At 69.2% G+C, this 55401-nt stretch carries 55 protein-coding genes, 1 tRNA gene and 1 other RNA gene (1 of these 57 only partly in view); 36 read left to right on the forward strand and 21 right to left on the reverse strand.

All coding sequences use genetic code 11. The features are described from left to right. From G3A44_RS13650 to G3A44_RS23280, 4 genes are all read right to left on the reverse strand, one after another. A partial coding sequence (locus G3A44_RS13650) for a ProQ/FINO family protein (protein WP_163458086.1) occupies window positions 1-925 on the reverse strand: 925 nt, incomplete at its 3' end. A 145-nt stretch (window positions 926-1070) separates the two neighbouring features. Further along, entirely contained in the window at window positions 1071-1772 is a 702-nt protein-coding gene (locus G3A44_RS13655) for a DUF4197 domain-containing protein (RefSeq protein ID WP_163458087.1), read from the reverse strand. A gap of 186 nt (window positions 1773-1958) precedes the next feature. Next, on the reverse strand, window positions 1959-3533 hold the full coding sequence (locus G3A44_RS13660; protein WP_163458088.1) for a galactose oxidase early set domain-containing protein: 1575 nt from the start codon (window positions 3531-3533) through the stop codon (window positions 1959-1961). A gap of 98 nt (window positions 3534-3631) precedes the next feature. Then, entirely contained in the window at window positions 3632-3973 is a 342-nt protein-coding gene (locus G3A44_RS23280) for a PEP-CTERM sorting domain-containing protein (protein ID WP_203561412.1), read from the reverse strand. 138 nt (window positions 3974-4111) lie between these two features. On the opposite strand from G3A44_RS23280, the gene G3A44_RS13670 reads away from it, so the two are divergent. Beyond that, entirely contained in the window at window positions 4112-4456 is a 345-nt protein-coding gene (locus tag G3A44_RS13670; RefSeq protein ID WP_163458089.1) for a YkgJ family cysteine cluster protein, read from the forward strand. A 141-nt stretch (window positions 4457-4597) separates the two neighbouring features. Next, entirely contained in the window at window positions 4598-5323 is a 726-nt protein-coding gene (locus tag G3A44_RS13675; protein WP_239061878.1) for an OmpA family protein, read from the forward strand. Between the two features lie 52 nt (window positions 5324-5375). Here the strand turns inward: G3A44_RS13675 and apbC are convergent, their stop codons facing one another. Next, window positions 5376-6467: an iron-sulfur cluster carrier protein ApbC gene (gene apbC, locus G3A44_RS13680; protein ID WP_163458090.1), complete on the reverse strand. Its 1092-nt coding sequence runs from the start codon at window positions 6465-6467 to the stop codon at window positions 5376-5378. 183 nt (window positions 6468-6650) lie between these two features. Then, window positions 6651-8213, reverse strand: a complete 1563-nt coding sequence (locus G3A44_RS13685) for a choice-of-anchor I family protein (RefSeq protein WP_163458091.1) — start codon at window positions 8211-8213, stop codon at window positions 6651-6653. A 239-nt stretch (window positions 8214-8452) separates the two neighbouring features. Between G3A44_RS13685 and G3A44_RS13690 the strand changes: the two genes are divergently transcribed. The 17 genes from G3A44_RS13690 to G3A44_RS13770 all read left to right on the forward strand — a co-directional run bounded on the left by G3A44_RS13690 (window position 8453) and on the right by G3A44_RS13770 (window position 21571). Continuing rightward, entirely contained in the window at window positions 8453-9403 is a 951-nt protein-coding gene (locus tag G3A44_RS13690; protein WP_163458092.1) for an ABC transporter ATP-binding protein, read from the forward strand. Next, complete coding sequence (locus G3A44_RS13695; RefSeq protein ID WP_163458093.1) at window positions 9400-10200, forward strand: ABC transporter permease; 801 nt, start codon at window positions 9400-9402, stop codon at window positions 10198-10200. Before G3A44_RS13690 ends, G3A44_RS13695 begins: the two co-directional genes overlap by 4 nt. Before the next feature lie 46 nt (window positions 10201-10246). Continuing rightward, window positions 10247-10531, forward strand: coding sequence for a BolA family protein (locus tag G3A44_RS13700; protein WP_163458094.1), 285 nt, complete (start codon window positions 10247-10249; stop codon window positions 10529-10531). A gap of 153 nt (window positions 10532-10684) precedes the next feature. Continuing rightward, window positions 10685-11977: a UDP-N-acetylglucosamine 1-carboxyvinyltransferase gene (gene murA / locus G3A44_RS13705; protein WP_163458095.1), complete on the forward strand. Its 1293-nt coding sequence runs from the start codon at window positions 10685-10687 to the stop codon at window positions 11975-11977. A gap of 33 nt (window positions 11978-12010) precedes the next feature. After that, window positions 12011-12661 carry an ATP phosphoribosyltransferase gene (hisG, locus tag G3A44_RS13710; RefSeq protein ID WP_163458096.1) on the forward strand — a complete coding sequence of 217 codons (651 nt, stop codon included), beginning with the start codon at window positions 12011-12013 and terminating at the stop codon, window positions 12659-12661. Between the two features lie 45 nt (window positions 12662-12706). After that, window positions 12707-14026, forward strand: a complete 1320-nt coding sequence (gene hisD, locus G3A44_RS13715) for a histidinol dehydrogenase (protein WP_163458097.1) — start codon at window positions 12707-12709, stop codon at window positions 14024-14026. Between the two features lie 14 nt (window positions 14027-14040). Continuing rightward, the gene (locus G3A44_RS13720; RefSeq protein ID WP_163458098.1) at window positions 14041-15084 is read left to right on the forward strand and encodes a tetratricopeptide repeat protein; all 1044 of its coding nucleotides are present in this window, start codon (window positions 14041-14043) and stop codon (window positions 15082-15084) included. Between the two features lie 49 nt (window positions 15085-15133). Then, window positions 15134-15379 (forward strand): CopG family transcriptional regulator, encoded by a 246-nt coding sequence (locus G3A44_RS13725; protein ID WP_163458099.1) that lies wholly within the window; start codon window positions 15134-15136, stop codon window positions 15377-15379. Then, complete coding sequence (locus G3A44_RS13730) at window positions 15351-15824, forward strand: PIN domain-containing protein (RefSeq protein WP_163458100.1); 474 nt, start codon at window positions 15351-15353, stop codon at window positions 15822-15824. The genes G3A44_RS13725 and G3A44_RS13730 overlap by 29 nt, the downstream gene beginning before the upstream one ends. Then, window positions 15821-16912 (forward strand): histidinol-phosphate transaminase, encoded by a 1092-nt coding sequence (gene hisC, locus G3A44_RS13735; protein WP_163458101.1) that lies wholly within the window; start codon window positions 15821-15823, stop codon window positions 16910-16912. Before G3A44_RS13730 ends, hisC begins: the two co-directional genes overlap by 4 nt. Before the next feature lie 36 nt (window positions 16913-16948). Beyond that, window positions 16949-17536 carry an imidazoleglycerol-phosphate dehydratase HisB gene (gene hisB / locus G3A44_RS13740; RefSeq protein ID WP_163458102.1) on the forward strand — a complete coding sequence of 196 codons (588 nt, stop codon included), beginning with the start codon at window positions 16949-16951 and terminating at the stop codon, window positions 17534-17536. Between the two features lie 16 nt (window positions 17537-17552). Beyond that, window positions 17553-18218, forward strand: coding sequence for an imidazole glycerol phosphate synthase subunit HisH (gene hisH, locus G3A44_RS13745; RefSeq protein ID WP_203561413.1), 666 nt, complete (start codon window positions 17553-17555; stop codon window positions 18216-18218). A gap of 112 nt (window positions 18219-18330) precedes the next feature. Further along, the gene (gene hisA / locus G3A44_RS13750) at window positions 18331-19074 is read left to right on the forward strand and encodes a 1-(5-phosphoribosyl)-5-[(5-phosphoribosylamino)methylideneamino]imidazole-4-carboxamide isomerase (RefSeq protein ID WP_163458103.1); all 744 of its coding nucleotides are present in this window, start codon (window positions 18331-18333) and stop codon (window positions 19072-19074) included. Window positions 19075-19194: 120 nt separating this feature from the next. Further along, complete coding sequence (hisF, locus tag G3A44_RS13755; protein WP_163458104.1) at window positions 19195-19974, forward strand: imidazole glycerol phosphate synthase subunit HisF; 780 nt, start codon at window positions 19195-19197, stop codon at window positions 19972-19974. 71 nt (window positions 19975-20045) lie between these two features. Continuing rightward, complete coding sequence (rsmD, locus tag G3A44_RS13760; RefSeq protein WP_163458105.1) at window positions 20046-20603, forward strand: 16S rRNA (guanine(966)-N(2))-methyltransferase RsmD; 558 nt, start codon at window positions 20046-20048, stop codon at window positions 20601-20603. A gap of 117 nt (window positions 20604-20720) precedes the next feature. Next, window positions 20721-21227, forward strand: a complete 507-nt coding sequence (gene coaD / locus G3A44_RS13765; protein ID WP_163458106.1) for a pantetheine-phosphate adenylyltransferase — start codon at window positions 20721-20723, stop codon at window positions 21225-21227. Between the two features lie 65 nt (window positions 21228-21292). After that, window positions 21293-21571, forward strand: coding sequence for a YfhL family 4Fe-4S dicluster ferredoxin (locus G3A44_RS13770; protein ID WP_163458107.1), 279 nt, complete (start codon window positions 21293-21295; stop codon window positions 21569-21571). Window positions 21572-21614: 43 nt separating this feature from the next. On the opposite strand, the gene G3A44_RS13775 is transcribed toward G3A44_RS13770, so the two are convergent. From G3A44_RS13775 to G3A44_RS13815, 9 genes are all read right to left on the reverse strand, one after another. Continuing rightward, window positions 21615-22130: a caldesmon family protein gene (locus tag G3A44_RS13775; protein WP_163458085.1), complete on the reverse strand. Its 516-nt coding sequence runs from the start codon at window positions 22128-22130 to the stop codon at window positions 21615-21617. Window position 22131: 1 nt separating this feature from the next. Continuing rightward, the gene (gene pth / locus G3A44_RS13780; RefSeq protein ID WP_163458108.1) at window positions 22132-22785 is read right to left on the reverse strand and encodes an aminoacyl-tRNA hydrolase; all 654 of its coding nucleotides are present in this window, start codon (window positions 22783-22785) and stop codon (window positions 22132-22134) included. A gap of 8 nt (window positions 22786-22793) precedes the next feature. Then, window positions 22794-23765, reverse strand: coding sequence for a LysR family transcriptional regulator ArgP (locus tag G3A44_RS13785; protein ID WP_163458109.1), 972 nt, complete (start codon window positions 23763-23765; stop codon window positions 22794-22796). A 185-nt stretch (window positions 23766-23950) separates the two neighbouring features. After that, on the reverse strand, window positions 23951-24580 hold the full coding sequence (locus G3A44_RS13790; protein ID WP_163458110.1) for a 50S ribosomal protein L25/general stress protein Ctc: 630 nt from the start codon (window positions 24578-24580) through the stop codon (window positions 23951-23953). A 129-nt stretch (window positions 24581-24709) separates the two neighbouring features. Next, window positions 24710-25672, reverse strand: coding sequence for a ribose-phosphate pyrophosphokinase (locus G3A44_RS13795; RefSeq protein WP_163458111.1), 963 nt, complete (start codon window positions 25670-25672; stop codon window positions 24710-24712). 123 nt (window positions 25673-25795) lie between these two features. After that, window positions 25796-25872, reverse strand: a tRNA-Gln gene (locus tag G3A44_RS13800). A 38-nt stretch (window positions 25873-25910) separates the two neighbouring features. After that, window positions 25911-26828: a 4-(cytidine 5'-diphospho)-2-C-methyl-D-erythritol kinase gene (ispE, locus tag G3A44_RS13805; RefSeq protein WP_163458112.1), complete on the reverse strand. Its 918-nt coding sequence runs from the start codon at window positions 26826-26828 to the stop codon at window positions 25911-25913. A gap of 48 nt (window positions 26829-26876) precedes the next feature. Continuing rightward, window positions 26877-27419 (reverse strand): outer membrane lipoprotein LolB, encoded by a 543-nt coding sequence (locus tag G3A44_RS13810; RefSeq protein WP_163458113.1) that lies wholly within the window; start codon window positions 27417-27419, stop codon window positions 26877-26879. Further along, window positions 27416-29263 carry a tetratricopeptide repeat protein gene (locus tag G3A44_RS13815; RefSeq protein ID WP_163458114.1) on the reverse strand — a complete coding sequence of 616 codons (1848 nt, stop codon included), beginning with the start codon at window positions 29261-29263 and terminating at the stop codon, window positions 27416-27418. The genes G3A44_RS13810 and G3A44_RS13815 overlap by 4 nt, the downstream gene beginning before the upstream one ends. Window positions 29264-29394: 131 nt before the next feature. Between G3A44_RS13815 and mutM the strand changes: the two genes are divergently transcribed. The 3 genes from mutM (at window position 29395) to mutY (ending at window position 33486) form a co-directional block, all read left to right on the forward strand. Further along, window positions 29395-30222: a bifunctional DNA-formamidopyrimidine glycosylase/DNA-(apurinic or apyrimidinic site) lyase gene (gene mutM, locus G3A44_RS13820; protein WP_163458115.1), complete on the forward strand. Its 828-nt coding sequence runs from the start codon at window positions 29395-29397 to the stop codon at window positions 30220-30222. A 100-nt stretch (window positions 30223-30322) separates the two neighbouring features. Further along, on the forward strand, window positions 30323-32329 hold the full coding sequence (locus tag G3A44_RS13825; protein ID WP_163458116.1) for a dynamin family protein: 2007 nt from the start codon (window positions 30323-30325) through the stop codon (window positions 32327-32329). A gap of 101 nt (window positions 32330-32430) precedes the next feature. After that, on the forward strand, window positions 32431-33486 hold the full coding sequence (gene mutY / locus G3A44_RS13830; RefSeq protein WP_163458117.1) for an A/G-specific adenine glycosylase: 1056 nt from the start codon (window positions 32431-32433) through the stop codon (window positions 33484-33486). Window positions 33487-33516: 30 nt separating this feature from the next. Here the strand turns inward: mutY and G3A44_RS13835 are convergent, their stop codons facing one another. From G3A44_RS13835 to G3A44_RS13850, 4 genes are read right to left on the reverse strand one after another with little or no spacing between them, the layout of a single operon-like run. After that, window positions 33517-34200 carry an LON peptidase substrate-binding domain-containing protein gene (locus G3A44_RS13835; protein ID WP_310734375.1) on the reverse strand — a complete coding sequence of 228 codons (684 nt, stop codon included), beginning with the start codon at window positions 34198-34200 and terminating at the stop codon, window positions 33517-33519. Next, entirely contained in the window at window positions 34197-35183 is a 987-nt protein-coding gene (rapZ, locus tag G3A44_RS13840) for an RNase adapter RapZ (RefSeq protein ID WP_163458118.1), read from the reverse strand. The genes G3A44_RS13835 and rapZ overlap by 4 nt, the downstream gene beginning before the upstream one ends. 9 nt (window positions 35184-35192) lie before the next feature. Beyond that, window positions 35193-36959: a DNA repair protein RecN gene (gene recN, locus G3A44_RS13845; RefSeq protein WP_163458119.1), complete on the reverse strand. Its 1767-nt coding sequence runs from the start codon at window positions 36957-36959 to the stop codon at window positions 35193-35195. 37 nt (window positions 36960-36996) lie between these two features. Beyond that, window positions 36997-37872, reverse strand: coding sequence for an NAD kinase (locus G3A44_RS13850; RefSeq protein WP_163458120.1), 876 nt, complete (start codon window positions 37870-37872; stop codon window positions 36997-36999). 115 nt (window positions 37873-37987) lie between these two features. On the opposite strand from G3A44_RS13850, the gene hrcA reads away from it, so the two are divergent. After that, complete coding sequence (hrcA, locus tag G3A44_RS13855; RefSeq protein WP_163458121.1) at window positions 37988-39010, forward strand: heat-inducible transcriptional repressor HrcA; 1023 nt, start codon at window positions 37988-37990, stop codon at window positions 39008-39010. A gap of 37 nt (window positions 39011-39047) precedes the next feature. Here the strand turns inward: hrcA and G3A44_RS13860 are convergent, their stop codons facing one another. Continuing rightward, on the reverse strand, window positions 39048-39536 hold the full coding sequence (locus tag G3A44_RS13860) for a hypothetical protein (protein ID WP_163458122.1): 489 nt from the start codon (window positions 39534-39536) through the stop codon (window positions 39048-39050). 163 nt (window positions 39537-39699) lie between these two features. Further along, on the reverse strand, window positions 39700-40626 hold the full coding sequence (cysK, locus tag G3A44_RS13865; protein WP_163458123.1) for a cysteine synthase A: 927 nt from the start codon (window positions 40624-40626) through the stop codon (window positions 39700-39702). A 175-nt stretch (window positions 40627-40801) separates the two neighbouring features. Between cysK and rnpB the strand changes: the two genes are divergently transcribed. The 13 genes from rnpB to murC all read left to right on the forward strand — a co-directional run. Then, window positions 40802-41171, forward strand: an RNA gene (rnpB, locus tag G3A44_RS13870) — RNase P RNA component class A. A gap of 224 nt (window positions 41172-41395) precedes the next feature. Next, on the forward strand, window positions 41396-42385 hold the full coding sequence (locus G3A44_RS13875; RefSeq protein ID WP_310734376.1) for a carbonic anhydrase: 990 nt from the start codon (window positions 41396-41398) through the stop codon (window positions 42383-42385). A gap of 341 nt (window positions 42386-42726) precedes the next feature. Next, window positions 42727-43173, forward strand: coding sequence for a division/cell wall cluster transcriptional repressor MraZ (locus tag G3A44_RS24105; protein ID WP_310734377.1), 447 nt, complete (start codon window positions 42727-42729; stop codon window positions 43171-43173). A 10-nt stretch (window positions 43174-43183) separates the two neighbouring features. Then, window positions 43184-44128 carry a 16S rRNA (cytosine(1402)-N(4))-methyltransferase RsmH gene (gene rsmH / locus G3A44_RS13885; RefSeq protein ID WP_163458126.1) on the forward strand — a complete coding sequence of 315 codons (945 nt, stop codon included), beginning with the start codon at window positions 43184-43186 and terminating at the stop codon, window positions 44126-44128. Window positions 44129-44131: 3 nt separating this feature from the next. Beyond that, window positions 44132-44410 (forward strand): cell division protein FtsL, encoded by a 279-nt coding sequence (locus G3A44_RS13890; RefSeq protein WP_163458127.1) that lies wholly within the window; start codon window positions 44132-44134, stop codon window positions 44408-44410. A gap of 1 nt (window position 44411) precedes the next feature. Continuing rightward, the gene (locus tag G3A44_RS13895) at window positions 44412-46304 is read left to right on the forward strand and encodes a peptidoglycan D,D-transpeptidase FtsI family protein (protein WP_163458128.1); all 1893 of its coding nucleotides are present in this window, start codon (window positions 44412-44414) and stop codon (window positions 46302-46304) included. A gap of 1 nt (window position 46305) precedes the next feature. Continuing rightward, the gene (locus G3A44_RS13900) at window positions 46306-47823 is read left to right on the forward strand and encodes a UDP-N-acetylmuramoyl-L-alanyl-D-glutamate--2,6-diaminopimelate ligase (protein ID WP_163458129.1); all 1518 of its coding nucleotides are present in this window, start codon (window positions 46306-46308) and stop codon (window positions 47821-47823) included. Next, window positions 47820-49271: a UDP-N-acetylmuramoyl-tripeptide--D-alanyl-D-alanine ligase gene (locus tag G3A44_RS13905; protein ID WP_163458130.1), complete on the forward strand. Its 1452-nt coding sequence runs from the start codon at window positions 47820-47822 to the stop codon at window positions 49269-49271. The genes G3A44_RS13900 and G3A44_RS13905 overlap by 4 nt, the downstream gene beginning before the upstream one ends. Then, window positions 49261-50442, forward strand: coding sequence for a phospho-N-acetylmuramoyl-pentapeptide-transferase (gene mraY / locus G3A44_RS13910; RefSeq protein ID WP_163458131.1), 1182 nt, complete (start codon window positions 49261-49263; stop codon window positions 50440-50442). Before G3A44_RS13905 ends, mraY begins: the two co-directional genes overlap by 11 nt. A gap of 14 nt (window positions 50443-50456) precedes the next feature. After that, on the forward strand, window positions 50457-52163 hold the full coding sequence (murD, locus tag G3A44_RS13915) for a UDP-N-acetylmuramoyl-L-alanine--D-glutamate ligase (protein WP_163458132.1): 1707 nt from the start codon (window positions 50457-50459) through the stop codon (window positions 52161-52163). Continuing rightward, a complete protein-coding gene (ftsW, locus tag G3A44_RS13920) occupies window positions 52160-53419 on the forward strand; it encodes a putative lipid II flippase FtsW (RefSeq protein ID WP_163458133.1) in 1260 nt (419 codons plus the stop codon). The genes murD and ftsW overlap by 4 nt, the downstream gene beginning before the upstream one ends. After that, a complete protein-coding gene (murG, locus tag G3A44_RS13925) occupies window positions 53416-54501 on the forward strand; it encodes an undecaprenyldiphospho-muramoylpentapeptide beta-N-acetylglucosaminyltransferase (protein ID WP_163458134.1) in 1086 nt (361 codons plus the stop codon). Before ftsW ends, murG begins: the two co-directional genes overlap by 4 nt. Then, window positions 54498-55401: the 5' portion of a UDP-N-acetylmuramate--L-alanine ligase gene (murC, locus tag G3A44_RS13930; RefSeq protein ID WP_163458135.1), read on the forward strand. The gene runs 524 nt beyond the window's last position; the window shows 904 of its 1428 coding nt (coding positions 1-904); it begins with the start codon at window positions 54498-54500; its stop codon lies beyond the right edge, outside the window. The genes murG and murC overlap by 4 nt, the downstream gene beginning before the upstream one ends.

The raw sequence follows: 55401 nt of genomic DNA on the forward strand, positions 1-55401 counted from the left end.
GACGGTCGTCATGCACGCGCGGGCCGCGGGTGCGGCGCTCGCCGCCCGCCTCGCCTTCAGGGCGGGGGCCGGCGCCGCGTGGGGCGCCGGGGCGACCCTCGGGACGGCCGTCATGGCGGCCGTCATGGCGGCCTGCACCGGGGCCGCGTCCGGCACCTTCGCCTGGGGCGCCACGGCGTGCCTTGGCGGCGGCGCGCAGCTCGGCCAGCTCCTGGCGGCCCTGGCTCACGCGCTGGTTCAGTTCTTCCACGGCCATGGACTTGGCGGCGGCGAACGCCTCGGGGCTCTGGCCGGCCTGGTCGAACTCGCGCATCAGGTCAATGCGGGCCTGGCGCTCTTCGCGTGCCTTCTGCCGGAACTGGGCCTTGCGCTCGTCGATCACAGCCTTGCGCCGGGCCAGCTCCTCGCGCGCCACTTGGCGGTGCTCTTCGGTCAGCTCATCCACCGGCTGGCCGTCCAGGTCGTGGCGGTGGGTGGCCTGCACCAAGGCGTTGAGGTAGCCGGTGGCGTTGGTGTGGCGGTGCAGCACGGCCGACAGCAGGCCCTTGCTGAATCGTCCCGGCGCTCGGGCCTGGATGTCGGCCTGGATGCGCAGTTTGAGCGGCTTGGCCTGTCCCGGGGTGAACAGGGCCGGGAAGAGTTCGGCCAGCTCGCGTGCGGCATCGGCCGGGGTGCGGTTGTCCTTGGCGGTGGCGGCCGGGGGCGCGGCGGCCTCGCCCTCACCGGCCGGGGACGCCTCGGGGGCCTCGGCCACGGCGGGTTGCGGTTCGGCCGGGGCCTCGGTGGTCGCGTCAGCCGGGGCGGCCGCGGTGTCCGCAGCGGGCGCGGCGTCGGCTTCCGGAGCGGCCGGCGGGCAGGCTGGCGGGGCGCAGTCTGCCTCGGCAGCGGGAACCACGGGCTCGGTCGGCGGGGTCAGCGAAGACATGGAAGGTGTCAGAAGGACAACGTAGGAGGGGCCTGGATTGTGCCCGGCCTTGAGGGGCCGCAGGGCGCGGGCATGCCCGCAGGCTGTGGCGCAGGCCTCAAGGGACCGCGGAATCGTCACCACCAGGGGGGGCGACGGGCCCGTCTCAGAGGCCGAAGACCTTCTTGAGCAGGGCGCTGCCGGTGGCCACCGGGTCCTGGCGGATCTTCTTTTCCTCCTCGCCGATGACCAGGTACAGGCCGTCCAGGGCCTTGCCGGTCACGTAGCTCTCGATGCTGAAGTCCTTGTCCTGGAACATCGAGAAGCTGCTCACCTTGCCCACCACGGCGTTGTATTTGCGGGCCAGCGACACGTCCTGCGTGGCCTGGGTGACGATGGGCTTGAAGGCGGTGGTCAGCGGCTCACGCGTCTTGCCGGCGAAGTAGCGGGTGACGGCCGTGTCGTCGCCCTTGACGATCTGGACCGCGTCCTCGACGCTCATCTGGCGCGCGGCCTGCAGCAGCAGGTCCAGGGCCTTGGGGGCGGCGGCTTCGGCGGCGCGGTTCATGGCGGTGACCAGGTCATCGACCTTCTGCCCCTGGCCGACGGCGCGCAAGGCGGTGGCGGCCTTTTCGGCATTGCGGGGCAGGGCGATGGCCACCTTGGGGTTCTGCAGGTAGCCGTCGGTCTTGCCCAGGAGGCCCACGGCGGCCTGGGCGCCACGCTCCAGCGCGGTTTTGAGGGCGGCCGAGGCGTCGGCCTCGCTGAACAGGCTGGCGTGCGCGGTGGGGGCGGCCAACCACCACGTGGCGGTCAACAGGGTGGGCAAGGGGGCGAGGGTCAGGCGCAGGGCGTGTCGGCGTTGCATGGGTTGTTTCGGGCAATGACTTGTCAAGGCGCATCTTCCCATGGGCCCCGGGGCGCTCGGCTTCCTGTGTGAGATCCGTCACGCCCCCTGGTCGTCGCCCGCCTACCGCCGCTGCAGTGCGGCGCCTGGACGCACCGCCCCGATCTGACTCCGGTGGCGGCGCCCGGGTGGTGGCAGGTGCCCGGCTCAGAGCACCCGCACCGTGGGCGCCAGGGAGGGTACGTCGTGCTTGTCCAGCACAAACAGCGAGTAGTGTCCCGGCGGCAGCACGCCGGCAGCGCTGGGCAGGTCCACCTGCAGCGTGACGCCCTGCTGGCGAAAGCCCAGCGGCACCCGGTGCTGCGAGGCGTTGAAGTTGTGGGTGCTGCCGCCCAGCCGCATCAGCACCACCTGCGCGATGACCGTGTCGTCGCCCAGGACCAGGCCCACCCCGGTTTGACCGCGCTGCAGCACGGCAGGCACGCTGCGCAGCACCGGGCGTCGGGCCGGACGGCCGCTGCCGTCGCGCCGGAACAGGTAGGGGGGATACCAGATCTCGGCGTTGAGCAGGGTCTGCGGCCCCGGGGCGCCACCTCCGCCGGTGAGCACCGAGCCATCGGGCAGCAGCAGACTGCTGGCGTGGTAGAGCCGGGCGTGACGGGCGGCGGCGGTGGCCTGCCACTGGCCGGTGGCCGGGGTCCACAGGGCACCTTCCAGGTGCGCCCCCTCCAGGGTGTTGCCCCGGGTGGACCCGCCGTTGAGCCAGAGCTGGCCGTTGGGCAGCGTGGTCAGGTGGCCATAGGTGCGCAGGCCACCGGGGGAGGTAGTGGCAGCGATCGTCGGGGTGGACCGGCGCGCGTCCACGGTCCAGGCACTGCCGTCGGCCCGCAGGCTGAGCACCCGGCCGGGCGCCCAGGCCGCGCTGGGCAGCAGCGAGCTGCCCGGCGGCAGGCTGCCGGACAGGGTGGCCAGGTGGCCCAGTCCTTCGGTGTCCAGCCGGAACAGCGCGCCGGCGGGCGTGACGATGAGCAGGTCGCCACCAGCCAGCAGGAAGGCCCGGGGGTAGTACCAGCCACCGGACTTGACGAAGGCGGCGGTGCGGCCGGCGCCGGTGAGCAGGCGCCAGCGGCCGTCTTCCTCCCGGACCTCGGGCGTTTCGGCGTAGGTGGCGGCGGTGGCCGGAAACTCCGGATCACCGGCGTACTCCCGGTCGTCGCGGCCACCCAGGACGACGATGTGCCCCTGGGCGCCGGACAGCGCGGTGGCGTACCAGCGCTGGCGGTGCATGGATGGGCTCAAGGTGCTGAAGCTGCGGGTCTGCGGGTCGAACTGCGTGACCTCGCGGTTGGCGTAATTGCGCAGCCCGGCGTAGATGCGGTCGCCGCCGAACATCAGCAGCTGGCCCTGGGGCGTGAGCGCCTGGCCGGCGCAGAAGATGTCGGTCCCGGTGGTGTGCAGCAGCAGGCTCATGGCCTCGGCGCCTGTGCCCAGCGCGGGATCCCACACCATGTACTGGAGGGCGGCCCCCTGGCGGCCCCGGTCGTCGGTGCCAAAGGCCATCACGCGGCCATCGGGCAGCAGCTGGCTGTGGATGGGCATGACCGGGGTGGCAAACACCGGGCCGACATGGCCCCGCAGATGGGCGTCGGACGGACCGACGGGCACTGCCGCCGGCGCTGGCCGTGTCCAGCCCAGGCCCGCCCAGAGGGTGGTGAGGCCGGCGATGCGCTGCAGCCAGCGTCGGCGGGGCGGTGGCGGCATGCGGGGGGTGGAAGAGTTCATGCCGGCACTGTAGGCGGCGCCTGCGGCCGCGCCCACCGGTGGCGGCCGCTGAACGAGGGGGTGGATGGGGCCGGAGGGTACGCCGGCGCGCCAGGGCCTCAGCGCAGACGCGAGCGCCGGGCGGTGACGCCCAGGGCGCCAAGGCCCGCCAGCAGCAGGGCCCAGCCTCGAGGCTCGGGAACCGGCGAGGCGTTGCCCGGCGCCATCACCGGTACCGGTGCGGAGGCCGCGTCGGCCCCCAGGGCCAGCGCGGGACCGTGCTGCCCGGCTTGGAAGCTCGGGACTTCCGCGTCAGGCGCGCTGGCGGCCGCGCGGGCCGCCGGTGGCGCCAACGTGGCGGGGCTGGCGGCGGCCTGGCTGGGGCCCAGCCCGGCCAAACCCAGTGCCGCCGTCGCCAGGACGCAGCGCAGGGACCAGGGCAATCGGGCAGGGCGGGACATGGGAGGTAAGCTGTGGCGGTGGAAATGCGTCAGCTTGTATCTGACTGTGACACCAGTATGCCTGTGCCTGAGGGGGCGCAAGGGGCATGAACGTGGGGACTTGTCCCTCATCAAAGGGGTTTCCCCCACACTGAGGGGATGAGTGCATCCGACACCTCCAACCCCTGTATCCGCTGTGGCGCCTGCTGTGCCAGTTTCCGGGTCGATTTCGCCCGCGAGGAGCTGTCCAGCCAATGGGGTCATGTCCCCGATGGCTTGGCGGTCGACGTGACCGACAGCACCTGTCGCATGCGCGGCACGGACCACGCCCAACCCCGGTGTGCCGCGCTGGTGGGCACGGTGGGGGTGCAGGCGGCCTGCGGCATCTACGAGTGGCGCCCGTCGCCCTGCCGGGAGTTTGGCCAGCTGGCCCCGCTGGGCCGGGGGGATGACGCCTGCGCGCGGGCCCGGCGCCGCCACGGACTGGCGCCCCTGGAGGGCTGACCATCCCCAGGTTCAGGGGGCCAGGCGCCCGGGCCCGCCGCTGACAATGCGCGCCCGCGCCGTCGGTCGCCCCAGGGGACCACGGCCTGAACCGGCCTGCCTGCCTCTGCCGGCGGGCCATTGCCACTGAAAAGAATGCTCATGACCTCCATGTCCTGCCTGAAGGCGCCGCCGTCGGCGCCCCTCATCTCCGTGTCCGCCCGCTGGGCGGCCCGCGGCCTGTGTGCCGCCACTGCGCTGGCGCTGGCAGCTTGTGGCACCACCGGCGGTGGTGCGGGTCAGGCCGCTGCCTGCAAGCCGCTGAGCGGCAGCGTCAGCCGCACCCAGGGGGCGGTGGTGGGGGCGGCGGTGGGCGCCGTGGCCGGTGGCCTGGTGGGCTCCCAGGTGTCGGATCGCTCGTCGGTGGGTGCACGCAACGGGGCGCTGCTGGGGGCCATCGGCGGTGCCCTGGCCGGCTCGGCCTACGCCAAGCACATCAGCATGACCGAGCAGGCCGACGGCACCGTCAAGCTCAACATCCCGGGCAAGGTGATGTTCGCCAGCAATTCCTCCGACCTGAGCCCGGAGTTCCGCGGCACGCTGGACAAGGTGGGTGGCGTGATTGCCGAGTATTGCGGTGTGAACGCCCGCATCGTGGGCCACACCGACAGCCAGGGCGAAGCGGCCTACAACCAGGCGCTGTCGCAGCGTCGCGCGGCCTCGGTGCAGCAGTACCTCTCGGCGGTGCTGTCGGGCAAGGGGGCTCAGGGCCGCCAGCTGGCGGTGGAAGGGGCGGGCGAGAGCCAGCCCGTGGCCAGCAACCTCAACGAAGACGGCCGCGCCCAGAACCGGCGGGTGGAGGTCTTCATCATCCCGCCCAAGTCCTGAGCGGTGTCTTGAGCCGGGGCGCGCCGGCCGTGGTGGCCGGCGCCTGGCGTGCTCAGGTGTTCTTGGAGACGGTGATGGTCGGGAACTTCGAGGAGAAGTCCTTGGCGCGTTGCGCCACCTTCACCGCCACCTGGCGGGCCACGGCCTTGTAGAGGGCCGCAATCTCGCTGTCGGGCTCGGCCACCACAGTCGGCCGCCCGGCGTCGGCCTGCTGGCGGATGGACAGGTTCAAGGGCAGGGCGCCCAGGAAGTCCATGCCGTATTGCTCGGCCATGCGCTTGCCGCCATCGGCACCGAAGATGTGCTCGGTGTGGCCGCATTGGGGGCAGCAGTACACCGCCATGTTCTCGACCAGGCCCAGGATGGGCACGCCCACCTTCTCGAACATCTTGAGGCCCTTCTTGGCGTCCAGCAGGGCGATGTCCTGCGGGGTGGTCACGATGACCGCGCCGGTGATGGGCACGCGCTGGCTGAGCGTGAGCTGGATGTCGCCGGTGCCCGGGGGCATGTCGACGATCAGGTAGTCCAGGTCATGCCAGTTGGTCTGGCGCAGCAGCTGTTCCAGGGCCTGCGTGGCCATGGGGCCGCGCCAGATCATGGCCTCGTCCTGATCCACCAGGAAGCCGATGGAGTTCACCTCCACACCGTAGTTGGACAGCGGCTCCATCGACTTGCCGTCCAGGCTTTCGGGCCGGCCGTCGATGCCCATCATCATGGGTTGGCTCGGGCCGTAGATGTCGGCGTCCAGAATGCCGACCTTGGCGCCTTCGGCGGCCAGGGCCAGCGCCAGGTTGACGGTGGTGGTGCTCTTGCCCACACCGCCCTTGCCCGAGGCCACGGCGATGATGTTCTTCACGCCGGCCAGCAATTGCACGCCGCGCTGCACCTGGTGGGCGGTGATCTTGACCGACAGGTTGGCGCTGACGTTGCCGACGCCGGGCACGGTGCGGGCAGCGGCGATCAGGGCCTTGCGCAGCGGATCGAGCTGGCTCTTGGCCGGGTAGCCCAGCTCCACGTCGAAGGCCACGTCGTCGCCGTCGATCTTGAGGTTGCGCAGTTGCCGGGTGCTGACAAAGTCCTTGCCGGTATTCGGGTCGATGACGGTCTGCAGGGCGGCAAGCAGGGCGGATTCGGTGAGGGCCATGGCGTAGGTTCTGCGGTGCTGTGGGACGCCAGCCGGGCCGGCGCATGGCGGCGGAGTCTAGCGGCCCCGGCGCCAACTGCCGCGTCGTGGGGCTTTGCCTCTGGGACTGTCGGTGCCCAAAGGGACAACGCCGCCGCCCGCACCGGTGCGGGCGGCGGCGCGGGTCGGGCGCCTGCAGGGTGTTTAGCGCGGGCTGATCTGGAAGATGGCGGTGGTGCCGCTCACCTCGTTGGCCACCACCAGCAAAGGGCGGCCGGTGGGGCTGTCCTGGCCTGGGATGACGATCAGGCCTTCAGGGCCCAGGTCACCTGCTGCGGCGGTGCCCGGGGTTGCACTGAAGTCCCGGGTGTTCATGTACTGCACGAATTGCGGCGCGCTGGGCACGCTCATGTCCCACACCATCACGCCCCCGATCCGTTCCAGGCCCAGGAACAGATAGGGCTTGCCCCAGAGGTGTGCCAAGACCAGGCCCTCGGGTTCCGGGCCCTTGTTGTCGCTGCGGTCGTCCCGGGTGTTGGTCGTGTGGCCCGCGTTGAAGTTGGCCGGGTATTGGGCGGCCACCAGGCGCTCGATCTGGTCCCCGGAGTCGAACACCCGCCGTCCGTCGGTGGTCCACACGCTGAAGGAACGGGCACCGAAGGCGTAGAGGCGGTCAAAGTCGCCGTCTCCGTCCGTGTCACCCTGGGCCGTGGTCACGGTGAGGCGGCCCAGCTGCGCGTCGGTCTTGAGCGCCGAGGCATTGGGAAAGGCCACCGGGTCCAGGTTCAGGGACTTGACGCGGCTTGTCTCGTTGTGGGCGCCGTACTCGCGGCTGTCACCTTCGTTGGCCGTCACCAGGTAGCGCTGCCCGCCCACGCTGTAGTTGGCGATAGCGTCAGGCTGGTAGAGGCCAAACACTGGCCAGTTCGCGATGGCGACGGTGTTGTCCTTGTCGCTGGGGTCCAGGCCCTCGCCCATGGCCATGTGGTCCTTGGCGCCCAGGGCGACGATTTGGGTGACGGCCGCGGTGTCCAGATTGACGCGCGCGACGGCGTTGTTCTCCTGCAGCGTCACCCAGGCCACCCGGCTGTCAGACCGGACGGTGATGTACTCGGGCTCCAGGTCCTGGGCGGTCGTGGCGCCGGGGCCATTCAGGCGCACGCCGGCCGCCAGCAGCTTGCTTCGCGCCTTGGCGCTGTTCCAGGCGCCAAACCCGGCGGTGCGCACGATGGGGTGGCGGGGATCGCGGGCGTCGATGATGCTGATCGAGCCTTCGGGGTCCACCGTGTAGTCGTCACTGGGCTCGCCTTCGTTGGCCACCACCACCTTCTGGCCGTCCGGCGTCCAGGTGAGCATGTCCGGCAGGGCGCCCACGGGCACCGTGGACAGCAGCGCCAGCGTGGCGGCGTCGTAGAAGGCCACCAGGCCAGGCTGGGTCTTGACCGTGGCTTCCACTGCCACCGCCACCACGCCATTCTTGGCGCTGACGCTGTTGGCGGCCTGGCCCAGCAGGCTGATGTCCAGTGCGCCCACCTTGACGGGGGCGGTCGGTTGGCTGATGTCGAGCACGTCGATGGCGCGGTCGGCGAGGTTGACCACAAAGAGCCGGCGCGTGGCCGGGTCGTAGGTCGGGATCTCGGCGCCGCCCAGGTCGTAATGTCCCGTGCTGTGGCGACCCAGGAAGGACAGTTCAATGGACGTGGTGGGCGCGGCGGAGGCGGCGCCGGCCAGGGCGGCCAGGCAGAGGCTGAGGAGGGAGCGTCTCATGGGTGAATGCCGGTGAGGGCCTTGAGGTCGAAAGGTGGGGGCGGTTGGCCAAGTGGTGGGCGGAATGTGCCGCCGTGCCGTGTCAGCCCCATGACGCCGCTGGGCTGTAGGCCCATCGTGGGTGGCCAGTTGACGGTTTGCCAATGGGTGGCACCGATCACCTGCATTCAAAGGGCCGCAACGTTGCCTTCAGGCCCAGGCGCCCGAGGGGCACGGGGGCACTTCTAGAATCCCTCGCCATGCCTGCCGTTTCCTTCCAGGGGGTCGCCAAGACCTACACCGGTGCCCGTGGCACCCTGCGCGCCTTGGATGGCGTGAGCTTTGACATCGAGGAGGGCGAGTTCTTCGGCCTGCTGGGCCCCAATGGCGCGGGCAAGACCACCCTCATCAGCATCCTGGCCGGCCTGGCCCGTGCGACCGAGGGTCGGGTCAAGGTGATGGGGCACGACGTACGCGAAGACTACGCCGCCGCACGCCGCAGCCTGGGCATCGTGCCCCAGGAGCTGGTCTTTGACCCGTTCTTCAGCGTGCGCGAGACCTTGCGTATCCAGAGCGGCTACTTTGGCGTGAAGCGCAACGAGGCCTGGATCGACGAGCTGCTGCAGGGCCTGGGACTGGCCGACAAGGCCCACGCCAACATGCGCCAGCTCTCCGGCGGCATGAAACGCCGCGTGCTGGTGGCCCAGGCGCTGGTGCACAAGCCACCGGTCATCGTGCTGGACGAGCCCACCGCCGGGGTGGATGTGGAGCTGCGCCAGACCCTGTGGCAGTTTGTGGCCCAGCTCAACCGCCAGGGCCATGCGGTGCTGCTCACCACCCATTATTTGGAAGAAGCTGAGGCGCTGTGCGGTCGCATCGCCATGCTCAAACAGGGTCGGGTGGTGGCACTTGACCGCACCGCCACCTTGCTGGCGGCCGCCCAGGGCCAGATGCTGCGGTTCAAGACCGATGACCCGTTGCCGCCGGAGCTGGCCGCGCAGGCCCGCGTGACCGGCCGCATGGCCCAGGTGGCCACCCGCGACGCGGCCGGCGTGGAGGCCGTGCTGGCCCGCCTGCGCACGGCCGGCGTGCGCGTGGAGGACCTGGAGATCGGCCGCGCCGATCTAGAAGACGTGTTCCTGTCCATCATGCAGGGCGCCCGGCCCGGTGCACCGGCCGTGGCCGGTTCCGCCTTGGAGGCCCGCGCATGAGCCGCCTCGACCCCATGAACTCCACCGCGCCCCATGGCCTGCTGGCCGGCGCCAGTACCCTCTTCTACAAGGAGGTGCTGCGCTTTTGGAAGGTCAGCTTCCAAACCATTGGCGCCCCGGTGCTCACCGCGGTGCTGTACCTGCTGATCTTCGGCCATGTGCTGGAGGACCACGTCAAGGTCTATGACCGCGTGGGCTACACCGCCTTCCTCATCCCCGGCCTGGTGATGATGAGCGTGCTGCAGAACGCCTTTGCCAACACCTCCTCCAGCCTCATCCAGAGCAAGATCACCGGCAATCTGGTGTTCTTGCTGGTCACGCCGCTTTCGCCCTGGGCCTGGTTCGTGGCCTATGTGGCCGCCTCCGTGGTGCGTGGCCTGGCCGTGGGCCTGGGGGTGCTGGCCGTGACCGTATGGTTTGCGCCGCCGGGACTGGCCCACCCCGTCTGGGCGCTGGTGTTCGCGTTGCTGGGGGCGGCCCTCATGGGGTCGCTCGGCCTGATCGCCGGACTCTGGGCCGAGAAGTTCGACCAGATGGCCGCATTCCAGAACTTCATCGTCATGCCCATGACCATGCTGGCCGGGGTGTTCTATTCCGTGCACACCCTGCCGGCGTTCTGGCAGGCCGCCAGCCACTTCAACCCGTTCTTCTACATGATCGACGGTTTCCGGCATGGCTTCTTTGGCGTCAGCGACGTCTCGCCCTGGTTGAGCCTGACGGTGGTGGCGTGCAGTTTCGCCGTGGTGGCGCTGCTGACCCTGCGGCTGCTCAAGTCCGGCTACAAGCTGCGCCAATGACCCGTGGGCACCGGCCGGGCGGGGCTGCTGGGCGATAATCGCCACCATGTCTTTGCCCACCCCCGAACAGCTGCGCGCCTACATCGCCGCCGGCCTGGCCTGCGAGCACCTCGAGGTCGAGGGCGACGGCCAGCATTTCTATGCCACCGTCGTCTCCGCCGAGTTCGAGGGCCTGGCCCGGGTGCGCCGCCACCAGCGCGTCTACGGCGTGCTGGGCGATCGCATGCGTGCCGAGATCCACGCCCTGTCGATGAAGACGCTGACGCCGGCCGAGTGGGCCGCCGCCGGCCCGGCCGCACGGCACGGCGCACCGGCCGAACACCGCCACTGACACCGCTGCCCGCGGGCCGCCTGGCCGCGGGCGGGCCCGTCGCCACGGTCCGGCTGCACCGCCGGCAGGGCGAGGTGGTCCTGCCTTGCGGCGCCAGCGGTCCGCCTGACCCCTCTCATCGCCTCCCAGGCCGCCCACGGCCTGCAAGCAACCATGGACCAACTCCTCATCCGCGGCGGCCGCCCCCTGCAGGGCGAAGTGACCATTTCCGGCGCCAAGAACGCCGCCCTGCCCGAGCTCTGCGCGGCACTGCTCTGTCCTGAGCCGCTGGTGCTGCACAACGTGCCGCGCCTGCAAGACGTGGCCACCACGCTCAAGGTCCTGCGCCACATGGGCGCCGGCGCCGAGCGTTCGACCGAGCGCGAGGACGAGGTCCGCCTGGACGCCAGCACCATCACCAGCACCGAGGCCCCCTACGAGCTGGTCAAGACGATGCGTGCTTCCATCCTGGTGCTTGGGCCGCTGCTGGCGCGCTTTGGCACCGCCCGCGTCTCGCTGCCCGGGGGCTGCGCCATTGGCTCGCGGCCGGTGGACCAGCACATCAAGGGCATGCAGGCCATGGGCGCGGAGATCACGGTGGAGCATGGCTTCATCAACGCCCTGGCGCCGCTGAATGCGGCGGGCCAGCGGCGGCTGCGCGGTGCGCGCATCACCACCGACATGGTCACCGTCACCGGCACCGAGAACCTGATGATGGCCGCGGTGCTGGCTGAGGGCGAGACCGTGCTGGAGAACGCGGCCCAGGAACCGGAGATCCCCGACCTGGCCGAGCTGCTGATCGCCATGGGCGCCCGCATCGAAGGCCACGGCACCCATCGCATCCGCATTCAGGGCGTGTCCGCCCTGCACGCGCCGGTGCGGCCCCACCACATCGTGGCCGACCGCATCGAGGCGGGCACCTTCCTGTGTGCGGTGGCCGCCACCGGTGGTGATGTGACCCTGCGTCACGCCCGTGCCGACCACCTCGACGCCGTGATCGACAAGCTGCGTGAGACCGGTGCCGCCGTCACTGCGGGTGAGGACTGGATTCGTGTGCAGGCCAGTGGGCGTCCGCGGGCGGTGAGCTTTCGCACCAGCGAGTACCCGGCGTTCCCGACCGACATGCAGGCCCAGTTCATGGCCGTGAACTGCATCGCCGAAGGGGCCGCGAAGATCAGCGAGACCATCTTCGAGAACCGCTTCATGCACGTCAACGAGCTGATGCGGCTGGGCGCGCGCATCGAGGTCGATGGTCACACCGCCATGGTCACGGGTGTGCCGCGTCTGTCGGGCGCCACCGTGATGGCCACCGACCTGCGCGCCTCCGCCAGCCTGGTCATCGCCGGCCTGGTGGCCGAGGGCCAGACCCTGGTGGACCGCATCTACCACCTGGACCGCGGCTATGACCGCATGGAAGCCAAGCTGCGCGGCCTGGGCGCCGACATCGAACGTGTGAGCAACCGCTGAGCAGGCGGTGGACAAGCTGTGGATGCCTCCCTCATGAACAACGCTCCCCTGACCCTGGCCCTGTCCAAGGGCCGCATCTTCGAAGAGACCCTGCCCCTGCTGCGCGCTGCCGGCATCGAGGTGCTGGAGGATCCGGAGAAGACGCGCAAGCTCATCCTGCCCACCAACCGCCCGGACGTGCGTGTGGTGCTGGTGCGCGCCACCGATGTGCCCACCTATGTGCAGTACGGCGGCGCCGACCTGGGCGTGGCCGGCAAGGACGTGCTGCTGGAGCATGGTGGCGACGGCCTGTACCAGCCGCTGGACCTGAATATCGCCAAGTGCCGCATGAGCGTGGCCGTGCGTGATGACTTTGACTACGCCGCGCAGGTCAAGCAGGGCTACCGTCTGCGCGTGGCCACCAAGTACACCACCGTGGCCCGCCAGCACTTTGCCGACAAGGGCGTGCACGTGGACCTGATCAAGCTCTATGGCTCCATGGAGCTGGCCCCGTTGACCGGCCTGGCCGACGCCATCGTCGACCTGGTGTCCACCGGCAAGACGCTGGTGGCCAACCACCTGATCGAGGTCGAGCAGATCATGGACATTTCCTCGCGTCTGGTGGTCAACCAGGCGGCACTCAAACTCAAGCGTGATGCCCTGCGTCCATTGATCGATGCCATCTCCGCTGCTGTGCAGCGCTGAGACCCTTCCCTGACCGTCACCCACCGCCTCTCCGGACCAGAGACCATGTCCTCCTCCCTGAACCTGCGCCAGCTGGATGCCTCCTCCGCCGACTTCGAAGCCGAGTTCCAGCGCCTGCGCCATTGGTCAGCCGAGGAGGACCATGCGATCGAGGAGCGCGTGGCCGCCATCTTGGCCGACGTGAAAGCCCGGGGCGATGCGGCGGTGCTGGAATACACCGCCCGCTTTGACGGGCTGAGTGCCGACAGCATGGCCGCCCTGGAGCTGACCCGCGAGGAACTGAAGGCGGCGTTTGACGCCATCACACCGCCACAGCGCAGCGCGCTGGAGGCCGCCGCCGCCCGGGTGCGCAGCTACCACGAGCGCCAGCTGGCCGCCAGCGGCCAGAGCTGGAGCTACCGCGACACCGACGGCACCCTGCTGGGCCAGAAGGTCACCCCGCTGGACCGCGTGGGCATCTACGTGCCCGGCGGCAAGGCCGCCTACCCCAGCAGCGTGTTGATGAATGCCATCCCCGCCCATGTGGCCGGCGTGGGCGAGATCATCATGGTGGTGCCCACGCCGCGCGGCGAGAAGAACGCCCTGGTGCTGGCTGCCGCCTACGTGGCCGGTGTGAGCCGCGCCTTCACGGTGGGTGGCGCCCAGGCCGTGGGCGCGCTGGCCTACGGCACCGCCACCGTGCCGGGCGTGGACAAGATCACCGGCCCGGGCAACGCCTACGTGGCCAGTGCCAAGCGCCGCGTCTTCGGCCAGGTGGGCATTGACATGATCGCCGGCCCGTCGGAGATCCTGGTCATCGCCGACGGCACCACCCCGCCCGACTGGGTGGCCATGGACCTGTTCAGCCAGGCTGAACACGACGAGCTGGCCCAGTCCATCCTGCTGTGCCCGGACGCCCGCTACATCGCCCAGGTGCGCGAGGCCATCGACCGCCTGCTGCCCACCATGCCGCGTGCGGCCGTGATCCGTGCCAGCCTGGAAGGGCGCGGCGCGCTCATCCTCACCCGCTCGATGGAAGAGGCGTGCGACATCAGCAACCGCATCGCCCCCGAGCACTTGGAAGTCTCCAGTGCCGAGCCGCACCGCTGGGAGCCGCTGCTCAAGCACGCCGGGGCCATCTTCCTGGGCGCCTACACCAGCGAGAGCCTGGGCGACTACTGCGCCGGCCCCAACCACGTGCTGCCCACCTCGGGCACCGCGCGGTTCTCGTCGCCGCTGGGCACCTACGACTTCCAGAAGCGCTCCAGCCTGATCGAGGTCAGCGAGGCCGGGGCCCAGGTGCTGGGTGTGATTGCCGCCGAGCTGGCCTATGGCGAGGGCCTGCAGGGCCACGCACGGGCCGCCGAGCTGCGCCTGAAGCGTTGAGCCGGTCCTCCCGAATGGCGGTCACGGCGCCCGCGCCTCTCCCTGGGAGCGCGCAGGGATGGATTGAGCAGGGTATCGCGGCGGTGCGGGCGGGCGAGCACGCCCGGGCGGGAGACATCTTCGCCCGCCTGCGCCAGCACTTCAGTCGCAACCCCTGGGGCTGGATTGGGGAGGGGCTCATCGACGAGGCGCTCCACCGCTGGCCAGACGCCGAGCGGAAGTACCGGGCGATCCTGACCCGCCTGCCCGATGACCTGGCCACGCTGACGGCCCTGGCCCGGGTGCAAGTCAAGCTGGGCCGCCCCGATCTGGCGCGGGCCGCCTTGCAGCGTCTGCTGCAATTGGCCCCAGAACGCGAGGCCGCGCGGCAACAGCTCGCCAAGCTCGAGGCGCCCCGCAAAGTGGACGTGCTCAACCAGCTGATTCAGCGGCGAGGCTTGCGCCACTACCTGGAATACAACAAGCCCCGCTGTGAACTGGCGCTGCATGAGGTGGCGTGTGCCCAGCGCACCCTGATTTGCCTGCCTGAGCAGGAACGCGTGGAGCCCGGGGCCGAGGCCGTGCGCCTGCGCGCGGCGCACTTCGCGGCGTCGGAGGAGGCACCGCCGCACCTCTCGGTGACCGAGCTGGCCAGCCACCCCGGGCGCTACGACCTGATCTTCTTTGATCCCCTGCATGTGCGTCCCGAGGTGGACCAGGGCTTGAAGGCGTTGTGCCGGCTGCTGACGCCCGGGGGGTTCCTGGTGGTGCACGACTGCTGTCCGCACGACCCGCAGCTGGTCGGTCCCTTTCGTGAGGGCGCCTGGTGTGGCGACACCTACCAAGCCTTCGCCCAGTTTCATCGCCACAACCCCCGGACCTCGGTGGTGGTCGACATCGACTACGGCGTTGGGGTCATCGTCAACCGGGACCTGTGCTTGGACTATCCCGTCGAGTCCGGTCCGGCGCATGCCGAGTTCCTGGCGGGCCTGGTACCGGGATCGAGCCTGATCGACCTGCACCAACTGGACCTGTGGCTTGATCAGGCGGCACCTCGAGAGTCCACGAAGTTCGTGTGACACGAACTTCGTGCTACATTCTGACCATGCCGCCTGCGGAGCCTGCTGGATGAAGAACGTCACCGTCACGATGGAAGACAGCGTCGCCGAATGGGCCCGGCTGGAAGCCGCGCGCCGCAACACCAGCGTCTCTCGCCTGGTGGGTGAGTTGCTGGCCGAGAAGATGCGGCATGACGATGCCTACGAACGTGCGATGAACGAGTGGCTGGCAAGGCCGCCCCTGTTCACCTCGGACGGCCAGCCGCACCCGAAACGTGACGAGATCTATGCCGAGCGCCTCGAACGTCTTCGTTGACACCCCTGTGCTGCTGTACGCGGACGACACGGCCTTTCCCGACAAGGCCCTGCGGGCGCGCGAGTGGCTGGCAGCGCTGTGGATGCGCCGCTGCGGCCGCCTGAACACCCAAGTGCTCAATGAGTACTACCTCAACGCCACGGCTCGCCTGCGTCCCCCGATGAAGCAGGGCGATGCGCGGGCGGAAGTGCGACGCTACCAGCACTGGAGGCCCTGGGCCCTGGACCACCAGACGGTGGAGACCGCCTGGGCGATGGAGGCGCGCTTTGCGCTGGGGTGGTGGGACGCGCTGAACGTCGCCTCCGCCTTGCACCAGGGCTGCCGCTTCCTGCTGACCGAAGACCTGCCGCATGGCCAGCAACTGGACAGCGTGCAGATCGTCAACCCCTTCCTGTGCGGGCCGTCGTTGCTCGATCAGGAGGCGCCAACCGCCAAGACCCCATGAGCCGCTTCTGGAGTGACATCGTCCACAGCCTGACGCCCTATGTGCCAGGCGAGCAGCCCAAGATCGACGGGCTGGTCAAGCTCAACACCAACGAGTGCCCCTTCGGTCCGCCGGACTCGGTGGTGCAGGCCATCGCCGCCAGCAGTGGGGACGCGCTGCGCCTGTATCCGGACCCGACCGGCAGCGCCCTCAAAGACGCTGTGGCCCGCTTCCACGCGGCCCAAGGCATCACCCCGACGCATGTCTTCGTGGGCAATGGCTCCGATGAGGTGCTGGCCCACATTTTCATGGCCTTGCTGCGCCACCCGGCGCCGCTGCTGGCGCCGGACATCTCTTACAGCTTCTACCCGGTGTACGCCAAGCTGTACGGCATCACGCTCCGGGAGATCCCGCTGGCCGAGGACTTCAGCATCCGTGTGGACGACTTCCTCGCGGCGGGTCCCAACGGCGGCATCATCTTCCCCAACCCCAACGCCCCCACCGGCATGGCCCTGCCGCTGGCCGAGCTGTGTCGCCTGCTCGATGGCAACCCCGATTCGGTGGTGGTGGTGGACGAGGCCTATGTGGACTTCGGCGCCGAATCCGCCGATCAGCTGGTGACCCAGTACCCGCAGCTGCTGGTGGTGCGCACCCTGTCCAAGTCTCGCGCCCTGGCCGGCCTGCGGGTGGGTTACGCCCTGGGCCAGCCCGAACTGATCGAGGCGCTCACCCGCGTCAAGGACAGCTTCAACTCCTACCCGCTTGACCGCCTGGCCCTCGCCGGTGGCGTGGCGGCCATGGACGACGTGGCCTGGTTCCAGGACGCCTGCGCTCGCATCGTCGCCACCCGCAGCCGCATGACCGCGGGCCTGCAGGCCCGCGGCGCCCAGGTGCTGCCGTCGGCCGCCAACTTCGTGTTCGCCACCTTCCCGGGGCGGGATGCCGAGGCCATTGCCGCCGGCTTGCGTGGCCAACGCGTGCTGGTGCGACACTTCCGCAAGCCCGCCCGCATCGCCCCCTTCCTGCGCATCAGCGTGGGCACCGAGGCCCAGACCGATACCCTGCTGGCAGCACTGGATCAGGTGCTGCCCACCTTGGGACGCCGCTGAAGCCCCCCTCTCCAACGCACGACGCCCCCTATCGCCATGCGCACCGCCCAGGTCACCCGCCACACCAACGAGACGCAGATCAGCGTCTCGGTCAATCTCGACGGCACCGGTCAGGCCCAGTTGGCCACCGGCATCGGCTTTTTCGACCACATGCTCGACCAGATCGCCCGCCATGGCTTGATCGACCTGAGCATCGACGCCAAGGGCGACCTGCACATCGACGGCCACCACACGGTGGAGGACGTGGGCATCACCCTGGGCCTGGCCGTGGCGCAGGCCGTGGGCGACAAGAAGGGCATCACCCGTTACGGCCACAGCTATGTGCCGCTGGATGAGGCCCTGTCGCGCGTGGTGGTCGACTTCTCCGGCCGCCCGGGCCTGGCCATGGACGTGAACTTCACCGCCGGCATGATCGGCGCGCTGGACACCCAACTCGTGTTCGAGTTCTTCCAGGGTTTTGTCAACCACGCCCACGTGAGCCTGCACATCGACAACCTCAAGGGCCACAACGCGCACCACCAGTGCGAGACCATCTTCAAGGCCTTCGGCCGAGCTCTGCGCATGGCGCTCACCCCCGATCCACGTTCGGCCGGCGTGGTGCCGTCCACCAAGGGCTGCCTCTGACCCGCCGGAACCCATCATGAGCCAACGTCGAACCGTCGCTGTCGTGGATTACGGCATGGGCAATTTGCGCTCCGTCTCCCAGGCGGTGATGCATGTGGCCGCCACCGAGGGGGTGGAGGTCGTCGTCACCTCCCGCCCGGAGGAGGTGCGCGCCGCCGAGCGCATCGTACTGCCGGGTCAGGGGGCCATGCGTGACTGCATGCGCGAGCTGACCGACTCCGGCCTGCGTGAGGCCGTGCTGGAAGCCGCTGCCGCCAAGCCCCTGATGGGCGTGTGCGTGGGCATGCAGATGTTGCTGGACCACTCCGAGGAGCAGGACACGCCGGGCCTGGGGCTGGTGCCGGGCCGTGTCACCCGCTTCCGCCTGGAGGGGCGGCTGCAGCCTGATGGCAGCCGCTACAAGGTGCCGCAGATGGGCTGGAACCAGGTGCGCCAGGTGGCGCATGGCGGTCGTGCCCACCCGGTGTGGGCCGGCGTGCCGGACGAGTCCTGGTTCTACTTCGTCCACAGCTACTTCACCACGCCGGCCGATGCCGCCCACAGCGCGGGCACGGCCGAATACGGGGACCGCTTTACCTGCGCGGTGGCGCGGGATAATATTTTCGCGACCCAGTTCCACCCGGAGAAGAGTGCAGCCCAGGGATTGGCGCTGTACCGCAATTTCCTGCACTGGACCCCCTGATCTCCATTTTGCCCAGTCCCATGGCCTGCGCACGGCGCTTGCCGACCCCTCCGGTCGACTTCGCCCGCCTCGCCCTGGCCCGCACTGTTTCCCCACTCGCGCTCCCCGAGCCATGCTGCTGATCCCCGCGATCGACCTCAAAGACGGTCAATGTGTCCGCCTGGAACAGGGCGACATGAACGCTTCCACCACCTTTGGTCTGGACCCGGCCGCCATGGCGCGCCGCTGGATCGATGCGGGCGCCCGACGCCTGCATCTGGTGGACCTCAACGGTGCCTTTGCCGGCAAGCCCGTCAACGAGGCGGCCATCAAGGCCATCCTCGCCGAGGTGGGCGACGAGATTCCCGTCCAGTTGGGCGGCGGCATCCGCGACCTTGACACCATCGAGCGCTACCTGGATGACGGCATCAGCTACGTCATCATCGGCACGGCGGCGGTCAAGAACCCCGGCTTTTTGCGTGATGCCTGCACCGCCTTTGGCGGACACATCATCGTGGGCCTGGACGCCAAGGACGGCAAGGTGGCCACCGACGGCTGGAGCAAGCTCACCGGCCACGAGGTGGTGGACCTGGCCCGCAAGTTCGAGGACTACGGCGTCGAAGGTGTCATCTACACCGACATTGGCCGCGATGGCATGCTCACCGGCATCAACATCGATGCCACCGTGAAGCTGGCCCAGGCCCTGTCGATTCCTGTCATCGCCTCGGGCGGCCTGTCCAACCTCAAGGACATCGAGGCCCTGTGCGCGGTGGAGCGCGAAGGCGTGGAGGGCGTGATCTGCGGTCGCAGCATCTACACCGGTGCGCTGGACTTCGCAGCCGGCCAAGCTTTGGCCGACGAGCTCAACGGCGCGTGATTGCTGCCGGCCAGGCCGCGCCTGCGCCGCGGCCTGCCTCCCCTGCGTCGCCCGGTGGCCTGGCCGTCCGGGCGACTCCGCTTCTTTCGGGCCTGCGCTGCGGGCGAACACCACCCCCATATGCTGGCCAAACGCATCATTCCCTGTCTCGATGTCACCGGCGGACGGGTCGTCAAGGGCGTCAATTTCGTTGAGCTGCGGGACGCCGGAGACCCGGTCGAGATCGCGGCCCGCTACAACGACCAGGGCGCCGACGAGCTGACTTTCCTGGACATCACCGCCACCAGCGACGGTCGTGACGTCATCCTGCACATCATCGAGGCGGTGGCCTCGCAGGTGTTCATCCCCTTGACCGTGGGCGGTGGCGTGCGCACCGTGGAAGATGTGCGCCGTCTCCTCAACGCGGGGGCGGACAAGGTGAGCTTCAACTCCGCCGCCGTGGCCAATCCGCAGGTCATTCGCGACGCCTCGGACAAATACGGCTCACAGGCCATCGTGGTGGCCATTGATGCCAAGCGCCGTGTGGGGGAAGACCTGGCGGCCAAGGGCCCGGGCTGGGACGTCTACACCCACGGCGGCCGTAAGAACATGCACATCGATGCCGTGGCCTGGGCGCGCCAAATGGCGGCGCTGGGGGCGGGCGAGATCCTGCTGACCAGCATGGACCGCGATGGCACGAAGATCGGTTTTGACCTGGAGCTGACCCGTGCTGTCAGCGATTCGGTGCCGGTGCCGGTGATCGCCTCCGGCGGTGTCGGCGCCCTCGAGCATCTCGTCGAGGGCGTCCAGGTGGGCGGCGCCGATGCCGTGCTGGCCGCCAGCATCTTCCACTACGGCACTTTCACCGTCGCCCAGGCCAAGGACACCCTGGCCCGCGCCGGCGTGCCGGTGCGTCGGTGATCGCCCGCGGCGGCACCCGGGGCGCGGCTGGCGGCGTTCCCACTGCCGTGGGTGAGCGTGGTGCGCCGCGCATGGCGCCTCGGCAGGTCCGCATCATTGGTGGACAGCTGAGGCGCAGTGTGCTGCCGGTGGCCGACAAGCCCGGCCTGCGGCCCACGCCAGACCGGCTGCGCGAGACCCTGTTCAACTGGCTTGGTCAAGACCTGACCGGTTGGCGGGTGCTTGACGCCTTCGCCGGCTCCGGGGCCCTGGGCTTTGAGGCCGCCTCGCGCGGCGCTGCACAGGTGCTGCTGCTGGAGCAGGATGTGGAGCTTGCGCGATCCCTCAACGCCTCGCGTGAGCGCCTGAAGGTCGGTGACACCCTGCAGGTGTTGCGCACCGATGCGCTCGGCTGGTTACGCGCCGCGCCGGCGGCCAGCCGCGAGCTGGTGTTGTTGGATCCCCCCTTCGCCGCCGGCTTCGGTCCGGCTGCAGTGGCGGCCTCGGCGCCGCTGCTGGTTCCTGGCGGCCTGCTGTACCTGGAGTCGGGCTCACCCTATGACGGCCCGGTGCCCGCAGGCCTGAGCGTCTGGCGGCAGGGCCGCGCCGGCGCCGTGCATGCCGTGCTCTGGCGGCGTGGGGACGCGTGAGGCAACCAGGGCCGCCGAAGCGCCCGCGTGTCCTACCCGCCCCCGCGGGCCCGGGCCTGCCAAGGGCGACCCACGGCACAGCCGCCACGCGCCCATTCCTGTGAGGAGATCCTAGACATGAGCATCCAGCGACCGGTGATCGCCGTCTACCCGGGCACCTTCGATCCCATCACCCTGGGGCACCAGGACCTGATCCGCCGCGCCAGCGGGCTGTTTGACCGTCTTATCTTGGCGGTGGCCGCCGGTCATCACAAGAAGACCATGTTCAATCTGCCTGAGCGTTTGGAGATGGCCCGGGAGGTCAGCGCCGAGCATGGCAACGTGGAGGTGGAGGAGTTCAGCGGGCTGCTGCGCGACTTCGTGGTTGGCCGGGGCGGCAAGGTCGTGGTGCGTGGGCTGCGTGCCGTGAGCGACTTTGAGTACGAGTTCCAGATGGCGGGCATGAACCGCCAGCTGATGCCGGAGGTGGAAACCATTTTTCTCACGCCCGGCGACAGCTACCAGTTTGTCAGCAGCACCTTCATGCGCGAGATCGCCACCTTGGGCGGTGATGTTTCCAAGTTCGTGGCACCCTGCGTGCTCGCGCGTCTGAAGGCGCGCGTGGCGCAGAACGCGGCTCGCTGAGCGACTCCGCGTGGCGTCCACCCTGACCGTGTCCCCTTGGACCTTTCCTGCCGGAGCCTGGCCCCATGGCCCTGATGATCACCTCGGAATGCATCAACTGTGATGTCTGCGAGCCTGAATGCCCCAACCAGGCCATCTCGATGGGTGACGAGTTCTACGTCATCGATCCGGCCCGTTGCACCGAGTGCGTGGGGCACTTTGACGAGCCGCAGTGCGTGCAGGTCTGCCCGGTCGAGTGCATTCCGGTCAGCCCGGACCACCCGGAGACCCGGGAGCAGCTCCAGGCCAAGTACGAGCAGCTGGTAGGCGCAGGGGCCGTCCGCCAACGCTTGCGTGTGGGCTGAAGACGGCGGTTGGCGCCAGCGGGCGGCCGGCAGCGGCCGGACGTCAGGGCGACGTCTCGGTCGACTTTGACCCCTTGGACCGCTTGGCCCCTTTGGACGGGAACTGCGCGCAGTATTCCCGCTTGCGGTCCGACCAGCGTGGTTGGCCCTTGCGCCAGGGTCTGCAGTCGGTCAGGCGGTCGTCCTGCGCCTCGGGCAGCCGCAGGCCGGCGGGCTCGCGCTGCTGCTGCCTCAGGGCGTCCTTTTCCCGTTGACGCCGTTCCTGCTGCAGGCGTCCGGCCCGCTGGGCTTCTTCCTGGGCGCGTGAGGCGGCTTCCTCTCGAACCGATTCGCTGGGCGTTTCTGGACGAATCTTCAGGGGTGCGCCTGTGGCGCAGGGTTCTGATTGGTAGCCGTTGCCGCAGCGGTAGACCGTGGCGCTCTCCTGTGCCCCGCCGGCGGCGGGCAGCAGTGCCAGCGCCGCGGCCAGGGCGGCCGTGCCCCAACGCCCTCTGGCCGCGCCTGCTCCCTGGCTGTGGTGTCCGACGGGTTGCACAGGAGGGGGCGCGCGAAAGGGCATGTCAGGGCTCCGGGGCGGATGGGATGCCGGTGGGGGCGGGGGCAGACCGTGCCCCGGCCGCCGGGGCAGGTTTGTGGGGGCGCTGGGGCCGAGCATGGATGGCCAGCAGGGCCTTGTCCATCGCCCCGTCCAGCATCCAGTCCAGCGTTTTCAGCGTGTCCTCGATGTTGCGCGAGATCGCCTCGCGCTCTTCGGCTGGCGGCTTGCGCAGCACATAGCCGGCCACTTCCGCCCGATGGCCGGGATGGCCGATGCCCAGTCTCAGCCGCCAGAACGCGGGGGTGCCCAACTGGGCTTGGATGTCCTTCAAACCGTTGTGGCCTGCCGCACTGCCTCCTTGCTTGAGCTTGGCCTGTCCGGGCGGCAGGTCCAGCTCGTCATGCACCACCAGGATCTCCTCGGGCTGGATCTTGAAGAACCGGGCCAGCGGGGCCACGGACTTGCCGGAGAGGTTCATGTAGGTCATGGGCTGGAGCAGCCACACCGGCCCGGGGCCGCGGTTGGCCCGGGCGACCAGGCCGTGATAAGCCCGATCCGGTGCCAAGTGGGCGCCCAGGCGCCGCGCGGCTTCGTCCACCCACCAGAAACCGGCGTTGTGCCGGGTGTCTTCGTATTCCGTCCCGGGATTGCCCAGGCCCACGATCAATCGGATCATGCCGGCGATTATCCCGCCGCCCGCGCCTCAGGCTGCCGCAGTGCAGCGTGCGCGCCCTGCGCCAGGGCCTGTCCCAGCTGATCCAGCAGGCTGGGGCTGGGCGCGTCGGCGCCCGGTGTGGAGGGGCAGGCATCGTCCGCGCCGCCCAGCCGCCAGTGGTGCCAGTACAGCGCCACGTCGATCCAGACCTCCGGCCGTACCGGGGCCAGTTCCTCGCGCTGGATCAGTGGCTGGGCCAGTAACTCGGGCAGCACGGCAATGCCCCAGCCCATGACCGCGGCACGTGCCCCCGCCTCGCTGCTGGGCACAAAGCGCTCCCGAAGACGGGGTTGGCGAACGCCAAAGGCCCGGCTGACCCACTGTGCCTGCATGTCGTCCTTGCGGTTGAACACGATGAAGGGCACTTGGCTGAAGTTTCCGGCATGCAGACCCTGGGAGACCTGGCGACTCAGGAACAGGGGGCTCGCCACCGCGACGTAGCGCATGGCCCCCAGGGCCTGGCAGCCGCAGCCGCGCAGGGCCTGGGCGACCGTGGTGACACAGCCCAGGACCTCGCCTTGACGCAGCCGGTCGTGGGTAAAGTCCTGATCATCGACCACCAACTCCAACGAGAACCCCTGCCGCTGACCCTGGTGCACCAGAGGGTCCAGGGCTGGTAGCACCCAAGTGGCCAGGCTGTCGGCGTTGACCGCGATGGGCAGCCGCTCCTCGCGTTGCAGGCTGGCCCCCAGTTCCCGGGCCGCATCGGCGCGCAAGCCTTGCAGTTGCCGGGCGTAGCGCAGCAGCACCTTGCCCGGTTCCGTCAGTTGCAGGGGGCGGGAACGCACGACCAGCAGGTGGCCCACCTCGGTTTCCAGGCTGCGCAGCCGCTGGGAGACCGCCGACTGCGTGATGCTCAGCAATTGGGCTGCGCGTTCAAAGCTGCCGGCCTCTGCCAGCGCGGCTAAGCAGTCCAGGCCCGCGGGGTCCAGCAGGTTCATCGGGGGGTCTCGACCAGGGGGAGGCGTTCAAGCGTCAGCACGTGGCCTCCACTGTAAGCTGCGGGCCGACCCGGAAACGACAAACCCCGCCGAAGCGGGGTTTGTTCATCTTGGTGCACGCCGGCCGGAAGCACCGGCTCGGCCGTGAAGGCGTGGCGCCAGCATTGGTGGCTGGCGCCCGGGCATCACTTCTTGCCCTTGCCCTTGCCCTTGCCCTTGTCGGCAGTGGCCACCGGGGCGGCCACGATTTCCTCTTCAACCTTGGGCTCGCCCACGGTCACGATCACCGGGTTGATCGTGCCATGCTTGACGCGCTTCACGCCTTCCGGCAGCACCACGTCAGAAGCGTGCAGCGACTTGCCACGCACCAGACCAGACAGGTCCACAGCGATGAACTCAGGCAGTTCCACAGCCAAGCAGTCCACTTCGATTTCGGTGGCGGTGTGGCTGATCACGCACTTGTCGGTCTTGACGGCCGGCGAGTTCTCTTCGCCGGAGTAGTGCAGCGGAACCTTCTTGTGCAGGCGGGTGGTGTTGTCCACGCGCTGGAAGTCCACGTGCAGCACCAGCGGCTTGTACGCGTGCATCTGGAAGTCGCGCAGCAGGACCTTCTCGACCTTGCCGTTGAGTTCCATCTCCAGCAGCGACGAGTGGAAGGCTTCCTTCTTCAGGGCGAAGAACAGGGCGTTGTGGTCGAGCTCGATCATCACAGGCTCACCGGCACCGAAGACGATACCCGGAACCTTGCCGGCCACGCGCAGGCGGCGGCTCGCTCCGGTCCCCTGCAGCTTGCGCTCAAAAGCGACGAATTTCATGACTCTCTCCTGGAGTGTGGACGCCCGCGACCAAGCGTCCGTGAAGGGCGGACAGGCCGCCAGAAAAACGCCGGGCCCAGGCCCGGCGGTGTCGAGGGGGAAGCACCGGAAGTGCCCCCCGCCCGGAAATCAGAAGTTGTTGTTCTGCTCGGCAAACAGCGAGGTGACCGATTCGCCGTCCGAGATGCGCCGGATGGTCTCGGCGAACAGGAAGGCCACCGACAACTGGCGCACCTTCTTGCAGGCCTTGCCGGCCTCACTCAGCGGGATGGTGTTGGTGATCACCACTTCGTCCAGCGCCGACTTCTCGATCCGCTCGATGGCCGGACCGGAGAACACCGCGTGGGTGCAGTAGGCATACACATGCTTGGCGCCGCGGTCCTTGAGCACCTCGGCCGCCTTGACCAGCGTGCCGGCGGTATCGATCATGTCGTCCATGATCACGCAGTTGCGGCCCTCGATTTCGCCGATGATGTGCATCACTTCGGACACATTGGCCTTGGGGCGGCGCTTGTCGATGATGGCCAGGTCGCAGCCCAGCTGCTTGGCCAACGCGCGGGCGCGCACCACGCCACCCACGTCAGGCGATACCACCACCAGATCCTTGTAGGCTTTGGCCTTCAGGTCGGTCAGCAGCACCGGGCTGGCGTAGATGTTGTCGACCGGGATGTCGAAGAAGCCCTGAATCTGGTCGGCGTGCAGGTCCATGGTCAGGACACGTTCGACGCCGACGGTCTCGAGCAGGTTGGCGACGACCTTGGCCGAGATCGGCACGCGGGTAGAACGCGGGCGGCGGTCTTGGCGGGCATAGCCGAAGTAGGGGATCACGGCGGTGATGCGGCGGGCGCTGGCGCGCTTGAGGGCATCGACCATGATCAGCAGTTCCATCAGGTTCTCATTCGTCGGGGCGCAGGTGGACTGCACGACGAAGACGTCTCGGGCGCGGACGTTCTGTTGGACTTCGACGGTGACTTCGCCGTCAGAGAAGCGGCCGATGGACGCCTTGCCCAGTTCTGCCCCCAGGTGAGAAGCGATCTCACGGGCCAGGACGGGGTTGGCGTTGCCGGTGAAGAGGACGGTGTTGAACAGCACGTCAGGAACTCCGGATCTTGGGCTGACCGACACGGGGCCGACCCAGCAAACAACAATGCGGCCCTTTAGGCCGCATTGATTGGAAGGTCAGCGCGGTCTGTGACTCACGCTTCTACAGTGATTTGGCAGGGGAGGAAGGACTCGAACCCTCGCATGTCGGAATCAAAATCCGATGCCTTGACCAACTTGGCGACTCCCCTACACTGGAAGTTTGCATTCACAAACTCCCGAAACCTCTTTAGGTTGACCAAGCTTCCAAAGGATGCCTAGTCAAACTGCGACACCAGCATTCAACCCAGCCATCTGGCCATAAGCCAGAATTTGAGACCGCTACTTGTTTGCTTGCGACGCTTTCAGGAACTGCAGAAAAAACTGCACTACCTGAGCCACTCATTCTAGCATTTCCGTGAAGCCTGTCAAGCGTTTTCGCTGCAATTTTCACTTCGGGGCACAGAGCTTCTGTGGCGCACTGCAGATCGTTGCGACCCCACATGACGTGCCATTTGTTGATGGCGGTGCCTGCCGGGCCTGCAACACCACCTAAAGCGATGGACTGCAGCAAGCCCTCTACTATAGCAGGAGAAGTGTTTCTTGTGACAAGGGGGTGGCTAAAGATTTTTGCGGTCTCCGCGCTCGCCGGCGGTTTGACCACATGAAAGTGCAGGGGCTGCAGGTCCACGGGGTGCAGGATTTCGCCAATGCCTTCCACGATGGCGTTGCGTCCGCCCAGGAAGAAGGGAACGTCCGCGCCAAGCGTCAGGCCGAGGGCCAGCAGGCGCTGGCGCGGCCAATTCAGCCCCCAGAGTCGATTCAGGCCCAGCAGCACGGTGGCGGCGTCGGAGCTGCCGCCACCCAGGCCGGCGCCCCATGGCACGCGCTTGTCCAGGTGGATGTCGGCTCCCCATTGGCAGCCGCTGGCGTGCTGCAGCGCGCGGGCTGCCTTCAGGCAGAGGTCGTCCGCCGGCAGGCCAGGGCCGATGTCGTGCCTCAACAGCCGGCCGTCGGCGCGGCGCTCCAGGTGGATCTGGTCCGCCCAGTCGATGAGCACGAACAACGACTGCAGCAGGTGGTAGCCGTCGGCGCGCCGACCGGTGACGTGCAGAAAAAGGTTGAGCTTGGCCGGGGCAGGGAGGTCGTGGAGGGCTCGAAGGCTCATGTGGGGCGCCGCGCGCGTGAAACAGAAGAAGGTCGGGAGGAGGAGCGCTCAGCGGTCGAGCCGAACCCTCAGCACGATGTGCGGTGATTGGGCACGCTCTGCACGCCAGATGCCCTGCTCGCGCCAGCCTTGCAGGAAGATCCGCCAGCCGAGTTGCTCGAAGCCTTCGTCGCTGCCTTCGGGGGCGGTTTCGTGGGGCGAGCCAGGCCATGGACGTCCGCTCAGCCAATCGGGTAGGGCCTGGAGGGGCACATCCTCGCCCAGAGCGGCGAGGGACAGGTCTGCGAGGCTGGCGTGTCGATGCAGGCCGTCGCGAGTCACCAGCAACGCGCCGTGGGGGTCCCAGCGCGCGTCTGCCAAGACCTGTCCCAGCGGACTGAGCAGGCGCAGACGGCCAGCGTCGGCTTGCCCTTGGAGTTCAAAGCTGGCGCTCAATGACTGGGCGGGCCGCTGTTCCCCTGCGTCCACCTTGAGCGCCAGGCGGCCGGAGAGCAAGGGGGCGCTGTGGCGTGGCGTGGTGGTGCAAGCGGTCAGGCTGGTGGCGGCCAGGCACACGGCGGCGCGCAGCAGACGTCGGCGGCAGGCCGTCACAGACGGACCTGCAGTCGCTTGAGGGTTTCCTGGAGCACCTCGTTGTCAGGTTCCATGGCCTGCGCCTGCCGGAACCGCTCCAAGGCCTGCGCGTGGTGACCTTGCTGCCAGAGAACCTCTCCCAGGTGCGCCCCGACCTCCGCATGCGGGCGACGGGCGATGGACTTCTCCAGCAGCTCGCGCGCCGCTTGCAGCCGGCCCAGGCGGTAGTTCACCCAGCCCAGGCTGTCGATGATGTACGGATCGGCGGGTGAGAGCTTGATGGCCCGCTGCAGCAGGCTTTCGGCTTCTTCAAGTCGCAGGTTGCGGTCTGCCAGGCTGTACCCCAAAGCATTGAACGCGGACGCGTCGTCCGGCTTCAGGCTGATGACCCGGCGCAGCAGCACCTCCATGTCTTCCAGTCGCTGTAGCCGTTCGGCCGTCATGGCCAGCTCGTAGGTCACCCCGCTGTCCTCGGGGGTCTCCCTGAGCAGGCCCAGCAGCAGGTCATAGGCGCGTTGCCATTGCTTGGCCTCACGCAGCACCTGCACTTGCGCCAATACGCGGTGGCGTGGGCTGACGTCTTCCTTGACGGGCGTTTCGCGCACCATGCGCAGCGCCGCCTCCAGCTCACCCCGGCCGGCCTGCAGCTGCGCGCGCCGGGTGACCACTTCCAGGGTCCAGCGCTCCCGGGGAATCAGATCGAGTTCGGCCTGTGCCTGGGTGGGCTGGCGGCGTTGTTCCAACGCCTGGGCCAGCCACAGCCGCGCCTGGTCCTGGGCTGCCTCGATCCGTTCACGCTGACGGGGCGTGGCGGTCGGGGTTTCCTGAAGCTCGGGGTCGGCAGCGGTGGCGGTAGCCTCCCCCGCCGTGGCCTCAGACTTCTCCGACAAGCTGAGATAGCGGCGCAGGGCCGCCTCTGCCTCTTGCGGCTGGTGGATCTGGAGGAGCGTGCCTCCCAGGGTGAACCAGGCGGAGGCCATGTCCGGCGCTTCGGCCACCACGCGCCGCAATTGCTGGCCCGCCTCGACCAGTCGACTTGCCTCGCTGAGTTGCTGGGCGTAGGCCACACGCACCGGTAAGGCCGCCCCGCGGCTGTCTAGATAGCGCATCACCAGCGCTTCGGCCTCGGGGCGGCTGTTCATCAGCTCCAGCGCCACCCGCAGGCCGTCCAGGGCACGGGGATCTTCGGCCAGCACCTTGCGGGTCAGGGTCAGCGCATCGTCAGGCAAGTCGGCAGCCAGGGAGAGCCGGGCCAGCGCGGCGCGGGCGGCCACCCGGGTGCCGGCGGCATCGACAAACGGGGCCAGCGCATGCTGGGCCGCTGCCAGCACACGGCTCTTTTCCTCCGGCGCGCTCAGGAAGCGTGGCAGACCGGCGATGAGTGCCGAGCGCTCGGCAGGCGGGGTCAGGCGCAGCAGCTGGCGCAGGGTCTCCCCCAAGTCCTCCAGCCGCTGGGTCAGCAGCAGCACATGGACCTCCAGCCGCACGGCTTCCACGGCGTCTGGCTTGACCTGACGCCAGGCACGGGTAGCTTGTAGCGCATGGTCGGCGGACCGCCCCGCCAGCGCCATTTCGAAGGCGCGGCGGAACAGTCCCTCGTCGCGGGTCCGGCGGCCGGCGTCCAGCAACACGTCGAAAGCGCTGCGCCATTGCCCCTGGCGTGCGGCCAGTTCCACATCCAGCAACTGCTCGAGCAGGCGGCCGTCGAGCTGGGAACGCGGTGGCGGAGGCTCTGCAGCAGGGGCTTGCGCCATGGCGGGGGTGGACAAGGCGGCCAGCAGCGCGGCCACCGGCATCCAGGGCGACTGAAGGCGGCCAAAGAGCCCGCTGTGTGTGCGGGCGTGACGGGGGCGACGGTTCATCCAGGCTCCTGGAACGGCGGAATACGGCCTGTGCTGCCGGGGGGCGCAAGACACCCGGAGATTCTAGAAGTCTGCCCGACCGAGCTTGGACCTGATGCGAGGTCGGGAAAGGGAGGCGGCTACAGTGCGTCATGCCTGAATTGCCCGAGGTCGAGGTCACCCGCCAGCGCCTGCAGCCGGTGGAGGGGGCCACCATCCAGTGTCTGACCCTGGGCAAGCCTTTGCGCTGGCCCTTGGGCTGCGAGCCCGCGGATTTGGTGGGTTGCCGGATCGGTGCCCTTTTGCGCCGCGGCAAATACCTCTGGATGCCCTTGTCCCGCCAGGGCGCACCGGCAGGGGGACTGCTGTGGCATCTGGGCATGTCGGGCGCCCTGTCCTGGCTGGTTCCACCCCTGCCCGCCGGCCCGCATGACCATGCCGACCTGCATACCGACCGGGGATTGCTGCGGCTGACCGATCCGCGCCGCTTTGGTGCTTTGGTATGGGGCCCCGCGTGGGAGGCGCCACCGGTGGCAGGCATGCTGGCGCGCCTGGGCCCTGAGCCCTGGGATCCGACGCTCACCACAGCGCGGTTCCATGCGGCATTGCAAGGGCGGCGTGTGGCGATCAAGCCCCTGCTGCTGTCCGGTACGGTGGTGGTGGGTGTGGGGAACATCTACGCCAGCGATGCCCTATTCGAGGCGGGCATCGATCCCCGCACCCCTGCGGCACATGTCGGGCAAGCGGGGGCCGCCCGGCTGCTGGAGTCGGTACGCCGGGTGCTGTCGGAGGCCATCGCCGCCGGGGGCTCCAGCCTCAAGGATTTCCATGGTCCGGATGGCGCGCTGGGCCACTACCAGCGCACCGCCCGGGTCTATGGCCGCGCGGGTGAGGCTTGCAGCCGCTGCGGTGGGGGCATCCAGCGCTTGGTGCAGGGACAACGCGCCACCTATTTCTGTCCCGGCTGCCAGCACCCGTAGCGCGGTGGGGGGCAACCCCGTTGGCGTCAAGGTCCAGGCTGTGCCTGCCGGGGTGGCGGACCGGGCCGGCGATGTGCGCTAGGATCGCAGCAGATTGCGAGTGCACATCGTGAAACACAACGCCGCCACCCCTGAACAGAGTCTGGACATGCTGCCCCAATTGGCGCCAGGGCTGGATGCCCTCGCGGACTGGCGGCTGGCGCTGGAGCGCGATCTGGGCGCCCTGGAGGGCTACCTCGCCGACAGCGATTTGCTGGCCCCCGCGGCCGCGGCCACCTGCCGCGCCCTGCGTCAGCGGCTGACCTCCGACAAGCTGGTGGTGGCCTTTGTCGCGGAGTTCTCGCGCGGCAAGAGTGAGCTGATCAACGCCATCTTCTTCGCCGATTCCGGACGTCGCATCCTGCCGGCCACGCCGGGACGCACCACCATGTGCCCGGTGGAGCTGTGCTGGGATGGCGAGGAGCTGCCCACACTGGATCTGCTGCCCATCGACACCCGTCAGGATGGTGGCACGCTGGCCGAATGGCGTGACCGCCGCGAGCAATGGCAACGCGTGCAGCTGGACCCGGACGACGCCGATGGCCTGGCAGCCGCCCTGGCGCAGGTCACTCAGGTGCGCAAGGTCACCCGGGAGTACGCCAAGGCCTTGAGCTTGTGGTCCGACGAGCAGCCCAGCGAGAACCCCCCCGTCGGTGAGGATGGCCTGGTGGAGGTGCCGGCCTGGCGGCACGCCATCATCAATTTCCCCCACCCCTTGCTGCAGCGTGGCCTGGTGGTGGTGGACACACCGGGGCTCAACGCCATTGGCGCCGAACCCGAGCTGACCTTGGGCCTGCTGCCCAGCGCCCATGCGGCGCTGTTCGTGCTGGGGGCCGACACCGGGGTCACCAAATCCGATCTGGAGGTCTGGACCGACCACTTGGGCGGTCAGGGCCTGTCGTGCTTTGTGGTGCTCAACAAGATGGACACCTTGGCCGACCCGCTGGCCACACCCGAGGAGCAGGCCCAGGCGGTGGAGCGCCAGTGCCAGACCACCGCCAGCACCCTGGGCATTCCGCGGCAGCGGGTGTTCCCGGTGTCGGCGCGGCAGGCGCTGGCGGCCCGCCTGATGGGGGACGCGCCAGCCCTGGCGGCCAGCCGGCTGCCCGAGCTGGAGGCGGCGCTCAATGCCGACCTGCTGCCCCAGCGCCAGCGTGTGCTGGCTACCGCGGTCATCAGCGGGGTGGCCTCGATGCTGGAGAGCTCCACCCGCCGTCTGCGCGACCAGCGCCGGGCCAACGCCGACCAAATGCTGGAGCTGCGCGGTCTGCGCGGCAAGAGCGCCGGACGTGTGGCCACCATGCTGGAGCGGGTGGGCCAGGAGCAGGCGGAGCTGGAGGAGTGCGCCAACCGGCTCAAGGCCATGCGCCTGGTGCATGCCAAGATGAACCGCGCTGCCATGCAGTGCCTGGAGTCCGACCGCATCCGTGAGTCGGTGCTCAAGATGCAGGAGTCCATCAGCAGTGGCTGGTTCAACCTGGGGGCGCGCACGGCGTTTGCCAAGATGTGCACCCAGCTGCGCGAGCTGCTGGACAACGCACAAAAGCAGGTGCAGGAGGTCAACCAGATGCTCCAGGCCCTGTTCAACCAGCTCAATTCCGAGTTCGCCTTCACCCTCGGGCTGACCAGCGCACCCGACCTGGGGCAGTTCAAGCGGGAACTGGAGCTCATCGAGCGCAGCTACAACCGCTACTTCAGCGTCACGCGCGCCATGCGGCTGAACTCGCCTGCCTACAGCGAGCAGTTCCAGCGCATGCTGGTTTCCAAGCTGCGGGTGGTGTTCGAGAACGCCAGCAACGAGATCGAATCCTGGAACCAGCTGGCCACCCAGCAGATCGATGGCCAGTTCAAGGAGCGCCGGCACAGCTTCAAGCGCCGGCGCGAGAGCCTGGAGCGCATCCAGCAGGCCACCGACGGCCTGGAGCAGCGCCTGGCGGAGGTGGAGGTGCATGATGCCCGCCTCCTGGAGCAGCTGGACCGGGCCCAATTGTTGGCCGCCGAGCTGCGCGGCCGCGCCGAGCGCGGACCGGTCATGGACTGGCCTCAGGCCGAGCCCACGGCCGCCTGAACCCGCTGTTGTTCACTGGCCGGCGTAGCGGCGCGGCCCTGGCGGGCGCCGCCGCCGGCGACCTTGCTACGAGGTGACCTGCGGGGCGCCCGGTCTTTTACATGACTCCACCTTCTACTTCGGCCACGCTGGCGGCTGACGTGGTGCGCTGGCAGCGCGCCCAGGGCCGCCATGGATTGCCCTGGCAGGGCACGCGCAATCCCTACCGCGTCTGGCTCTCCGAAATCATGCTGCAGCAAACGCAGGTGTCCACGGTGCTGGACTACTACCCGCGCTTCCTCGCACGGTTTCCGGATGTGCAGTCGCTGGCCGCGGCCAGCCAGGATGAGGTGCTGGGCCTGTGGGCGGGGCTGGGCTATTACAGCCGCGCCCGCCATCTCCACCGTTGCGCCCAGGCTGTGGTGGCCGACCACGGTGGCGTCTTTCCCGCCACTGCCGCCCAGCTGCAGACCCTGCCTGGCATCGGCCGCTCCACCGCGGCGGCCATCGCCGCGTTCTGTCATGGGGAGCGCGCGGCCATCCTGGACGGCAACGTCAAACGGGTGCTGGGTCGGGCCCTGGCGTTTGGCGAGGACCTGGCCGTGCCGCGTCATGAGCGGGCCTTGTGGTCCCTGGCGCAAGACCTGCTGCCCCCGGCCGAGGACATGCCTGCCTACACCCAGGGCCTCATGGACCTGGGGGCGACGGTGTGCGTGCGACGTTCGCCCCGCTGCGGCCTCTGCCCGCTGGCCGCACGCTGCGTGGCCCTGGCTCAGGGGCAACCCGAGGCCTATCCGGTCATCCAGCGCAAGCTCAGGCGCGGGCAGCGCCAGAACACGCTGCTGTGGATCAGCCAAGGCGAGCGCGTCTGGGTGGTGCCCCGAGCGGACACTGGCATCTGGGCGGGCCTGTGGTCCTGGCCGGAGTACGAAGACGAAGCCCAAGCCCGGCAGGACTGTGCGGGCTGGCCAGGGCAGTGGACGGCGCTGCCCGCCTTCACCCATGTGCTGACCCACCTGGACTGGACCTTGACGCCGCTGCACCTGGCATTGCCCCCCGGCGCGGAGGCGGCGGCCTGGCCCGCGGACCGCTGGCCGCAGGGACGCTGGCTGGCGCCGGCGCAGTGGGCGGATTGGGGGCTGCCTGCCCCGCTGCGCCGCTTGCTGGGCCTGGCTTGAGCAGCGAAGGACGCCGCACCGTATGGCGGCTCAGATCACCTTCTTCTGTCGCAGGAAGGTGTCGATGATGTTCATGCGGGCCAGGGGGTCTTCCAGCGCCATGAGCTGCTGGCGGGCGGCCAGCGGGATGGTCAGCAGCTCGCTCCAGCGGTTGGCCACCCAGCCCAGTTCGGTGAAGCGCCGCTCGCTGGGGAAGTGGCCTGGACTGCGCAGCTCCAGGGCCGCCACCGCATGGGCCAAGGCGAAGATCGCGTCTTTGAACCGCTCCTGAGGCGGCAGGTTGGCGTCAGGCGGCAGCAGGCTGACGCCCTCGGCGCGCAACAGTCCGTTGGGACCTTCTGTCAGGCGTGCATAGCGAAAGCGGGCAGCGCCCTGGCAGCGCACGCGCAGGATGCCCGGCTTGTCGTCGGCGTCCACCGACATCAGCGTGGCCAGGGTGCCCACCGGCTCCAGCTGTACCTGGGACAGGGCGCTGTGTCCCGGCCGGCGCACTTCGGCGCCCTGCTTCAGGCAGATCACGCCAAACGGACGCGTCTCACGCAGGCACTGGCCCATGAGGTCGATGTAACGGGCCTCAAAAACCTTGAGCGGCAGCACACCGTCAGGAAACAGCACGGTGCTCAAGGGGAACAGCGGCAAGGGATCCAGCTGCAGGCCAGGGGTGGCCGCGGCACTGGCGGGGTGGGGCGCGGAGGCGTGGGGCGTAGCGATCACGGTTTGGCGTCGAGTTCTCGGTGGCGGGTGAGGGTGGCCACCTCGGACTGGAATCGGGCGGCAAGGGTCTCGACCAGGTACACCGAGCGGTGCTGGCCGCCGGTGCAGCCGATGGCCACGGTGAGGTAGCTGCGCTGGTCGTCTTGAAAGGCCGGGAGCCAGCGGCGGATGAAGGTCGCGATCTGGTCGGTCATCTCGCCGACTTCGGGCTGTGCCTTCAGGTACTGGGCCACCCCATCGTCGCGGCCGGTCTGGGCACGCAGTTCGCGCACGTAGAACGGGTTGGGCAGCACGCGCACGTCGTAGACCAGATCGGCATCCAGGGGCACGCCATGCTTGAAGGCGAAGGACTGGAACACCAGGGTCAGCCGGCTGCCGGTGGCCTGCACCAGGTCGCGCACCCAGTGGCGGAGCTGGGCTGGGCGCAGCAGGCTGGTGTCCAGCACGGTGGAGCGTTCCCGCAGGTCGGCCAGCAGCTCGCGCTCCAGGTCGATGGCGTCCAACAAGGCGCGGTGCGGATCCTGACCGCCCTCACCGGGTTTGCTCAGTGGATGGGGGCGCCGCGTCTCGGAGAAGCGCTTGATCAGCGAGGGGGTGTTGGCATCCAGGAACAGGCTGCGCACCTCGACGCCGTCCTCGCGCAGCTGGTCCAGCACCGGCAGCAGGAAGGGCAGGGAGCCGGCGGTGCGCACATCCACGGCGATGGCCATGCGTCGCACGCCATGCAGGCTCTCCACACGGATGAAGTCCCGCAGCAGCTCCGGGGGCAGGTTGTCCACGCAGAAGAAGCCGGCATCTTCCAGGGCATGCAGGGCCACCGACTTGCCCGAGCCGGAGATGCCAGTCACCAGGACGACGGCCCGCTGCCGTCGTTCGGTGCCGTCGGGCTCTGTGCCAAACGTGGCTTCGGGCACCGGCGGTGAGGCTGGGCCGGAGGTGAGGTCGTGGGCGTTGGGGCGGGGCGGCAGGTCAGCTTCGGCCATGGCTCAGGCTCAGCGGGTCTTCTCGGGGCGACGTCGTGCGGACGCCGCGGTGGGGGCCGCGGTGGGGGCCGCGGTGGGCGCCAGCGTGGCGGCCACCGGGCTGGCGGCGTCGTGACCGGCCAGCCGCAGCAGTTCGCGGGCATGTGCCAGGCTGGTGTCCTGTCCTGATCCCCCCAGCATGCGGGCCAGCTCAGCCTCCCGCGCAGGACCGGTCACCGGCAGGATGCGGCTGGTGGTTCGGCCCTCCTGTGTGCGCTTGGCCACCACCAGGTGGTGATGTGCGCATGCCGCCACCTGGGGCAGGTGGGTGACCGCCAGCACCTGGACGCTGCGACCCAGGGCCTGCATCAGCTGGCCCACAGCGTCGGCCACGGTGCCGCCCACACCCGAGTCGATCTCGTCAAAGATCAGGGTGTCCGGCCCCCCGGCCTGACCGTCCTGTTGCCGCGCCTGGGCGGTGGTCACGGCGATGGCCAGGGCCAGGCGGGACAACTCACCACCTGAGGCCACCTTGCCCAGCGGGCGCGGGCTGCTGCCCGCGTGCCCGGCCACCAAAAATTCCACGCTTTCCGCGCCCCAGGGCTGGGGTTCTGCCGCGGGGGGCAGGTCTACCGTGAAGCGGCCACCGGCCATGCCCAGGGTCTGCATGGCGGCCGTCACCCGCTGGGCCAGCGGCCCGGCGGCGGCCTGCCGCGCGGCGCTCAGCAGGGCGGCCTGGGCCTGCCAATCCGCCAGGGCCTGGGCCAGGTGGCGCTCCAGGGTGGGCAGGTCGGTGGCGGCTGCCAGGGCGTCCAAGGCGCGCTGGGTGTCCTGCAGCAGGCGGGGCAGGTCCTCGGGGGCTCGGCGGTGGCGCCGTGCCAGGCCCAACCACGACGCCAGCCGGCTGTCGAGCGCGGCCAGCCGCTCCGGATCGAGCTCCGTGCGGGAGAGGTAGGCGTTCAGGCCATGGCTGGCTTCGTCCAGCAGGGCGATGGCGCCTTGCAGCGCCTCGGCCACCGGCGCCAGGCGGGCGTCGTAGCGCAGCACGTCCTCCAGCCGGGCCGAGGCGCGGGCGGCCAGGCGCCCAGCGCCGGTCTCGTCCTCGTCCAACCATTGCAGGCATTGGCTGGAGGCATCCATGAGCGCCTGGGCGTGGGACAGGCGTTGGTGCTCGGCGTTGAGCGCTTCCCACTCCCCCTCGGCCGGCGCCAGGCGTTGCAGCTCACCCAGCAGCCATTGCAGCCGATCGCGCTCCACGTCCAGCTCGGCCTGGCGGGTCCGGGCCCGTTGAAGGGCCTCTCCCGCGGCGCGCCAGCGTGCATGGGCACCGGCCACGGCGCGGGCGTCGGTGCCGGCCTGCCCATCCAGCAGGTCGCGCACCGCGGCCGGGCGGGTGAGGCCCTGCCAGGCGTGCTGGCCGTGGATGTCGATGAGCAGGTCTGCGGCTTCACGCAGCTGGGTCAGCGTGGCCGGGCTCCCATTCAAAAAAGCCCGGCTGCGGCCCTGGGCATCGATCACCCGGCGCAGCAGCAGCTCGTCGTCCACCTCAAAGCCGGCCGCCTCCAGCCACGGGCGCAGGCCCGGTGGGGTGTCGAAGCAGGCGGTGATGTCGGCGCGGTGGGCGCCTTCGCGCACCACGCCGCCATCGGCGCGGGCGCCCAGGGCCAGCTGCAGGGCATCGATCAAGATGGACTTGCCTGCGCCGGTCTCGCCGGTGAGGGCGGAAAAGCCGGGCCCGAAGGCGACGTCCAGGGCCTCGACAATGACGAAGTCCTTCAGGGTCAGGTGCTTGAGCATGTGGCCCCCGGGGGGAGTCGTGCGGCGCGCCGCCGGTTCAGACGACGCCTTCGTACCAGCGCAGCTTGCGGCGCAGGGTGGCGTAGTAGCTCCAGCCCCGCGGGTGCAGGAAGCGCACGGTGGTGGCCGAGCGCTTCATGCGGACCTGGTCGCCGTGCAGCAGGCTCGCCAGGCTGTGCATGTCGAAGCTGGCGCTGGAGTCTTTGCCGTTGACGATGGTGATCTGCACCTCCTGCGAATCCGGCAGCACGATGGGCCGGTTGGACAGGGTGTGCGAGGCAATGGGGACCAGCACCAGGCCGGCGATGGCCGGGTGCAGGATCGGGCCGCCGGCCGACAGGGCATAGGCCGTGCTGCCGGTCGGGGAGGCGACGATGAGGCCGTCGGCCCGCAGGTTGGCGACAAACTCCGCGCCCACGTCCACCCTGAGCTCCACCATGCTGGAGGTGGCACCGCGGCCCACCACCACGTCGTTGAGGGCCAGGCCCTCGAAGATGCATTCACCGTCGCGCCAGACGCCGCCCTCGATCATGGCGCGGCGCTCCTCCTCGTAATCCCCGCGGATGATGGGGCCCAGGGCGTCGGCCCAGTCGGAGGCGCGGACATCGGTGATGAAGCCCAGGCGACCTTGGTTGATGCCCACCAGGGGCAGGTTGTGGGGCGCCAGTTCCCGGGCTATGCCCAGCATCGTGCCGTCCCCGCCCACCACCACCGCGATGTCGCACCGCTGCCCCATCTCGGCCGGGGTCAGCGCATCGTTGTCGGTCCAGTCGGTGTTGAGGGCAGTGTCGCGTTCCAGCGAGACCTCCAGGCCCTCGCGTTCCAGGAACTGGACGATGCTCTCCAGCATGGGCCGGATGCCTTGGGCCTGGTATTTGCCCACGACGGCGGCATGGCGGAAACGAGTGCTCATGGTCAGGGAATTACACCACAGGGCCCTGCGACAGCCGGGCTCCGGCACCCCCGCGGGCGGGGTGGCCACGCCGGGTGTTTCCACGCTGCCCGGGCGGCTCCCTACAATCAGGCGCATGCTGGATGATCGCTCGCGCACCTTGCTCAAGACCTTGGTGGAACGCTACATCGCGGACGGTCAGCCCGTGGGCTCGCGCACCTTGTCCAAGGCATCCGGGCTGGAGCTCTCTCCGGCCACGATCCGCAACGTCATGTCGGACTTGGAGGAGCTTGGCCTCATCGCCAGTCCGCACACCTCGGCGGGCCGTGTGCCCACGGCCAGAGGCTATCGCCTGTTTGTCGACACCATGCTGACCGCCCGGCCACTGGAGTGGGGGCAGTTGGCGGCCGACGGAACGGCGGCCCCCCTGCAGCCCGACCAACCCCAACGTGTCATCGCCCAGGCCGCCAACCTGCTGTCCAGCCTGTCGAGCTTTGTGGGCGTGGTGACGGCGCCACGCAAGCCCAGTGTTTTCCACCACCTGGAGTTTCTGCGGCTGGGTGAGCGCCGGGTCCTGGTGATCCTGGTGGCGCCGGACGGCGATGTGCAGAACCGCGTCATCTTCACCCCGCGCGACCACTCCCAAACCGAGCTGCTGGAGGCCAGCAACCACTTGAATGCCCACTACGCCGGCCAGAGCATCGAAGCGGTGCGCGAGCGCATCAAGCATGAGATTGATGCATTGCGCACCGAGATCGCCGGCCTGATGCAGGCCGCGGTGCAGGTGGGCACCGAGGCCCTGGCCGAAACCCAGGAGCAGGTGGTGGTCTCCGGCGAGCGCAACCTCCTTGGCGTGCAGGATTTCGGCCAGGACCTGGGCTCCCTGCGCAAGATGTTCAGCCTCTTTGAACAGAAGACAGAGCTCATGCGCCTGCTGGACACCTCCAGCCGGGCTGAAGGCGTGCGCATCTTCATCGGCGGTGAAAGCCGTGTCGTGCCCTTTGAGGAGCTTTCGGTGGTGAGCGCACCTTATGAGGTCGATGGCCAGGTGGTGGGCACGTTGGGGGTCATCGGGCCCACGCGCATGGCCTATGACCGCATGATCCAGATCGTGGACATCACTTCGCGTCTGGTGAGCAACGCGCTCAACCAGCGCTGAGGCGCTTGCGTCCCTGCCGGCGTCGCGGGTCGCCGCCTCAGGCTGGTGCCGCGCCCATCCAGCCGTGACCGGCCAGCAAGCCGGCGCTCAGGCCCACTGCGAGCCCGCACAGACCGCGGCTGGCCCAGGACTGCAAGGGACAACGCACAGCGTGGCGGGCGGCCCACTCATGTGCGCGCAGCGACAGCATGGCCAGGCCGGCCCACATCAGGCCGTCAGCCAGGGCCGGGGGATGCCCCAGACTCGACCATTGGTGGATCAACAGCAGCACCGCCGCCGATGTCAGACCTGCCAGTACCCACAGGCGCGCCACCTGCCCCCGCCAGGGTCTCAGCGAGGCCAGGGCACAAGACCAGAGCAAGGCCAGCGCGACGGGCGGACCCGCCTCGCGCCACATCCCTGCGCCCGGGTCTGCCCCGGCCAGCAGCAGCAGGCAGAGGGCGAGCCAAGCCAAGCCGATGCGGCGGTAGGCAGACGGCTTTCCGGCCTGTGCGGATGGGCCGGGAACGGAACGCAGGACGGGCATGGCGGTACTCCAAGGCGCTGACGGGGTGGCGGCCCGCCGCGCGTGGTGGCGCGAGGTGGGCGGGTAAACCCTAAGCACGTGGCATGCCGCCGGCGCCCCCCGCACCTGGCGGGCGGGCCCGCCACCTTGGGGGGCGCACCGTCAGACCCCCGGCGAGGGGCGCTCAGGCCGTTTCGCTGGGCAGGAAGCCGTCCACCGACAGGTAGCGCTCACCCGTGTCGTAGTTGAAACCCAGTACCTTGGCGCCCGGCGGCAGGTCGGGCAGCTTCTGGGCGATGGCCGCCAGCGTGGCGCCGCTGGAGATGCCCACCAGCAGCCCCTCTTCGCGGGCCGAGCGGCGGGCGTACGTCTTGGCCGCCTCGGCCTCGACCTGAATCACGCCGTCCAGCAGCTCGGTCTTGAGGTTTTTCGGCACGAAGCCTGCACCGATGCCCTGGATGGGGTGGGGCGAGGGGGCGCCGCCGGAGATCACGGGCGAGGCGGCAGGCTCCACCGCGTAGACCTTGAGCCGCGGCCAGCGAGCCTTGAGGACGGTGGCCACGCCCGAGAGGTGGCCGCCGGTGCCGACGCCGGTGATGATGGCGTCCAGGCCTTCGGGGAAGTCGGCGGCGATCTCCTCGGCCGTGGTGCGCACATGCACCTCGAGGTTGGCCGGGTTCTCGAACTGCTGCGGAATCCAGGCGCCAGGGGTGCTGGCCTGCAATTCCTGGGCCTTGGCGATGGCGCCCTTCATGCCCTGGGCCCGCGGCGTGAGCACGAAGCTGGCGCCGTAGGCCAGCATCAGTCGGCGGCGCTCCACGCTCATGCTGTCGGGCATCACCAGGATCAACGGGTAACCCTTGACGGCCGCGACCATGGCCAGGCCCACGCCCGTGTTGCCGCTGGTGGGTTCGATGATGGTGCCGCCAGGCTTGAGGCTGCCGTCGGCCTCGGCTGCCTCCACCATGGCCAGGGCGATGCGGTCCTTGATAGAGCCCCCGGGGTTGGCCCGCTCGGACTTCACCCAGACCTCGTGGCTGTCGCCGAAGAGGCGCTGAACGCGGATGTGCGGGGTGTTGCCGATGGTGGCGAGCACGTTGGTGGCTTTCATGGGGGCTCCTGCGTGGGGGTCATCTGGGGCGCGCGGGCCGGCCCTGAGGGCTGGCCTGCCGCGGTGCGCCAAGATCATGCCGCAAGCCGGAGGGCATGTCGCCCATGAGCTTATGCCCTGCGGTCATGAAGGCGCGCCGGCATTCGGGCCCAAAGGCATGAGAGAATTCAGGCGTGGAGTCAGCCAGACCGCCGCTGGTGCAAGTGCCGAAAGGCCGCACTGGAGGAAGGTCCGGACTGCATAGAGCAGCGTAGCGGGTAACGCCCGTCCACCGCGAGGTGCGAATCAGAGCCACAGAGACGAGTCGGCAGTGGGCGCTTCGGCGCCTGGGTTCCTTGGCATGCCAGGGGACGACGCTGCCGGGTGAAACGCGGCAATCTTTACGCGCAGCAACACCAAATAGGCCAGCTTTGACGCGGCTCGCTGAGCTGGCGGGTAGGTGGCACCGAGCCGGGGCGGCAACGTCCTGGCCCAGAGGAATGGCGGTCACGCCGGGTCCGCGAGGGCCTGGTGCACAGAATCCGGCCTATCGGCTGGCTCCACACACCACCCAGCTGTCGTCAGGCCGCGACCACTCACCGGTCTCAAGCTGGGCGGACTCTCGCCGATGGATCTGGCAGCCCCGGGCGATGGCGTTTCCGGGGACCACGGAGAGACCATGTCCCAGCCCCGGTGCCACCCTCATGTCCGCCTGCCGACTTTGGCCGCAGCCCCTGTGTGCAGCGGTGCGCCGCGTTCCCGTTTGAGGAGGTCCGCACCGGTCCTGGCGGTGGGTGGGCTGCTGTTGGCGCTGGCCGCCTCCGCCGGGGCCTCTGAGACCGCGCCGGCCCGCACGCCTGCCGCGGCGAAACCGGCCGCCGCGGCTGCCGCGTCGGCCGACGCCCCTGCCGCCCCGGCGGGCGCTGAGGGCCTGGAGGGCGTCAAGCGCAAGTTGGCCGAACGACTGGGCGCCACCACCGAGACCGGCCGCAGCACCGGTTTGCGCATCACCAACAAGGCGGCCGATGCACCGCCTGCCCGGTCGCCAGCGCGGCCTGCGGCGGCGCCGGCTGCCGCAGCCCATGCGGCCACCGAAGCCCACCACACCCCGCATTGGGGCTATGAAGGGGCTTGGGGCCCGCAGGCCTGGGGCCAGATCAAACCGGAATTCGCCCTATGCGCCCAAGGCCGGCGGCAGAGCCCCATAGACATCCGCGGCGGCATTGCCGTGGAGCTTCCGCCGATCCAGTTCGACTACCGGCCCACGGGGTTCCAGGTGCTGGACAACGGGCACACCATCCAGGCCAACCTGGGCAGCGGCAACGCGATCACGCTTCATGGTCGGCGCTACGACCTGCTGCAGTTCCATTTCCACCGCCCCTCGGAGGAGCGGGTGGAGGGCCGGCAGTACGACATGGTGGCCCACTTGGTGCACCGTGATCCCGAGGGGCGCCTGGCCGTGGTGGCGGTGCTGATCACCCGCGGCGCGCCCAATCCGGCGGTGCAGCTGGTCTGGAACTCACTGCCCCTGGAGCGTGGCGACAGCCTGGCCTCCCCGGTCCAGCTCGACCTCAACCAGCTGCTGCCGCAGGATCCCCGCTACTACACCTACATGGGTTCGCTCACCACCCCCCCGTGCAGCGAAGGAGTGATGTGGCTGGTGATGAAGCAGCCGATCACCTTGTCCACCGAGCAGCTGGACATCTTCGCCCGCCTCTATCCCTTGAACGCCCGTCCCATCCAACCCGCCGCCGGCCGTTTGATCAAAGAAGGGCTCTGAGCGCCACGGCCGACCCCCTCCCGGACAGCCGCCGCCGTGATGCCCGGGCGTCTTGCCGACGCCTGCTGCAGTCCTACGCCCCTCAATTCCATGTAAGTTCGTTCAAGACGTCGTTTTGCTGCACCTTGAAACAACTTTTCCCTCATCCATCGGGAGGAGGCGGGGGAATGTCTGGTGAGGAAAGGGATGCGAAACCACGCGCAAGTCCTTGTTTTGTGGTGGAGGTCGTGCAGATTTCTCGCCTAAGTCCTTGATTCATCCCGCATTTCTCAAGAGCACCCCGCGTTGACCGAGAGGGGCCCTCTGCTACAGTGGAGACATGTGGGGGAAGGTGGGGAAAAGTGTCGGAACTCTCGTTTTCCGGGGCGGCGACGATGTCGATCGACGAGAAGGGTCGCGTGGCGGTCCCGGCTCGCTATCGCGCGTCCCTCAAGGAAGCGGGTGTGGCCGACCTGGTCATCACCAAGCACCCCGAGGGTTGTCTGATGATCTTTCCCCTGCCCAACTGGCTGCCTTTTCGCGAACGTATCCAGGCCCTGCCGGCCGAGGCCCAGGGCTGGAAGCGCATGTTCCTGGGCTTTGCCAGCGAGGTCAGCCTGGACAGTGCCGCCCGTGTCATGGTGGATGCCCCGCTACGCCTGCATGCCGCCCTGGACAAGGGGGGCGAGGCGCTGCTGCTGGGCGTCGGCTCGCATCTGGAGCTCTGGCAGCCGGTCCGCTACGAAGCCAAGGAGCAGGCGCTGCTGAGCCAGCCCATGCCCGAGTCCATCCGCCAGTTCAGCTATTGAAGGCCTTCCCTTGACGGACTCTTCCAGCGCCTTCATCCACCGCAGCGTGCTGCTCGACGAGACGGTCGAGGCCGTGCTCACCCGCCCGGATGGCATTTACCTTGACGGCACCTTCGGCCGGGGCGGGCACAGCCGGGCGCTGCTTGCACGGCTGGGTCCGCAGGCCCGTTTGGTGGCCTTTGACAAGGACCCGGAAGCCATCGCAGCCGCACAGGCCGTGGGCGATGCCCGCCTGACCATCTGCCACGCCAGCTTTGCAGACGCTGCGGCGCACTTGGCGGCCCTGGGGCTGCCGCGGGTGGACGGTGTGATGCTTGACCTGGGGGTCTCCTCTCCCCAGATCGACGACCCTGCGCGGGGATTCAGCTTCCGCTTCGACGGCCCGCTGGACATGCGCATGGACCCGACCCGTGGCGAAACCGCCGCGGATTTCCTGGCCCGCGCCGACGAGCGCCAGATTGCACAGGTGATCAGAGACTATGGCGAAGAGCGGTTTGCTGTCGGGATTGCAAAGGCGGTTGTCGCACGCCGCCAGGCTGAAGGGCCCCTCCAGCGCACCAGCGAACTGGCCCAGCTCGTGGCTCGCGCGGTCCGCACGCGGGAACCGGGCCAGGACCCAGCCACCCGGACCTTCCAGGCTCTTCGGATTCACGTCAACGCCGAGTTGGCGGACCTGGAGCAGGGGCTGAGTGCGGCGCTGGCGGTGCTGGCCCCCGGGGGGCATCTGGCCGTCATCAGCTTCCATTCGCTGGAGGACCGCATCGTCAAGGCGTTCATGGCCCATGAGAGCCGGGAAGAGGTGGATCGCCGGGCGCCCTTCGCACCGCCCACCCGGGACCTGCGACTGAAGTTGCTGGGTCGCATCAAGCCCAGCGCGGCTGAGGTGTCGGCTAACCCGCGTGCCCGTTCGGCGGTGCTGCGCGTGGCCGAGCGCACCGGCGCGGGGGTGGTCTGAGCCATGGCGCGCCTGAATCTCCTGGTCATGTTGCTGCTGGTGCTCAGCAGCCTCGCGCTGGTGCATGTGCGCCACGAGGGGCGCACGCATCGCGCCGGCCTGGAGAGCGCGCTGGCCGCCAGCGTCGTGCTGGCGGGTGAACAGCTGGCCCTGGAGAACCGCCAACGGGCGCTGATGTCGGGCATGGGCTCGCAGCAGCGTGCCCAGCAGTTGGGCATGTACCAGCCTTCCCCCGACCAAGTTGTCTACCTGGCCCGGCAGGCCGCCTCGGGAGCCCGCTGACATGGGCTGGTTCTCGCGCGCCCAGGCGGCCGCCACATCCGTGCGCGGCGTCAACTACGCCACCAGTCCGCTGCTGGCCTCCAAGACCCCATACGGCCGCAGCCAGTTGGTGCTGGTGGTCATGGGGCTGATGTTCGGTGGGCTGCTGGCACGTGCGGTCTACGTGCAACTCATCAATCCGGGGTTCTTTCAGACGGAAAGCCTCCGGCGCACCACCAAGGAATACAACGCCTACGGCCTGCGCGGCGACATCAAGGACCGCCATGGCGATCTGCTGGCACGCAGCCGCAAGGCACCCAACTTGGTGGTGCGGCCGGCGGAATTCTTGCGGGAAGAGGAGCAGTTCCTCGCCCGCAACACCATCACGTCCGCCACCAAGCCTGAGCACGCCGAGATCATCCGCGGACGCATCGCCGCGCGCCAGAAGCGGCTGGACCGCCTGCTGGCGCTGGTGAACATGAACGAAGCGGACTTCCGTCGTGCCATGGCGTCCCTGCGGCCTCCCCACACCCAGGTGGTGCTGGCCACCAAGATGGGAGAGGCCGCCACTGTCGAGGCCCTTGGCCTGCGCTTTGAGGGCATCGACCAGGACGTGAAGTTCGATCGCACCTATCCGGAAAGCCGCGCTGTCAGCCATGTGCTGGGCTGGACCGACCCGGCAGACAAGGGCGTGGATGGGGTGGAGAAGCTGTTTGACAAGTTGCTGGCGGGCAGCAGTGTCAAGCAGCAGGCTCAGCAGGACCGGCTGGGGCGGATCGTGGGCGACCAAGGTGAGAACCCGGATCCCAAGGAGGGTGAGGACCTCACCCTGACACTGGATGCCCTGCTCCAGGCGGTGGCCTACCGGCGGCTGGAGCAGGCGGTGCTGGACAGCCAGGCCAAGTCGGGCAGCGTGGTCGTGCTCGATGCGGGCAGCGGTGAAGTCCTCGCCTTGTCCAACTACCCCAGTTTTGATCCGGCAGCACCTGGCCGGTCCAGCGCCTGGGCCCGCACCAACCGCGCGCTCACCGACGCCTACGAGCCGGGCTCCACCATGAAGCCTTTCATCGTGGCCCTGGCCATCGAAAAGGGGTTGGCGCACCCGGATCAGGTGCTCGACACCTCGGCTTTCCGGGTGCACGACCGCCTGATCTCGGACCATGACCATGCCAAGCCTTCGCTGACCGTGGCGCAGGTGGTGCAGAAGTCCAGCAACCCGGGCACTGTGCGCCTGGCCCTCAAGCTCGATGACCAGGAGATGTACGACACCCTGGCCAACCTGGGTTTTGGCCGCAAGCCGGACCTGGGCCTGGGCGGTGTGGTGCCTGGTGGCGGCCTGGGTGCCAGCGGTGGACGACTGATGAACTGGAAGCGCTGGCGCGGTGCCGACAAGGCCACGATGAGCTACGGCTACTCCATCTCCGTGTCGGTGCTGCAGTTGGCCCGCGCCTATACCGCCCTGGCGGGCAATGGCACTTTGCTGCCCCTTTCCCTTGTCAAGGGTCAGCCCGGCGGTGAACCGGTGCGTGTCTTCACCGAGGCCACGGCGCGCACCATGCGCGAGATGCTCCGTGGCACTGTCAGCCCCGAGGGGACGGCCGCCAAGGCGCAGCCGGTGGGCTACACCGCCGCCGGCAAGACCGGTACCGCACAGAAGCTGGTGGGGGGGCGCTACAGCAGCAGCAGCCACGCCGCCTGGTTTGCCGGCTTCTCTCCCGCCACCCAGCCCCGTGTGGTGGTGGCCGTGCTGATCGATGAACCCAAAGGGGCCTACTACGGCGGCCTGGTCGCCGCCCCGGTCTTCAAGGACGTGGTCGAGCAGGCGTTACGCCGCCTGGGCGAGCCGCCCGACATGGAGATCAAGCCCACCGCGCTGATGGCCCAGGCCGACCCGCTTCGCAAGGACCGCCGCTGACATGGCCACCCGCATCCTTTCCGATCTTCAGCAGGCCGTGCAGTGGCTGCGTGAGCAGGGCGTGCGCCGCCTGTGCACCGACAGCCGTCGCCTGCAGGCCGGAGACGCCTTCATCGCCTGGCCCGGTTTCGCGCAGGACGGACGCCGCTATGTGCTCCAGTGCCTGGCGCGTGGGGCCACGGCCTGCCTGGTCGAGGCCGAGGGCGTGGAGGCCTGGGGCTTCGACGATTCCCGCATCCGTGCCATTTCCGGCCTGAAGACCGTCACAGGACTGCTGGCCGCAGCCTTTCTGGACCACCCCGGCGAGGCGCTCCAGGTGGTGGCCACCACCGGCACCAACGGCAAGACCTCCACCGCTTGGTGGACCGCCCAGGCCTTGGGCCTGGCGGGGCGTCCTTGCGGTGTGGTGGGCACTTTGGGCATCGGCCGTCCGCCACTGCCGGGTGGCCAGGCAGGGCAAGTCGTGGCCACGGGCCTGACCACACCGGACCCGGTCGTGCTCCAGCATGCCCTGCGCGATCTTGCAGACCAAGGCGGCGTGGCCTGTGCCCTGGAGGCCTCCTCCATCGGCATCGAAGAGCACCGCTTGGAGGGGCTGCCGATCCACGTTGCCCTGTTCACCAATTTCACCCAGGACCACCTGGACTACCACGGGGACATGGCCGCCTACTGGGCGGCCAAGCGTCGTCTGTTCAGCTGGCCCGGTCTGCGGGCAGCCGTCCTCAACGTTGACGACCCGCAAGGCGCACAGTTGGTGGCTGAACTGGCCGGCAAGGGCCTGCAGCTGTGGACCTGCTCGCTGCAGGGCGAGGCCCGCCTGGTGGCCCAGGACCTGCGGCACGAGGCGCAGGGCCTGAGCTTCACGCTTTGCGAAGGATCCCAGCAGGTGCCGGTGAGCACCGGTCTGCTGGGCGATTTCAATGCCTCCAACCTGCTGGTGGTGATCGGGGCGCTGCGGGCCCTGGGCTTGGGCTTGGCAGAGGCCGCTGCCGCTGCCGCGCGCGTCACGCCGGTGCCGGGCCGGCTACAGCGGGTGCAGCCGGGCGGCAGCCAGCAGCCCGAAGTGGTGGTGGACTATGCCCACACCCCGGATGCCCTGGAAAAGGCGATCACCGCCCTGCGACCGCTGGCACAGGCCCGCGGTGGCCGGTTGACGGTGGTCTTCGGTTGCGGGGGCAACCGCGATGCCACCAAGCGACCGCTCATGGGGGCCATTGCCGCCCGGCTGGCCGACAAGGTGGTCATCACCAGTGACAACCCGCGGGACGAGGTGCCGGCCGACATCATCGGCCAAGTACGGGCTGGCGTGCCGCTGGGGCATGCTGCCCGGCAGGTGCTGGTGGAAGCGGACCGTCGCCTGGCCGTGGAGCAGGCCGTGCTGGCCGCTGAGGCGGCCGACGTGGTGCTGGTGGCCGGCAAGGGCCACGAGGACTACCAGGAGATCCTGGGCGTGAAGCATCCATTTTCCGACCTGTCGGTGGCCGCACAGGCCCTGCAGACCCGGGAGTCCGCCCGATGAGCGCCACGACTCCCGTCATGACCCTGGGCTGGATCCAGGCCCAGCTGCCCGGCAGCCGCCTGGTGGGTGACCCCCGGCTGCCGCTGGTGCGGGTCCACACCGACAGCCGCACCCTGGCTGCAGGCGACCTCTTCGTCGCGCTGCGCGGCGAGCGCTTTGATGCGCATGACTTTCTGGCCCAGGCCCGAGCGGCCGGTGCCACGGCCGCCCTGGCCGAACGCGGACTGGAGGCCGCCGGTCTGTCAGGCGTCGAGGTGGCCGACAGTCTGCAGGCCCTGCAACGCCTGGCGGCAGCCTGGCGCGCTGCCCAGACGCTGCCTCTGGTGGGGGTGACGGGCAGCAACGGCAAGACCACCGTCACCCAGATGGTGGCCAGCATCCTGCGCGCCGCCCACGGTGATCTGGCCCTGGCCACCGCGGGCAACCTGAACAACCACATTGGTGTGCCTTTGACGCTGCTGCGCCTGCGGGGCCACCGGGCCGCGGTGGTCGAGATGGGCATGAACCATCCCGGCGAGATCGCCGAGCTGGCGGCGCTGGCCCGTCCCACCGTCGCCCTGGTGAACAACGCCCAGCGCGAGCACCAGGAATTCATGCACACCGTGGAAGCGGTGGCGCGGGAGAACGGGGCGGTACTCGGGTTTTTGCCTGCCGACGGGGTGGCGGTGTTTCCGGCCGCGGACGCCTATGCCCCGCTGTGGCGGGCGCTGGCCGCTGGCCGGCGGGTGCTCGACTTCGCCCTGACTGAGGACGGTGCTGCCGCGGCGGTGACCGGTCACGGCCGGTGGGCGGTGGACCACTGGGTGGTGACCCTGGACACGCCCGTCGGCTCCGCGACCCTGGACCTGCACATTGCCGGCCTGCACAACGTTCGCAATGCACTGGCCGCTGCGGCTGCAGCGCTGGGCGCCGGCCTGTCGTTGGCGGCGGTGGTGGCCGGTTTGTCGGCTTTCCGTCCGGTGGCAGGTCGCTCCCAGGTCCGACCCTGGCACTGGGACGGGCAGGCCCGCACCCTGGTGGACGACAGTTACAACGCCAACCCCGACTCGGTCCGCGCGGCCATCGACGTGCTGGCCGCGCTGCCCGGTCCGCGCTGGTTGCTGCTAGGCGACATGGGCGAGGTGGGTGACCAGGGGCCTGCCTTCCATGCGGAGGTGGGGGCCTATGCCGCTGCGCGCGGCATCGACCAGGTCTGGTGCAGCGGCGAGCTTTGCCGCCACGCCGCACGGGCCGCCGGCGCCATTGCCCGGCATGAGGGCCGGGTCGAGGACCTTTGCGCCGCCTTGCCGCAGGGCCTGCAGGCCCTGCAGCCGCGCTCGGTGCTGGTCAAGGGATCACGTTTCATGAAGATGGAGCGGGTGGTGGTGGCCTTGCAGGCCGCAGACACGCCCGCCCTGGCAACCGGGTCCGCGGAGGGCGGATCCCAAGGAGAAGGCCATGCTGCTTAGCCTGGCGCAGTGGCTGCAGGGGCTCTACCCCGAGCAGCTGGGTTTTTTGCGGGTGTTCCAGTACATCACCTTCCGCGCGGTGATGGCGGCCATGAGCGCCCTGGTCATCGGCCTGGTGTTCGGCCCCTGGGTCATCCGTCGCCTCACCGAGCTCAAGATCGGTCAGCCCATCCGCGAGTACGGGGTGCAGACCCATCTGGCCAAGAAGGGCACGCCCACCATGGGCGGGGTGCTCATCCTCATCGGCATCGGTTTGTCCACGCTGCTGTGGGCCGACCTGTCCAATCGCTTCATCTGGGTGGTCATGGGCGTGACCCTGGGCTTCGGTGCCATTGGCTGGACCGATGACTGGCGCAAGGTCGTCAAGAAGGACCCCGAGGGCATGCGCTCGCGCGAGAAGTTCCTCTGGCAAAGCCTGATCGGCGCCGCCGCGGCCATCTACCTGGCTTTCAGCGTGTCGGAAACCTCCGCCCCCAAGGTCTGGCAACTCTTCAGCCAGTGGGTCGACAGTGGCTTCTCGCTCAACCTGCCGCCCCGCGCCGACCTGATGCTGCCCTTCTTCAAGTCCGTGAGCTACCCGCTGGGGGTGCTCGGCTTCATGGGCCTGACCTGGTTCGTGATCGTGGGCACCAGCAACGCGGTCAATTTGACCGACGGCCTGGATGGCTTGGCCATCATGCCGGTGGTCCTAGTCTCCGGCGCCCTGGCGATCTTCGCCTATGTGGTGGGCAATGCGGTGTACTCCAAGTACCTGCTGTTCCCCTTCATCCCCGGGGCGGGTGAGCTGATGATCTTCTGCACCGCCATGGCGGGCGCAGGCTTGGCTTTCCTGTGGTTCAACGCCCACCCCGCCCAGGTCTTCATGGGTGATGTGGGGGCACTGGCGCTGGGCGGTGGCCTGGGTGCGGTGGCCGTCATCACCCGCCAGGAAATCCTGCTGGGCGTGATGGGAGGTGTCTTCGTGGCCGAGGCCCTGTCGGTCATGCTGCAGGTCAGCTGGTTCAAGTACACCAAGAAGCGCTACGGTGAGGGCCGGCGGCTGCTCAAGATGGCGCCCCTGCACCACCATTTCGAGAAGTCCGGCTGGACCGAGACGCAGGTTGTGGTGCGCTTCTGGATCATCACCATGCTGCTGTGCCTGGTGGCGCTGGCCAGCCTGAAGCTGCGCTGAGGACGGCCACCGCCATGCACTTCCACGCCGCTTATCTCCAGGACCTTCCGGTGCTTATCCTGGGCCTGGGCGACTCCGGCCTGGCCATGGCCCGCTGGTGCGCCGCGCACGGTGCGCAGGTCCGCGTCTGGGATTCCCGCGAGGCCCCGCCGCAGGCCCAGGCGCTGGCGCGCGATGTGCCGCACGCCCAGTTCTTCAGCGGTCCCCTGGAGGCCTCGGCCCTGGGCGAGACCCGGCTGCTGCTCAAGAGCCCGGGCCTCGCACCTGGCGATGCCCGCATCGCCCCCTTGCTGCACGCGGCGCAGGCCCGGGCGGTGGTGGTTCAGGGCGAGCTTGACCTCTTCGCGCGTGCCCTGGCCGAGTTGCGGGCTGCGGTCGCGTATGCGCCGCAGGTGCTGGCCATCACCGGCACCAATGGCAAAACCACCACCACCTCGCTCACCGCCCAGCTGGTGGAGCGAGCGGGTCGGCGCGTGGGTCTGGCAGGCAACATCGGCCCGACCTTGTTGGATACCCTGGCACATGCCCTGGCGTCCGAGCCGGAGCCGGCCCCGGCCCCGGCCCCGCCGGTTGACGAACTGCCGCTGGGTGACCTGCAGGCCGAGCCTGGGGTGGACGACCCCTTCGATGCCCCGGACGAGGCCACTGCCGACGCGGCGGGTCTTGCCGAATCGGCGGTTGTCGTCCCAGCGCCCCGTCCCCGTTTCTCGGTCCTGCCCGAGGTCTGGGTGCTGGAGCTGTCCAGCTTCCAGCTCGACGGCGTGCAGGGCTTCGAGCCCAGCGCCGGCACCGTGCTCAACATCACCCAGGACCACCTGGACTGGCATGGCGGCATGGCCGCTTATGCCCAGGCAAAGTCCCGCGTCTTTGGGGAACAGGCGGTCATGGTTGTCAACCGTGACGATCCGCTGGTCGAGGCCATGGTGCCCGCGCCGCAATGGGTCAGTGGTGGTCGGGGCCGTCCGCGCCGCCTGCAGGGGCGTGCCGTTTGCCGTTTCGGCCTGGACGCGCCGCGCCAACCCGGTGACTTCGGGCTGGTGGTCGAGTCCGGCATGGCCTGGCTGGTCCGGGCGCAGCCGCTGGAGCAGGGTGTCCGACCCGAGGACGCCGAGCTGCGGCTGCAGCGCCTGATGCCGGCCGATGCCCTGCGCATCCGCGGCCGCCACAACGCCGCCAATGCGCTGGCGGCCCTGGCTCTGGCCACGGCCATCGGCTGTCCGCTGGCGCCCATGCTGCACGGCTTGCGTGAGTACCGTGGCGAGCCTCACCGCGTGGAGCTGGTGGGGCAGGTGGGCGGGGTGGAAGCCTTTGACGACAGCAAGGGCACCAACGTGGGGGCCACGGTGGCCGCGCTCAACGGGCTGGGCGCCGACCGCGGCACCAGCCGCCTGGTGCTGATCCTCGGCGGCGACGGCAAGGGCCAGGACTTCACCCCCCTGGCAGAGCCCGTGGCGCGCCATGTCCGCGCTGTGGCGCTGATCGGGCGGGACGCCCCCGCCATTGCCCAGGCCCTGGCCCACACCGATGTGCCCCTGCACACCTTGCCCACCCTGGAGGAGGCCACCGCCTGGTGTTTCGCCCAGGCATTGCCTGGAGATGCTGTGCTGCTCAGCCCGGCTTGCGCCAGCCTGGACATGTTCCGCCACTACGGGCATCGCGCGCAGGTCTTCATTGAGGCGGTCCAGGCCTTGGCGCTGGAGCGAGGGGAGCTGCTGGCATGAGTACCCCGACATGGCGTGAACGGTGGCAGGACTGGCGCACGCGCCTGGCCGCACAGCTGAGTCCGGAGGGCGGACAGGGCCTGCCCATTGCCCAGTGGATGCCGGCCGGCTTGAACGCACCGGTCAGCCCACGGGGTTTTGATCAAGGCCTGGTGTGGGTGTCCCTGTCCCTGATCATGCTGGGCATCGTGATGGTCTATTCCGCCTCCGTGGCCCTGCCGGATGGGCCTCGCTTTGCGGGTTACACCGAGCTGTATTTCCTGACCCGGCAGACGATCGCGGCCGGTCTGGGGGCGGTGTTGGCCCTGCTGGCGGTGCGGGTGCCCATCGCGGTGTGGCAGAAGATCACCCCGTGGCTCTTCATCTTCACCCTCGTCCTGCTGGTGGGGGTGCTGCTGTTCGGCACCAATGTCAACAAGTCCAAGCGCTGGATCCGCGTGGCAGGCTTCAATTTCCAGCCCAGCGAGTTGGCCAAGCTCACCATGGCCATGTACGCCGCCAGCTACATGGTGCGCAAGATGGACCTCAAGGAGAGCTTCACCCGCGCGGTGCTGCCGATGGCGGCCGCCCTGGCCGTCTTGGGGGTGCTGCTCCTGGCTGAGCCAGACATGGGTGCCTTTGTTGTCATTTCCGCGGTTGCGCTGGGGGTGCTCTTCCTGGGGGGGGTGAACGGCAAGGGCTTCATCATCAGCGCCCTGGTGCTCCTGGCGGCCTTCGCCGGCATGATCTTCACCAGCGAAGAGCGTATGAGTCGACTGAAGTCGACCTACAACCCTTTCGAGAAGAGCAATGCCGCGGGGCCTTCCTATCAGCTGGTGCAGTCCCTGATGGCCTTCGGGCGGGGTGAGTGGTCGGGCGCCGGCCTGGGCGGATCCCTGGGCAAGCTGCATTACCTGCCCGAGGCCCATACCGACTTCCTGCTGGCCATCACCGGCGAGGAGCTGGGCCTGGTGGGGGTGACCGTTGTCATCGCCGCCTTCTTCTGGCTCACCCGCCGCATGTTCGTCATCGGCCGGCAAGCCATCCGCCTGGACCGGGTCTATGCCGGGCTTTTGGCGCAAGGCATCGGCATCTGGTTCGCCGTGCAGGCCCTCATCAACATGGGCGTCAACCTGGGGGCGCTGCCCACCAAGGGCCTGACCCTGCCCATGCTCAGCTATGGGGGCTCCGGCCTGGTGCTCAACATGGTGGCCCTGGCCATCGTGCTGCGGGTGGATGTCGAGAACCGTCAGCTCAGCCACGGGGGGCGCGTATGAGCCCGCGCGCACGCCACCTGGTCATCATGGCCGCCGGCACGGGCGGGCACGTCATGCCCGGCCTGGCCGTGGCCCGCGAGATGCAGGCCCGCGGGTGGACCGTGAGCTGGCTGGGCACGGCCGGCGGCATGGAAAACCGCCTGGTGCCGCCCAGCGGCATCCCCATGGACTCGCTGGCCTTCTCCGGCCTGCGTGGCAAGGGCCTGCTGCACACCCTGGGCGGTGCCCTGCGCCTGGTGGTCGGCACGTGGCGCTCCTGGCGCCTGCTGGGCCAGCGTCGGGCCGATGCTGTGTTGGGCATGGGTGGCTATGTCTGCTTCCCGGGCGGGGTGGCGGCAGCGGCACGGCGGCTGCCGCTGGTGCTGGTCAATGCCGACGCGGCGCTGTTGATGAGCAACAAGGCGCTGCTGCCCGTGGCCCGCACCGTGGCCTTTGGCTTTGAGGGGCCGGACGCCCGGCGCGTGCGCCAGGCGGTGGTCAGCGGCAACCCGGTGCGCGCGGAGATCGAGGCCATTGCCCCTCCGGCCCAGCGCCTGGCGGGCCGTGAGGGCCCGCTGCGGGTGCTGGTGGTGGGCGGCAGCCTGGGCGCCAAGGTGCTCAACGAAGTGGTCCCCGCCGCCCTCAGCCAACTGCCGGTGTCGCAGCGCCCGGTGGTGACGCACCAGACCGGTCTGGCCCAGCACGATGAAGTGCGCGGCCGCTACGCCACCCTGGGCGTGCAGGCGGAGGTGCTGCCCTTCATCGACGACATGGCTGTGCGTCTGTCGGGGTGCGACCTGATCGTCTGCCGTGCCGGCGCCATCACCGTGAGCGAGCTGTGCACTGCGGGCGTGCCTTCCGTGCTGGTGCCGCTGGTGGTGAGCACCACCTCGCACCAGCGCGACAACGCCGCGCTGATGGCCGCCCAGGGCGCAGCGCTGCACCTGCCCCAGGCGGAACTGGATCCCGGACGGCTGGCGGCCCTGCTGCAGGGCCTGACCCGTCCGCAACTGTTGGACATGGCCCTGCGGGCCCGCGCGCTGGCCCGGCCGCGCGCAGCTGCCGCGGTGGCCGATGAGATTGAAAAGGTGGTGTCGGCATGAAGCACGCCGTCAAGCACATCCATTTCGTGGGCGTCGGTGGTGCCGGCATGAGCGGCATCGCCGAGATCCTGCACAACCTCGGCTTCACCGTCTCGGGTTCGGACCAGGCCGACAGCGCGGTGACGCGCCGTCTGGCCGAGCTGGGCATCCGCATCCATGTGGGCCATGACGCCGCCCACATCGCCGGGGCCGAGGCGGTGGTCACCTCCACGGCGGTCAAGGGCGACAACCCCGAGGTCATCGCCGCCCGCGCGCGGCGCGTGCCGGTGGTGCCTCGCGCAGTGATGCTGGCCGAGCTCATGCGCCTGCGCAAAGGTATCGCCATCGCCGGCACCCATGGCAAGACCACCACCACCTCGCTGGTCACCAGCGTGCTGGCCGAAGCCGGTCTGGACCCCACTTTTGTCATCGGCGGCAAGCTCAACTCCGCCGGCGCCAACTCGGCCCTGGGCAAGGGCGAGTTCATCGTGGTCGAGGCCGACGAGTCCGACGCTTCCTTCCTCAACCTCATGCCGGTGCTCTCGGTCGTCACCAACATCGACGCCGACCACATGGACACCTACGGCCATGACTTCGCCCGCCTCAAGCAGGCCTTCGTGGACTTCCTGCACCGCATGCCCTTCTACGGCGCGGCCATCCTGTGCGGCGACGATCCGGGCGTGAAGAGCATCATCCCGCTGGTCTCCCGGCCGGTGGTGACCTATGGCTTCGGTGCCGATGTCCAGGTGCGCGCGGTCGATGTGCAGGCGCTGCCCGGCGGGCAGATGCGCTTTGTGTGCCAGCGCCGCAACGGCGTGGTCATGCCTGACCTGCACATCACCCTGAACTTGCCGGGTGAGCACAACGTCCTCAATGCCTTGGCGGTCATCGCCGTGGCCACCGAGCTGGAACTGCCTGACG

Source organism: Ideonella livida (assembly GCF_010499455.1).
In the GTDB taxonomy this organism is placed as follows: Bacteria; Pseudomonadota; Gammaproteobacteria; order Burkholderiales; family Burkholderiaceae_C; genus Ideonella; species Ideonella livida.

Coding starts and splice junctions, on each gene's coding strand:
- G3A44_RS13655 (WP_163458087.1), bottom strand. CDS start 1,772: ATGCAACGCCGACACGCCCTGCGCCTGACCCTCGCCCCCTTGCCCACC.
- G3A44_RS13660 (WP_163458088.1), bottom strand. CDS start 3,533: ATGAACTCTTCCACCCCCCGCATGCCGCCACCGCCCCGCCGACGCTGG.
- G3A44_RS23280 (WP_203561412.1), bottom strand. CDS start 3,973: ATGTCCCGCCCTGCCCGATTGCCCTGGTCCCTGCGCTGCGTCCTGGCG.
- G3A44_RS13670 (WP_163458089.1), top strand. CDS start 4,112: ATGAGTGCATCCGACACCTCCAACCCCTGTATCCGCTGTGGCGCCTGC.
- G3A44_RS13675 (WP_239061878.1), top strand. CDS start 4,598: ATGACCTCCATGTCCTGCCTGAAGGCGCCGCCGTCGGCGCCCCTCATC.
- apbC (WP_163458090.1), bottom strand. CDS start 6,467: ATGGCCCTCACCGAATCCGCCCTGCTTGCCGCCCTGCAGACCGTCATC.
- G3A44_RS13685 (WP_163458091.1), bottom strand. CDS start 8,213: ATGAGACGCTCCCTCCTCAGCCTCTGCCTGGCCGCCCTGGCCGGCGCC.
- G3A44_RS13690 (WP_163458092.1), top strand. CDS start 8,453: ATGCCTGCCGTTTCCTTCCAGGGGGTCGCCAAGACCTACACCGGTGCC.
- G3A44_RS13695 (WP_163458093.1), top strand. CDS start 9,400: ATGAGCCGCCTCGACCCCATGAACTCCACCGCGCCCCATGGCCTGCTG.
- G3A44_RS13700 (WP_163458094.1), top strand. CDS start 10,247: ATGTCTTTGCCCACCCCCGAACAGCTGCGCGCCTACATCGCCGCCGGC.
- murA (WP_163458095.1), top strand. CDS start 10,685: ATGGACCAACTCCTCATCCGCGGCGGCCGCCCCCTGCAGGGCGAAGTG.
- hisG (WP_163458096.1), top strand. CDS start 12,011: ATGAACAACGCTCCCCTGACCCTGGCCCTGTCCAAGGGCCGCATCTTC.
- hisD (WP_163458097.1), top strand. CDS start 12,707: ATGTCCTCCTCCCTGAACCTGCGCCAGCTGGATGCCTCCTCCGCCGAC.
- G3A44_RS13720 (WP_163458098.1), top strand. CDS start 14,041: ATGGCGGTCACGGCGCCCGCGCCTCTCCCTGGGAGCGCGCAGGGATGG.
- G3A44_RS13725 (WP_163458099.1), top strand. CDS start 15,134: ATGAAGAACGTCACCGTCACGATGGAAGACAGCGTCGCCGAATGGGCC.
- G3A44_RS13730 (WP_163458100.1), top strand. CDS start 15,351: ATGCCGAGCGCCTCGAACGTCTTCGTTGACACCCCTGTGCTGCTGTAC.
- hisC (WP_163458101.1), top strand. CDS start 15,821: ATGAGCCGCTTCTGGAGTGACATCGTCCACAGCCTGACGCCCTATGTG.
- hisB (WP_163458102.1), top strand. CDS start 16,949: ATGCGCACCGCCCAGGTCACCCGCCACACCAACGAGACGCAGATCAGC.
- hisH (WP_203561413.1), top strand. CDS start 17,553: ATGAGCCAACGTCGAACCGTCGCTGTCGTGGATTACGGCATGGGCAAT.
- hisA (WP_163458103.1), top strand. CDS start 18,331: ATGCTGCTGATCCCCGCGATCGACCTCAAAGACGGTCAATGTGTCCGC.
- hisF (WP_163458104.1), top strand. CDS start 19,195: ATGCTGGCCAAACGCATCATTCCCTGTCTCGATGTCACCGGCGGACGG.
- rsmD (WP_163458105.1), top strand. CDS start 20,046: ATGGCGCCTCGGCAGGTCCGCATCATTGGTGGACAGCTGAGGCGCAGT.
- coaD (WP_163458106.1), top strand. CDS start 20,721: ATGAGCATCCAGCGACCGGTGATCGCCGTCTACCCGGGCACCTTCGAT.
- G3A44_RS13770 (WP_163458107.1), top strand. CDS start 21,293: ATGGCCCTGATGATCACCTCGGAATGCATCAACTGTGATGTCTGCGAG.
- G3A44_RS13775 (WP_163458085.1), bottom strand. CDS start 22,130: ATGCCCTTTCGCGCGCCCCCTCCTGTGCAACCCGTCGGACACCACAGC.
- pth (WP_163458108.1), bottom strand. CDS start 22,785: ATGATCCGATTGATCGTGGGCCTGGGCAATCCCGGGACGGAATACGAA.
- G3A44_RS13785 (WP_163458109.1), bottom strand. CDS start 23,765: ATGAACCTGCTGGACCCCGCGGGCCTGGACTGCTTAGCCGCGCTGGCA.
- G3A44_RS13790 (WP_163458110.1), bottom strand. CDS start 24,580: ATGAAATTCGTCGCTTTTGAGCGCAAGCTGCAGGGGACCGGAGCGAGC.
- ispE (WP_163458112.1), bottom strand. CDS start 26,828: ATGAGCCTTCGAGCCCTCCACGACCTCCCTGCCCCGGCCAAGCTCAAC.
- G3A44_RS13815 (WP_163458114.1), bottom strand. CDS start 29,263: ATGAACCGTCGCCCCCGTCACGCCCGCACACACAGCGGGCTCTTTGGC.
- mutM (WP_163458115.1), top strand. CDS start 29,395: ATGCCTGAATTGCCCGAGGTCGAGGTCACCCGCCAGCGCCTGCAGCCG.
- mutY (WP_163458117.1), top strand. CDS start 32,431: ATGACTCCACCTTCTACTTCGGCCACGCTGGCGGCTGACGTGGTGCGC.
- rapZ (WP_163458118.1), bottom strand. CDS start 35,183: ATGGCCGAAGCTGACCTGCCGCCCCGCCCCAACGCCCACGACCTCACC.
- recN (WP_163458119.1), bottom strand. CDS start 36,959: ATGCTCAAGCACCTGACCCTGAAGGACTTCGTCATTGTCGAGGCCCTG.
- G3A44_RS13850 (WP_163458120.1), bottom strand. CDS start 37,872: ATGAGCACTCGTTTCCGCCATGCCGCCGTCGTGGGCAAATACCAGGCC.
- hrcA (WP_163458121.1), top strand. CDS start 37,988: ATGCTGGATGATCGCTCGCGCACCTTGCTCAAGACCTTGGTGGAACGC.
- G3A44_RS13860 (WP_163458122.1), bottom strand. CDS start 39,536: ATGCCCGTCCTGCGTTCCGTTCCCGGCCCATCCGCACAGGCCGGAAAG.
- cysK (WP_163458123.1), bottom strand. CDS start 40,626: ATGAAAGCCACCAACGTGCTCGCCACCATCGGCAACACCCCGCACATC.
- G3A44_RS13890 (WP_163458127.1), top strand. CDS start 44,132: ATGGCGCGCCTGAATCTCCTGGTCATGTTGCTGCTGGTGCTCAGCAGC.
- G3A44_RS13895 (WP_163458128.1), top strand. CDS start 44,412: ATGGGCTGGTTCTCGCGCGCCCAGGCGGCCGCCACATCCGTGCGCGGC.
- G3A44_RS13900 (WP_163458129.1), top strand. CDS start 46,306: ATGGCCACCCGCATCCTTTCCGATCTTCAGCAGGCCGTGCAGTGGCTG.
- G3A44_RS13905 (WP_163458130.1), top strand. CDS start 47,820: ATGAGCGCCACGACTCCCGTCATGACCCTGGGCTGGATCCAGGCCCAG.
- mraY (WP_163458131.1), top strand. CDS start 49,261: ATGCTGCTTAGCCTGGCGCAGTGGCTGCAGGGGCTCTACCCCGAGCAG.
- murD (WP_163458132.1), top strand. CDS start 50,457: ATGCACTTCCACGCCGCTTATCTCCAGGACCTTCCGGTGCTTATCCTG.
- ftsW (WP_163458133.1), top strand. CDS start 52,160: ATGAGTACCCCGACATGGCGTGAACGGTGGCAGGACTGGCGCACGCGC.
- murG (WP_163458134.1), top strand. CDS start 53,416: ATGAGCCCGCGCGCACGCCACCTGGTCATCATGGCCGCCGGCACGGGC.